Source organism: Paraburkholderia sp. J69-1 (assembly GCF_905220255.1).
GTDB lineage: Bacteria > Pseudomonadota > Gammaproteobacteria > Burkholderiales > Burkholderiaceae > Paraburkholderia.
Genome location: NZ_CAJMZG010000014.1, coordinates 1 through 55,935 on the forward strand (window position 1 = coordinate 1; position 55,935 = coordinate 55,935).

At 61.6% G+C, this 55,935-nt stretch carries 56 protein-coding genes and 3 pseudogenes (1 of these 59 only partly in view); 18 read left to right on the top strand and 41 right to left on the bottom strand.

What is annotated here, in order from left to right; all coding sequences use genetic code 11:
• Positions 1–68: 68 nt before the first annotated feature.
• The 9 genes and pseudogenes from U5A67_RS24175 to U5A67_RS24215 form a co-directional block, all read right to left on the bottom strand.
• The gene (locus U5A67_RS24175; RefSeq protein ID WP_321816450.1) at positions 69–782 is read right to left on the bottom strand and encodes a hypothetical protein; all 714 of its coding nucleotides are present in this window, start codon (positions 780–782) and stop codon (positions 69–71) included.
• A 41-nt stretch (positions 783–823) separates the two neighbouring features.
• On the bottom strand, positions 824–1,558 hold the full coding sequence (arsH, locus tag U5A67_RS24180; protein WP_321816449.1) for an arsenical resistance protein ArsH: 735 nt from the start codon (positions 1,556–1,558) through the stop codon (positions 824–826).
• Positions 1,539–1,971: pseudogene (arsC, locus tag U5A67_RS24185) on the bottom strand (arsenate reductase (glutaredoxin)). The gene arsH and the pseudogene arsC overlap by 20 nt, the downstream one beginning before the upstream one ends.
• A gap of 19 nt (positions 1,972–1,990) precedes the next feature.
• Positions 1,991–3,061, bottom strand: coding sequence for an ACR3 family arsenite efflux transporter (gene arsB / locus U5A67_RS24190; protein ID WP_321816448.1), 1,071 nt, complete (start codon positions 3,059–3,061; stop codon positions 1,991–1,993).
• Positions 3,062–3,082: 21 nt separating this feature from the next.
• Entirely contained in the window at positions 3,083–3,577 is a 495-nt protein-coding gene (locus U5A67_RS24195) for an arsenate reductase ArsC (protein WP_321816447.1), read from the bottom strand.
• A 10-nt stretch (positions 3,578–3,587) separates the two neighbouring features.
• Complete coding sequence (locus U5A67_RS24200; protein ID WP_321816446.1) at positions 3,588–4,082, bottom strand: arsenate reductase ArsC; 495 nt, start codon at positions 4,080–4,082, stop codon at positions 3,588–3,590.
• Positions 4,083–4,091: 9 nt separating this feature from the next.
• Positions 4,092–4,570: pseudogene (locus U5A67_RS24205) on the bottom strand (ArsI/CadI family heavy metal resistance metalloenzyme).
• Between the two features lie 12 nt (positions 4,571–4,582).
• A complete protein-coding gene (locus U5A67_RS24210; protein ID WP_321816444.1) occupies positions 4,583–4,906 on the bottom strand; it encodes a metalloregulator ArsR/SmtB family transcription factor in 324 nt (107 codons plus the stop codon).
• Positions 4,907–5,234: 328 nt separating this feature from the next.
• Positions 5,235–5,525, bottom strand: coding sequence for a muconolactone Delta-isomerase family protein (locus tag U5A67_RS24215; RefSeq protein ID WP_205980528.1), 291 nt, complete (start codon positions 5,523–5,525; stop codon positions 5,235–5,237).
• A 110-nt stretch (positions 5,526–5,635) separates the two neighbouring features.
• On the opposite strand from U5A67_RS24215, the gene U5A67_RS24220 reads away from it, so the two are divergent.
• Positions 5,636–6,601, top strand: a complete 966-nt coding sequence (locus U5A67_RS24220; RefSeq protein ID WP_321816443.1) for a GlxA family transcriptional regulator — start codon at positions 5,636–5,638, stop codon at positions 6,599–6,601.
• Positions 6,602–6,621: 20 nt separating this feature from the next.
• Here the strand turns inward: U5A67_RS24220 and U5A67_RS24225 are convergent, their stop codons facing one another.
• The 5 genes from U5A67_RS24225 to U5A67_RS24245 all read right to left on the bottom strand — a co-directional run bounded on the left by U5A67_RS24225 (position 6,622) and on the right by U5A67_RS24245 (position 12,117).
• Positions 6,622–7,863: an alpha-hydroxy acid oxidase gene (locus U5A67_RS24225; RefSeq protein WP_321816442.1), complete on the bottom strand. Its 1,242-nt coding sequence runs from the start codon at positions 7,861–7,863 to the stop codon at positions 6,622–6,624.
• 12 nt (positions 7,864–7,875) lie between these two features.
• Entirely contained in the window at positions 7,876–8,799 is a 924-nt protein-coding gene (locus U5A67_RS24230; protein ID WP_321816441.1) for an SMP-30/gluconolactonase/LRE family protein, read from the bottom strand.
• Positions 8,800–8,871: 72 nt separating this feature from the next.
• Positions 8,872–10,368, bottom strand: coding sequence for an MFS transporter (locus tag U5A67_RS24235; RefSeq protein WP_321816440.1), 1,497 nt, complete (start codon positions 10,366–10,368; stop codon positions 8,872–8,874).
• Between the two features lie 49 nt (positions 10,369–10,417).
• Positions 10,418–11,119 carry an RraA family protein gene (locus tag U5A67_RS24240; protein ID WP_205980523.1) on the bottom strand — a complete coding sequence of 234 codons (702 nt, stop codon included), beginning with the start codon at positions 11,117–11,119 and terminating at the stop codon, positions 10,418–10,420.
• Positions 11,116–12,117, bottom strand: coding sequence for a hydroxyacid dehydrogenase (locus U5A67_RS24245; protein WP_321816439.1), 1,002 nt, complete (start codon positions 12,115–12,117; stop codon positions 11,116–11,118). Before U5A67_RS24245 ends, U5A67_RS24240 begins: the two co-directional genes overlap by 4 nt.
• A 122-nt stretch (positions 12,118–12,239) precedes the next feature.
• Between U5A67_RS24245 and U5A67_RS24250 the strand changes: the two genes are divergently transcribed.
• Positions 12,240–13,148, top strand: a complete 909-nt coding sequence (locus tag U5A67_RS24250) for a LysR family transcriptional regulator (protein WP_321816438.1) — start codon at positions 12,240–12,242, stop codon at positions 13,146–13,148.
• Positions 13,149–13,226: 78 nt separating this feature from the next.
• On the opposite strand, the gene U5A67_RS24255 is transcribed toward U5A67_RS24250, so the two are convergent.
• The 9 genes from U5A67_RS24255 to U5A67_RS24295 all read right to left on the bottom strand — a co-directional run bounded on the left by U5A67_RS24255 (position 13,227) and on the right by U5A67_RS24295 (position 26,177).
• Positions 13,227–14,951: a DUF2235 domain-containing protein gene (locus U5A67_RS24255; protein WP_321816437.1), complete on the bottom strand. Its 1,725-nt coding sequence runs from the start codon at positions 14,949–14,951 to the stop codon at positions 13,227–13,229.
• A 25-nt stretch (positions 14,952–14,976) separates the two neighbouring features.
• Positions 14,977–15,663, bottom strand: a complete 687-nt coding sequence (locus U5A67_RS24260; protein ID WP_321816436.1) for a DUF3304 domain-containing protein — start codon at positions 15,661–15,663, stop codon at positions 14,977–14,979.
• A gap of 37 nt (positions 15,664–15,700) precedes the next feature.
• On the bottom strand, positions 15,701–16,627 hold the full coding sequence (locus tag U5A67_RS24265) for a DUF4123 domain-containing protein (RefSeq protein ID WP_321816435.1): 927 nt from the start codon (positions 16,625–16,627) through the stop codon (positions 15,701–15,703).
• Between the two features lie 13 nt (positions 16,628–16,640).
• On the bottom strand, positions 16,641–19,148 hold the full coding sequence (locus U5A67_RS24270; protein WP_321816434.1) for a type VI secretion system Vgr family protein: 2,508 nt from the start codon (positions 19,146–19,148) through the stop codon (positions 16,641–16,643).
• A 430-nt stretch (positions 19,149–19,578) separates the two neighbouring features.
• Positions 19,579–20,913, bottom strand: coding sequence for an argininosuccinate synthase (gene argG, locus U5A67_RS24275; protein ID WP_205980516.1), 1,335 nt, complete (start codon positions 20,911–20,913; stop codon positions 19,579–19,581).
• A gap of 513 nt (positions 20,914–21,426) precedes the next feature.
• Positions 21,427–23,034, bottom strand: coding sequence for a purine-cytosine permease family protein (locus U5A67_RS24280; RefSeq protein WP_321816433.1), 1,608 nt, complete (start codon positions 23,032–23,034; stop codon positions 21,427–21,429).
• A gap of 216 nt (positions 23,035–23,250) precedes the next feature.
• The gene (locus tag U5A67_RS24285) at positions 23,251–24,180 is read right to left on the bottom strand and encodes a LysR family transcriptional regulator (protein WP_321816432.1); all 930 of its coding nucleotides are present in this window, start codon (positions 24,178–24,180) and stop codon (positions 23,251–23,253) included.
• A gap of 59 nt (positions 24,181–24,239) precedes the next feature.
• On the bottom strand, positions 24,240–25,718 hold the full coding sequence (locus tag U5A67_RS24290) for an FAD-dependent oxidoreductase (RefSeq protein ID WP_321816431.1): 1,479 nt from the start codon (positions 25,716–25,718) through the stop codon (positions 24,240–24,242).
• A 111-nt stretch (positions 25,719–25,829) separates the two neighbouring features.
• The gene (locus U5A67_RS24295; RefSeq protein ID WP_205980512.1) at positions 25,830–26,177 is read right to left on the bottom strand and encodes a cupin domain-containing protein; all 348 of its coding nucleotides are present in this window, start codon (positions 26,175–26,177) and stop codon (positions 25,830–25,832) included.
• A 257-nt stretch (positions 26,178–26,434) separates the two neighbouring features.
• On the opposite strand from U5A67_RS24295, the gene U5A67_RS24300 reads away from it, so the two are divergent.
• The 3 genes from U5A67_RS24300 to U5A67_RS24310 all read left to right on the top strand — a co-directional run bounded on the left by U5A67_RS24300 (position 26,435) and on the right by U5A67_RS24310 (position 30,454).
• A complete protein-coding gene (locus tag U5A67_RS24300; protein ID WP_321816430.1) occupies positions 26,435–27,274 on the top strand; it encodes a helix-turn-helix transcriptional regulator in 840 nt (279 codons plus the stop codon).
• Between the two features lie 153 nt (positions 27,275–27,427).
• Positions 27,428–28,378, top strand: a complete 951-nt coding sequence (speB, locus tag U5A67_RS24305; protein ID WP_205980510.1) for an agmatinase — start codon at positions 27,428–27,430, stop codon at positions 28,376–28,378.
• 591 nt (positions 28,379–28,969) lie between these two features.
• Positions 28,970–30,454: an aldehyde dehydrogenase family protein gene (locus U5A67_RS24310; RefSeq protein ID WP_321816429.1), complete on the top strand. Its 1,485-nt coding sequence runs from the start codon at positions 28,970–28,972 to the stop codon at positions 30,452–30,454.
• A 25-nt stretch (positions 30,455–30,479) separates the two neighbouring features.
• On the opposite strand, the gene U5A67_RS24315 is transcribed toward U5A67_RS24310, so the two are convergent.
• The 6 genes from U5A67_RS24315 to U5A67_RS24335 all read right to left on the bottom strand — a co-directional run bounded on the left by U5A67_RS24315 (position 30,480) and on the right by U5A67_RS24335 (position 34,577).
• The gene (locus tag U5A67_RS24315) at positions 30,480–31,643 is read right to left on the bottom strand and encodes an MFS transporter (RefSeq protein WP_205980508.1); all 1,164 of its coding nucleotides are present in this window, start codon (positions 31,641–31,643) and stop codon (positions 30,480–30,482) included.
• Between the two features lie 36 nt (positions 31,644–31,679).
• Positions 31,680–32,462, bottom strand: a complete 783-nt coding sequence (locus U5A67_RS24320) for a DeoR/GlpR family DNA-binding transcription regulator (RefSeq protein ID WP_321816428.1) — start codon at positions 32,460–32,462, stop codon at positions 31,680–31,682.
• A 221-nt stretch (positions 32,463–32,683) separates the two neighbouring features.
• Positions 32,684–32,989 carry a hypothetical protein gene (locus U5A67_RS24325; RefSeq protein WP_321816427.1) on the bottom strand — a complete coding sequence of 102 codons (306 nt, stop codon included), beginning with the start codon at positions 32,987–32,989 and terminating at the stop codon, positions 32,684–32,686.
• Positions 32,990–33,242: 253 nt separating this feature from the next.
• A complete protein-coding gene (locus tag U5A67_RS40740) occupies positions 33,243–33,560 on the bottom strand; it encodes a GFA family protein (protein WP_415767918.1) in 318 nt (105 codons plus the stop codon).
• Positions 33,561–33,634: 74 nt separating this feature from the next.
• A complete protein-coding gene (locus U5A67_RS24330; RefSeq protein ID WP_415767919.1) occupies positions 33,635–34,051 on the bottom strand; it encodes an RcnB family protein in 417 nt (138 codons plus the stop codon).
• Positions 34,052–34,304: 253 nt separating this feature from the next.
• Complete coding sequence (locus tag U5A67_RS24335) at positions 34,305–34,577, bottom strand: hypothetical protein (protein ID WP_321816426.1); 273 nt, start codon at positions 34,575–34,577, stop codon at positions 34,305–34,307.
• 204 nt (positions 34,578–34,781) lie between these two features.
• On the opposite strand from U5A67_RS24335, the gene U5A67_RS24340 reads away from it, so the two are divergent.
• Positions 34,782–35,285 carry a hypothetical protein gene (locus U5A67_RS24340; RefSeq protein ID WP_321816425.1) on the top strand — a complete coding sequence of 168 codons (504 nt, stop codon included), beginning with the start codon at positions 34,782–34,784 and terminating at the stop codon, positions 35,283–35,285.
• Between the two features lie 69 nt (positions 35,286–35,354).
• Here the strand turns inward: U5A67_RS24340 and U5A67_RS24345 are convergent, their stop codons facing one another.
• Positions 35,355–35,861: a hypothetical protein gene (locus U5A67_RS24345; protein ID WP_321816424.1), complete on the bottom strand. Its 507-nt coding sequence runs from the start codon at positions 35,859–35,861 to the stop codon at positions 35,355–35,357.
• A gap of 146 nt (positions 35,862–36,007) precedes the next feature.
• A complete protein-coding gene (gene gcvA, locus U5A67_RS24350) occupies positions 36,008–36,898 on the bottom strand; it encodes a transcriptional regulator GcvA (RefSeq protein WP_321816423.1) in 891 nt (296 codons plus the stop codon).
• Between the two features lie 118 nt (positions 36,899–37,016).
• Here gcvA and U5A67_RS24355 point away from each other — a divergent pair, with 118 nt between their 5' ends.
• Positions 37,017–37,859, top strand: coding sequence for a DMT family transporter (locus U5A67_RS24355; protein WP_321816457.1), 843 nt, complete (start codon positions 37,017–37,019; stop codon positions 37,857–37,859).
• Positions 37,860–38,053: 194 nt separating this feature from the next.
• Complete coding sequence (locus U5A67_RS24360; RefSeq protein ID WP_205980499.1) at positions 38,054–38,503, top strand: DUF2628 domain-containing protein; 450 nt, start codon at positions 38,054–38,056, stop codon at positions 38,501–38,503.
• A 21-nt stretch (positions 38,504–38,524) separates the two neighbouring features.
• Here the strand turns inward: U5A67_RS24360 and pdeM are convergent, their stop codons facing one another.
• The 7 genes from pdeM to U5A67_RS24395 form a co-directional block, all read right to left on the bottom strand.
• On the bottom strand, positions 38,525–39,190 hold the full coding sequence (gene pdeM, locus U5A67_RS24365) for a ligase-associated DNA damage response endonuclease PdeM (protein ID WP_321816422.1): 666 nt from the start codon (positions 39,188–39,190) through the stop codon (positions 38,525–38,527).
• 3 nt (positions 39,191–39,193) lie between these two features.
• Positions 39,194–41,776: a ligase-associated DNA damage response DEXH box helicase gene (locus tag U5A67_RS24370; protein WP_321816421.1), complete on the bottom strand. Its 2,583-nt coding sequence runs from the start codon at positions 41,774–41,776 to the stop codon at positions 39,194–39,196.
• Positions 41,773–43,434 carry an ATP-dependent DNA ligase gene (locus U5A67_RS24375; protein WP_321816420.1) on the bottom strand — a complete coding sequence of 554 codons (1,662 nt, stop codon included), beginning with the start codon at positions 43,432–43,434 and terminating at the stop codon, positions 41,773–41,775. Before U5A67_RS24375 ends, U5A67_RS24370 begins: the two co-directional genes overlap by 4 nt.
• Positions 43,431–44,462, bottom strand: a complete 1,032-nt coding sequence (locus U5A67_RS24380) for a ligase-associated DNA damage response exonuclease (protein ID WP_321816419.1) — start codon at positions 44,460–44,462, stop codon at positions 43,431–43,433. Before U5A67_RS24380 ends, U5A67_RS24375 begins: the two co-directional genes overlap by 4 nt.
• Before the next feature lie 188 nt (positions 44,463–44,650).
• On the bottom strand, positions 44,651–44,986 hold the full coding sequence (locus U5A67_RS24385) for a hypothetical protein (protein WP_321816418.1): 336 nt from the start codon (positions 44,984–44,986) through the stop codon (positions 44,651–44,653).
• 30 nt (positions 44,987–45,016) lie between these two features.
• Positions 45,017–45,466 (bottom strand): MarR family winged helix-turn-helix transcriptional regulator, encoded by a 450-nt coding sequence (locus tag U5A67_RS24390; RefSeq protein ID WP_321816417.1) that lies wholly within the window; start codon positions 45,464–45,466, stop codon positions 45,017–45,019.
• A gap of 53 nt (positions 45,467–45,519) precedes the next feature.
• Complete coding sequence (locus tag U5A67_RS24395) at positions 45,520–46,716, bottom strand: phytanoyl-CoA dioxygenase family protein (RefSeq protein WP_321816416.1); 1,197 nt, start codon at positions 46,714–46,716, stop codon at positions 45,520–45,522.
• On the opposite strand from U5A67_RS24395, the gene U5A67_RS24400 reads away from it, so the two are divergent.
• The 4 genes from U5A67_RS24400 to U5A67_RS24415 all read left to right on the top strand — a co-directional run bounded on the left by U5A67_RS24400 (position 46,715) and on the right by U5A67_RS24415 (position 48,297).
• Entirely contained in the window at positions 46,715–46,921 is a 207-nt protein-coding gene (locus tag U5A67_RS24400) for a hypothetical protein (RefSeq protein ID WP_321816415.1), read from the top strand. The genes U5A67_RS24395 and U5A67_RS24400 overlap by 2 nt on opposite strands.
• Positions 46,922–47,011: 90 nt before the next feature.
• Complete coding sequence (locus U5A67_RS24405; RefSeq protein ID WP_321816414.1) at positions 47,012–47,278, top strand: hypothetical protein; 267 nt, start codon at positions 47,012–47,014, stop codon at positions 47,276–47,278.
• Between the two features lie 17 nt (positions 47,279–47,295).
• A complete protein-coding gene (locus U5A67_RS24410; protein ID WP_321959745.1) occupies positions 47,296–48,018 on the top strand; it encodes a putative type VI secretion system effector in 723 nt (240 codons plus the stop codon).
• Positions 48,019–48,045: 27 nt separating this feature from the next.
• Complete coding sequence (locus U5A67_RS24415) at positions 48,046–48,297, top strand: PAAR domain-containing protein (RefSeq protein WP_321816412.1); 252 nt, start codon at positions 48,046–48,048, stop codon at positions 48,295–48,297.
• A 270-nt stretch (positions 48,298–48,567) separates the two neighbouring features.
• Here U5A67_RS24415 and U5A67_RS24420 read toward each other — a convergent pair.
• The 3 genes and pseudogenes from U5A67_RS24420 to U5A67_RS24425 form a co-directional block, all read right to left on the bottom strand.
• Positions 48,568–48,858 (bottom strand): annotated as a pseudogene (locus tag U5A67_RS24420) (acyltransferase family protein); the annotation flags it as partial.
• A complete protein-coding gene (locus U5A67_RS40745) occupies positions 48,840–49,187 on the bottom strand; it encodes a serine hydrolase (protein ID WP_415767922.1) in 348 nt (115 codons plus the stop codon). The gene U5A67_RS40745 and the pseudogene U5A67_RS24420, both read right to left, overlap by 19 nt.
• On the bottom strand, positions 49,118–49,681 hold the full coding sequence (locus tag U5A67_RS24425) for a serine hydrolase (RefSeq protein WP_415767923.1): 564 nt from the start codon (positions 49,679–49,681) through the stop codon (positions 49,118–49,120). The genes U5A67_RS40745 and U5A67_RS24425 overlap by 70 nt, the downstream gene beginning before the upstream one ends.
• A 189-nt stretch (positions 49,682–49,870) precedes the next feature.
• On the opposite strand from U5A67_RS24425, the gene U5A67_RS24430 reads away from it, so the two are divergent.
• The 6 genes from U5A67_RS24430 to U5A67_RS24455 all read left to right on the top strand — a co-directional run.
• Positions 49,871–50,788 carry a LysR substrate-binding domain-containing protein gene (locus tag U5A67_RS24430; protein WP_321816411.1) on the top strand — a complete coding sequence of 306 codons (918 nt, stop codon included), beginning with the start codon at positions 49,871–49,873 and terminating at the stop codon, positions 50,786–50,788.
• A 293-nt stretch (positions 50,789–51,081) separates the two neighbouring features.
• Positions 51,082–52,248: an ABC transporter substrate-binding protein gene (locus U5A67_RS24435; protein ID WP_321816410.1), complete on the top strand. Its 1,167-nt coding sequence runs from the start codon at positions 51,082–51,084 to the stop codon at positions 52,246–52,248.
• A 54-nt stretch (positions 52,249–52,302) separates the two neighbouring features.
• A complete protein-coding gene (locus U5A67_RS24440) occupies positions 52,303–53,328 on the top strand; it encodes an ABC transporter ATP-binding protein (protein WP_321816409.1) in 1,026 nt (341 codons plus the stop codon).
• Between the two features lie 2 nt (positions 53,329–53,330).
• Positions 53,331–54,293, top strand: a complete 963-nt coding sequence (locus U5A67_RS24445) for an ABC transporter permease (protein WP_321816408.1) — start codon at positions 53,331–53,333, stop codon at positions 54,291–54,293.
• Positions 54,283–55,092: an ABC transporter permease gene (locus U5A67_RS24450; RefSeq protein WP_321816407.1), complete on the top strand. Its 810-nt coding sequence runs from the start codon at positions 54,283–54,285 to the stop codon at positions 55,090–55,092. Before U5A67_RS24445 ends, U5A67_RS24450 begins: the two co-directional genes overlap by 11 nt.
• A 44-nt stretch (positions 55,093–55,136) precedes the next feature.
• Positions 55,137–55,935, top strand: partial view of a gamma-aminobutyraldehyde dehydrogenase gene (locus U5A67_RS24455; protein WP_321816406.1) — the 5' portion only. The gene runs 641 nt beyond the window's last position; 799 of the gene's 1,440 nt are visible here — the first part of the coding sequence; the start codon lies at positions 55,137–55,139; its stop codon lies beyond the right edge, outside the window.

Consider the following 55,935-nt stretch of genomic DNA (forward strand, 5'->3'; position numbering starts at 1 on the left):
TAGATCAGGGGACAATCGATGCCAGATACCTGTCTTTCACCAGCATGCTTCGCCTTTTCAGTTGCGAGCTACTGCGACGTAATGATTCGCGCTACCATCTGCGCCACTATTCGTGTTTGAATCCAGCGGTTCTTCACAGGTAACGCATCGTAATGAGCGGTTGCGACGATCCGGCCGTACCGCAACGTGTCCAAATCGATGATCGACCAATATGCGGTGGGTTCGCCACCACCCGGCGCAATCCTATACTGGACAACGACGTTATAAAGAAGATGAACTTCGCAGATTTCCGGAGCCGCACCTGGACTATAGATATCCGAGATTACACCGCGGTCTTGCAATGCAAGTTGTAAGGTTGACAGGAATCGATCGTCGGCGACCGATGTGTTCAGGTCTATGCATACATGATCGGTCGTCAATCGTGAACCGTTTATATATGCAGCGTCAGTTGGTATGCGCATACATCCAGCCATCACTAGCGTCAAAATAACCGCAGCGATTCTGAAAGAGCATCGTAAACAGATAGCAATGCAGCCTTCCAAACGTGCTGATTGATTTGCACTACTGATATTCAAAGAGTGGATTGGAATCTTTGAGACGGACAACGTATGGGTGACCACATAATTCCTTTTTCGTCGGAATTCGCATGCCTGTTGCAGGACAGTGCAAATCGGCGCGCATTGTAGCGATCCACCGCTTAGATATTGCTTAGGTTTTTCTTTCGCTTCGCCAACGAAACTTTTTAAAACTTTCCCGGACTGGCCACGGCGGCGAGTCGTCATCTGCCCATCCTCTGCAGCGCGTCCGCAGCAACGCATAGAGGTCAGATATCGGTCTGATTCATGCGCCTCGTCAATTCTTCGGCGCTCTCCTTCCGTTCACTGTAACGATCGACCAGATAGGGACCAATATCGCGCGTCAGCAAGGTGAACTTCACCAGCTCTTCCATCACATCCACGACGCGATCGAAATACGCCGAGGGTTTCATTCGGCCGGCTTCATCGAACTCCATGAATGCCTTGGCCACCGACGACTGGTTCGGGATGGTCAGCATTCGCATCCAGCGCCCGAGCACGCGCATCTGGTTGACCGCGTTGAACGACTGGGATCCGCCACTGACCTGCATCGCCGCGAGCGTCTTACCCTGCGTCGGGCGCAACGCGCCCACCGATAGCGGAATCCAGTCGATCTGCGATTTCATGATGCCGGTCATCGCGCCGTGGCGCTCGGGCGAGCACCAGACCATGCCTTCGGACCACAGCACCAGTTCTCGCAGCTCAGCCACCTTCGGATGCGTGTCGGGCGCGTCGTCTGGCAACGGCAAACCGCTCGGATTGAAGGTACGGACTTCGGCCCCCATCACCGTGAGCAGGCGCGCTGCCTCTTCGCTCAGCAGGCGGCTGAACGATCGCTCGCGCAGCGAACCGTACAGCAGGAGGATTCGAGGTGCATGCGCCGATGCTTTCGCCGCCTGAAGGCGCAGGATGTCGGGTACTTGAAACAGCGCCGCATCGACCTGTGGAAGGTCCTTCATGAGATCAGTTACCGGAGCGGACATGCTTGCCCTCCGTATCGATAACGACTTCACCGTCCTCTTTCGTGAACGCGCCGCGTTGAGATTCCGGCAGGATATCCAGCACGACTTCGGATGGACGGCACAGGCGTGCGCCCATCGACGTCACCACAAAGGGACGGTTGATAAGAATGGGGTGCGCCATCATCGCGTCGAGCAACTGGTCGTCGGTCAACGCCGGGTTGTCCAGATGCAGTTCGGCATAGGGCGTGCCTTTCTGGCGCAGCACATCGTGCACGCTCATGCCCGATTGCGCGATCAGCTCCACGAGCTTCTCGCGCGACGGCGGGTGCTTGAGGTATTCGATGACGACGGGTTCAATACCCGCGTTGCGGATCATCGCGAGGGTGTTGCGCGAGGTGCCAGTTAGGGTTGTGATAGATGGTGACTTCGTTCATTGCATTGTTTCCGTTACGTTCAGGCGCACTCGTACCAGTTCCTAGACCGGTTGACGATGCGCACCACGAGCAGCATGACCGGGACTTCGATCAGCACGCCGACGACCGTGGCGAGCGCTGCACCCGAGTTGAAGCCGAACAGGCCGATTGCCGTAGCGACGGCCAGCTCGAAGAAGTTCGACGCGCCGATCAGCGCGGACGGACAGGCGATGTTGTGCTTCTCTCCGACCGCGCGATTGAGCCAGTACGCAAGGGCCGAATTGAAAAACACCTGAATCAGGATCGGCACCGCAAGCAGCACAATCACGAGCGGCTGCTTCAGGATGGCCTCGCCCTGGAAAGCGAACAGGAGCACCAGCGTGGCGAGCAGCGCCGTGATCGACCACGGGCCGATCTTTGCCATTGCCGCTTCGAACGCGGCCTCGCCACGTGACAGCAGCACCTTGCGCAGGATCTGCGCGAGGATTACGGGGATGATGATGTAGAGCGCGACCGAAGTGAGCAGCGTCGCCCAAGGCACCGTAATCGCCGAGATGCCGAGCAGCAGTCCGACGAGCGGCGCGAACGCGACCACCATGATGCTGTCATTGAGCGCGACCTGCGAGAGCGTGAAGAGCGGGTCTCCGCCCGTCAAGCGGCTCCAGACGAACACCATCGCCGTGCACGGCGCGGCAGCCAGCAGGATCAGTCCGGCCACATAGCTGTCGAGTTGCGCGGCGGGCAGCATCGGTGCGAACAGGTGCTTGATGAAGAGCCACGCGAGAAACGCCATCGTGAACGGCTTGACGAGCCAGTTGACCACGAGCGTGACGCCAATGCCCTTGATGTGCTGGCGTACCTCGTGCAACGAGCCGAAATCGACCTTTACCAGCATCGGAATGATCATCACCCAGATAAGCAGCCCAACGGGCAGATTGACCTGGGCGTACTCCATGCGGCCGATCGCCTGAAAGACGCCAGGCAGCACCTGGCCAAGCAGAATCCCTGCGACGATGCAGAGTGCAACCCAGACGGTCAGGTAGCGCTCGAAGAAACTGATGGCCGGCTTAGACGCACTTTTGTTGGCAGCGGCGATGTTGGGGATGTTCATGAAGAACTCTATGAAGAGGGTTCAGCTTTTCAGGATGCCGTCGAGGGCATGCTGAAGCTCGGCATTGTCGAGACTGTCCAAAGGCAGCAAAAGCAGTTGCAGCATCCGGTAGCCGATGGCCTGCCGGGTCAGCTCGAAGGCCTGACGCTTGCCTTCATCGCCACCGGACGCGTTAGACGGATCGGCGTAGCCCCAGTGAACCTTGACGGGGCTCCCTGGCCAGAACGGGCATTGTTCGGCGGCCGCGCTGTCGCAGACCGTAACGACGATCCGCATTTGCGGCGCGCCGTCCTGCGAAAACTCATCCCAGCTTTTGCTGCGATAGCCCTCCGTCTCGACGCCTGCGTTCGTCAACGCTTCGAGCGCGAACGGATTGATGCGGCCGCTCGGTGCGCTGCCGGCACTGTATGCGCGTACGTCCTTGCCAAGCCTCTTTGCCCAGTGGTTCAGCATGCCTTCGGAGAGCACGCTACGCGCGGAGTTGTGCGTGCAAAGGATGAGTACGTTCGTGGTCATGGTGGCGGCCTTATTGCTTGCCGATGTCGCTGACAGCCTTTTTCAGGGCCACGGCATCGAGTTTGGCGAGCGGCAGTGAGAGAAACAATTCGATGCGGCGTTTGAGCGTGACGGCGGCATCGCGGATCGCCGGCTGCTTTTGCTCATCGGGGCCCTCGACCGCAGCTGGATCGGCGACACCCCAATGTGCCGTGACCGGCTGGCCGGGCCAGACCGGGCAAACTTCGCCTGCCGCCTTGTCGCAGACGGTGAACACGAAATCCAGATCGGGAGCGCCATCCGCAGAAAACTCATCCCAGTTCTTGCTGCGGGATTCATCTGCTTCGATGCCGATCTTCTGGAGCGCCTGCAGTGCAAACGGATTGACTTCGCCCGTTGGATGACTACCCGCGGAATAGCCCTTGAAGCGGCCAGCCCCGTAGTGGTTCATCAGGCCTTCGGCCAGGATAGAGCGAGCGGAGTTGCCCGTGCAGATGAACAGGACGCTATAGATCTTGTCGGTCATGAAGGTCTCTCAGCAACAGGCTGAACCGGTCGCTTTGACAGGGATGGCCACAGGCTTGCCACGGGGCGCACAGCAGGTAGACGATTTGGACTACGAAGCGCTTGACTCACGATTTCGCCATATACCGATGCACGATCGAGTGTGTGAAAGTGCTCCGATGCGACTCCCTGCGGATCAACGATCCAGTGCTTGTCGCTACGCGCGTAACAGCAGGTCGTTTCGCCCTGGTCGAGCAGCGTCATGTCCGCTTCCTGTGCACGCTGCGCGAGTTCGGCCAGCTCGCTTGCGTCATCCACCTGAAAGCCCAGATGATCGACACCAGGCTGCGAGCCACGCGTCGAAATCGCAAAGTTCACGCGCGGATCTTCCAGCATCCATTTCGCGTAATCCTTCTCAATGCGCGCTGGCTCTGTGCAAAACAGCTTCGCATAGAAAGCGACACTAGCCGCGACGTCGTCAACGTGGACATGGACGTGAAACCGCTGCATGGATCTTCTCCGTCAGCATTGGCACGAATCGGTGCCGGGTGGGAAGCAGGCCTGCCCCTGGCAGCAGTTTTCGGTCAGAAATCCGAGGACTGCATTCATCTGTTCGTACGCCGCCCGATAGATTAGGCTTCGTCCATCGCGCTCCTGCGAGACCAGCCCAGCGTGCATCAGCTCCTTCAGGTGAAAGGAGAGCGTCGCGTTGGGCACGTCGAGCTGAGCCGCGATAGTGCCGGGGGTCAGGCCGTCCGGGCCGGCCACGACAAGCATGCGGAACACACGCAGGCGCAGATCGTGGGCGAGCGCCGCAAGGGCGCGGATGATGTCTTTCTCTTCCATATTTCCAATATATTAGAAATATAAAGTTAAGGCAAGGAGAACGGGGTTGACTCGACAGGGTCTGGATCTGTGCTGTTCCTTGAACGACCGATTCTCGTTAGATAGCGAACGCTCGACGGTCGTCGCGCGATTGTCCCTCTTGGGTCGCACCCAGCCAATCGCGCCCACCCAATACCACAACTTCGGCACGCAAGCAGACCAGTCGCATGAACTGTGACTGCCTGCGCGACAACCTATGGCGCCATCGCACGCAAATCAATAATTTTGAATACACCGTTGCACTTACTCTGGCGCCCTACAGCTTCTCTCACACCCTACGCCGGCTGCTTCACTTCGGAATCAAACGTCCCAACGGCGCCAGCGGCCCCACCGGCGTCATCTCGAACGTCATGAAACCGCCCGCCGCCAGCGGCAATTGCTGAACGGCCTCGCGCGCTTCCTCGACGCTTTGCGCGTTCATCAGGAAGAACACGCCCGGCCGATCCTGGCGAAACCAGAACTGCTCGATCTTGCCGTCCAGATACAGCTGCAACGTAGCCGGTACTTCCTTCGCCATGACTTCCGGCTGCTGTTCCGGCGAGGGCGGGTTGGTGATCGAGCCAATCGCAAAGACTTTCATGAGTTTTCTCCGTCATTGATGGGTGTTGCGGCATGCAACGGGAAGAAATGTAGCGTTCGGGCCGACAAAGAGGTATCGTCGTAAATGACAACTTTGCGGTCATTTACGCCATGAGAATCTGTGTACTCGCGCTGGAAGGATTGTTCGATACGGGCCTTGCCGTCACGCTCGATGCGCTGCGCGCAGCCAATGGGCTTTCGGCGCGCGCGTTTGGCGGCACGCCGCGCTTCGATGTCACCGTGGTCGGCGTGCGCAGAAGGGTGCGTTCGGGCCACGGCTTGACGATTCCCGTGCAGCCCATCACGCCCGCGCTCAAGCCCGACTGGGTCGTCGTGCCGGCGCTCAACGCCACCACGGCGGAGTTGCTGATTCCGGCCCTCGCCCGCGCCGATGTCGCCGACGCCAAGGCGCAGTTGCTGGCCTGGCGCGCCCAGGGCGCACGCATCGCCGCTTCGTGTATCGGCACGTTTTTGCTGGCCGAAGCCGGTCTGCTCGACGGTCGCGAAGCCACCAGCACCTGGTCGCTCGCGCCGCTGTTCCGGCAGCGCTATCCGCAGGTAAAACTCGACGAAACGCGCATGCTGATCGCCACCGATATCGGCGTGACGGCGGGCGCCGCCATGGGTCATCTCGATCTTGCGCTCTGGCTGATCCGCCAGGCGAGCCCCGAACTCGCGACGCTCGTTTCGCGTTATCTGCTCGCGGATATTCGCAGTTCGCAGGCGGCGTACATCATCCCGAATCATCTGGCGCAGGCCGACCCGCTGATCCAGCGTTTCGAGCAATGGTCGCGCAAGCAGTTGCGCAATGGCTTCTCGCTGCAGGATGCGGCGGATGCGCTCGCAACCAGCCCGCGTTCGTTACAGCGCCGCTGCCAAGAAGTGCTCGGTAAATCGCCGCTCGCGTACTTTCAGGATCTGCGCGTGGAGCACGCGCAGACGCTGCTGCACGGCAGCGGTCTGGATATCGAAGCGATAGCGGCCGAAGTCGGCTATGCCGATGGCGCGACGCTGCGCACGCTGCTACGCCAGCGTCTGGGGCGCGGCGTGCGCGAATTGCGGGCCGATCTTTTGTGACGCTGCCGTGCCGTCGCGGCCTAGCGTAAAGTGCGCGGCCGCAGATTCTCCACACCCAGCGCATCGAGCCGCGTCGCGCCCAGCAAGGCCATATTCCGGCGCATTTCCGCCGCGACGATCGCCAACGCATGCAGCACGCCCGCCTGCCCCGCCACCGCGCCCGCGTAGTTGAACGGCCTGCCGATAAACACGGCGCGCGCCCCCAGCGCGATCGCCATCAGCACATCGCCGCCGCGGCGAAAGCCACTGTCGATCATCACCGTGCACGCGGCGTCGACGGCATTCACCACCGCAGGCAAGGCACGCAACGGCGCAATCGAGCCGTCGAGTTGCCGCCCGCCATGATTCGAGACGATCAGGCCATCCGCGCCCAGTTCGCGTGCGCGCCGCGCATCGTCGGGATCGAGAATGCCCTTCACGACGAGATTGCCGCGCCAGCGCCGCCGGATCAGCCGCAGATGTTCCCAGCTCAGATGATCGCGCGCACCGAAGTCGCGCAGCACGCTCGACGAAAGGATCGGCGCGCCGCGCGTAGTGCGCGAATTTTCGAAATGCGGCATGCCGTGGCGCCAGAGCGTGCGCAGCGCGGTGCCGAACAACCAGCGCGGATGCGTCAGCCCATCCCACGCCAGGCGCGGGCCAGGGCGCAGCGGCGTCGAAAATCCCGCGCGCAGATTGTTCTCGCGATTGCCGGAAACCGGCACGTCGGCGGTCAACACGAGCGTGCCGAAGCCCGCCTGCGCCACGCGATCCAACAGCGCTTCAATCGTGTCGGCTTCGCCCGGCACGTACATCTGGAACCACGCCTGCGGATTGGCGGCCGCAATCTCCTCCATGCGGATCAGCGAAGAACCGCTCATGATCATCGGCACATTGGCGAGCGCGCTAGCCTGCGCCTGAATCAGATCGCCGCGATACGCCGAGAGCGCGCTGATACCCATCGGCGCGATGCCGAACGGCGCGGCGTAGAGATGGCCGAATAAGGTCGTATCGAGCGTGCGCCGCGAGGTATCGACCAGCACGCGCGGCACCCAGGCGTAGTCCTCGAAAGCGGCGCGATTGTCGCGCAGCGAGCGATCGGTTTCGCAACCGCCACTCACGTAAGCGAAGATCGGGCGCGGCAGGTGGCGGCGCGCCGCCGCTTCGAAATCGGCGAGCGACAGCACGCGCGCAAGACGCCGCGGAATGGACGGCGACGTGCCCGTGCGCGGCGCGGAATGATTCGCGAGCGGATAGTCGCTCAGGCTAAAGGCTGCCGTCATGGCGCGCTCGCTTTAAAGCAGACGAGGCAAGGCGATGCCGGGCTGCCCGACATCGGCGACCAGCACCTTGCCGCTGTTCGATTCGGTGATGAAGATCTGGCGGCGTTGCGGCCCGCCAAAGGCAAGATTCGTCACCGTCTCGCCCGCGCACGATTTCACGCGCGCAATGCACGCGCCGTTGGGCGCGAAGACGAACACATGGCCCAGCGAAGCATGCGCGACATAGAGATTGCCGGCTTCGTCCATCGCGAGGCCGTCGGGGCCGCTGGTGCCGAATAGCGTGCAGAAACGCCCTACTTTTGCGGTGCCGCCGCTATCGAGCAAGGGCACGCGCCAGACTGCGTTATCGCGTGTCATCGCCACGAACAGCACGCGGCCGGACGGATCGAGCACGAGACCGTTCGGGCTCACGCCATTCGAAATCAGACAGTCGAGGCGGCCGTCGGGACGCAGACGATAAACGCGGCCCGATGGGTCCTGCAAACCGGTTTGGCCCTGATCGGTGAAATAGATATCGCCGTTTGCCGCAATCGCCAGGTCGTTGCAGCCCTTGAACGATTCGCCGTTGCGCGAGGTTAGCAGGGGTTCTACGCGGCCGCTTTGCGCATCGAGCTGCAGGATGCCGTTGCGATAATCCGCGATCAGAATGCGGCCGTCCGGGTGAAACTTCAGGCCATTGGGCTCGCCGTCGTATTGCGCAACGAGCGTCCATTCGCCTTCGCGGTCGATGCGAAAAATGCGCCCGAAGGGAATATCGACGACATACAAACGGCCTTGCGCATCGAACGCCGGGCCTTCGAGAAAGCTGTCGACGCTCTGGCCTGACTTGTTGGCATTGGCCCAGGCGGAGCCGACGCCGGTCTGACGAAAGCGCTCCGGCATCGAGGAGAAAACCCGCGTTTCAATCACGCGCGGCGGTTGATCGAGATAGAACATGTAGTGCCCTCAAGCGAGGCGAAGCGAACCTGAATTCGAGGCCTGAAAACAAGGCCTGAATTCAGGCCGCTATCAACCCGAAATCTGTTCGAGACTGAGACCCCGTGAACGCGGGCCGAAGAGTCCAATCGTCAGGACTACGACGAACATGGAACCGGCGATCAGCGCGAACACGCCCGGCACGCCCAGATGGCGCAGGAAAAATCCAATCATGAAACCCGAAAGCATCGCGCTGATCCGGCTCGCCGAATACACAAGGCCGATCGCGCGTGCCCGCATGCGGGTCGGAAACAGTTCGGCCTGATACGTGCGGTACGAGAACGTCATGCAGTTGCCCGCCAGCGTCATCAGCAGACCCATGGCGACGAGCAGCATCGGCGCGCGCTGCTGCGCGAAGATCACGCCGAGCACCGCCATCGCCGCCGCGGCGCCGACAATCAGCCATTTACGCTCGACGCGATCGGCGATCAGCATCGAGAGCAAAGGCCCAAGCGGGCTCGCAATTGCGATCAGGAACGAGTACCAGAGGCTGTGCGTGAGCGTGACGCCTTTTTCGGCCAGCAGCGTGGGCACCCAGCTTGCGAACCCGTAATAGCCAATCGACTGGAAGAAGTTGAACACCAGCAGCATGATCGTGCGGCGGCGGTAACGTGCGCTCCAGGGGCTATCGTCGCTGGTGACGGCGGGCGTTGACGATGACGTTGGGGGCGCAACATTCTCGATTTTTGCAGCAGGCAGCGGTTTGCCCGTTGCGCGCTCGATACGACGCTCCAGGCGCGCGACAATCGCCTCGGCTTCCGCGGTGCGGCCGTGCTGGATCAGCCAGCGCGGGCTTTCCGGCAAACCCAGGCGGATCAACCAGACGAACACCGCGCCCGAGCAGCCGATCCACACGACCCAGCGCCAGCCGTCCTGACCGAACGGCGCGATCGGCACGAGTTGCCACGAGAGAAACGCGATGGTCGGAATCGAGGTGTACTGGATCGCCTGCACGAAAGCGAAGGCACGGCCGCGCAGACGCGCGGGCACGAACTCCGAGACGTAGGCGTCGATGGTCACCAGTTCCGCGCCCACGCCAATGCCCGCGACCACGCGCCAGAACACTACCCAGCCCGGCTCGCTTTGCAGCGACATCATCACGGCGGCGAACGTGTAGCACAGCAGCGCGCCGACAAACACGCGCCGGCGGCCCATGCGGTCCGCGATAAACGCCACGCCAATCGTGCCGATAAAAAGCCCGAGAAACAGCGCCGCGACGAACGCCCCCAGACCGCCGAGATCGAATATCGAGGCCGTCGTCTTGCTGAAAATACCGGCCTTGACGAGCCCCGGGCCGATATAGGCCGTGAGGAACATGTCGTAGATCTCGAACCAGCCGCCCAGCGCGAGCGCGCCGATCAAAAGCCACACGGGCGCGCTGGGCGGCAGGCGGTCGAGCCGCGCCGAAATCTGGCGCGCGTGGACCTCGGGCGCCAGTTGAGCCGCCTGCGCGGCGGCGCGGCGAACGTCGCCCGGATCGGACGATGCGCCCGATTCATGCGCGAGCGCGGCTGGGGTGCTCGATTGCATAGCCTTGTCTCCTGTTTTGTTTTTAAGGATGCCTTAACTGCGATCGCGCCTAAACCGGGCAGCCTTTCTTGCGCAGCAGCGCGTTGAAGCGCTCCGGGTCGGCCGTCCCCGATGCATTGGTCGCGCGGATCGTGTCTTCCTTGTCCGCATGCGCGCGCACCAGCGGCAGCAGCGTATCGAGCCGATCGACTGGCACGGCGATCACGCCATCGGCGTCGCCCAGAATCAGATCGCCGGGATTCACGATCATGCCCGCACAGGCGATCGGCACATTCACTTCGCCGGGGCCTTCCTTGCTCGGGCCGCGAAACGTATGGCCGCGCGCGTAGACGGGAATGCCGCCTTCGGCCCACTCGGCCAGATCGCGGATCGCGCCGTCGATCACAAAGCCGCCAATCTTTTTCGTGAGCGCCGAGGTGCGCATCAGCCCGCCAATCAGCGCCTGGGTCAGGTCGCCGCCGCCATCGACGACGATCACATCGCCGGGCTGCGCCAGTTCGATCGCCTTGTGAATCATCATGTTGTCGCCGGGACGCACACGCACCGTGATGGCCGGGCCGCACATCGTCAGCGAGATCGAGTGGTGATAGGCGTTGAGCCCGTAGGCGCCGGTGCTGCGGCCCATGCAATCGCCCGCGTGCGCGACCGGCACGCTGCGGAACGCCTCGATCTGCGCCGCGCTCGGCAGTTGCGTGCGTTGGCCGACGAAGAAACCTGCGGGCCAGCCGGCCCGATCCTGAAGTGCGTTCATGCGATGACCTTTGAATCAGCGTGAGAAAGAGTGAGGGCGGCGGGGTTCACGCAGGCGGCGGCGTCGAGCGGCTCGCCGCGTAGGTAGCGCAGACAGGTTTCGGCTGCCGACACCGCTACGGCGTCGAGCGCATCCGGCGTCGAGCCGCCCACGTGCGGCGTGAGCACCACATTGGGCAGCGCGGCGAGTGGATCGCCAGCGGGCAGCGGCTCGTTGCGGAAGGTGTCGAGACCGGCAGCCGCGAGCTTGCCGCTGCGCAGCGCATCCACGAGCGCGCTTTCGTCGATGAGTTCGCCACGCGCCGTGTTGATGACGATCGCGCCATCGGGCAAACGCGCGATGGCCTGCGCATCGAGCAGATTGCGCGTGTGTGTGTTCACGGGGCAATGCAGGCTCAGCACATCGGCATGGGCGAGCAGATCGTTCAGCGAGCGTTCGAGCGTGACGAAGGGCTGCGCATCGGCCGGCTTCGCGACAGGGTCGAACGCGCGCACATTCATGCCGAGCGCGTGCGCAATCGCCGCCACGCGCTTGCCGATCTGCCCATAGCCGACCAGACCGAGCGTGCGGCCATGCAACTGACGGCCATCGCCCGTGCGGGTCCAGCGGCCCGCGCGCAGCTCGCTGTCGTAGAAGTTGAGCTTGCGCGCGGCGGCCAGCATCAAGCCGATCGCCAGTTCGGCGACCGAATGCGTATTGGTGCCGGGCGTCGTGAACACGGGAATGCCGCGCTGCGTGGCGGCATCGACATCGATATTGGTCACGCCTACGCCGTGTTTGCAGATCACACGCAGCGTTGGGCAGGCCGCGATGGCCGCGCCGGACAGATCGACGGTGCGCGAAATGACCGCGTCGATCGGCTGCGTCGCGAGAATGTGCGCGACCTGTGCGGCGTTCTGGGCGTCGTCGATATAGACGGTCTCGCACTGCGCGGCCGCCAGCACGCGCTGGCCAGCAGGTGCGAGGCGCGGCGCGGTGACGAGGATGCGAAAGGCCATGCTGGGTGTCTCCTTGTTGATCTCGATGGCGTGGTGCTGCCTGTCGTCATTGTTGACACCGCGACTCATAATGTCTATTTTCGTTTTTTCATCTTTCCATTCCTGTTAGCTATGGATTCGACATGGTCATGAACCTGCAGGTGCGCGATTTGATGTATTTCGCGAAGGTCGCGGAGTTGGGGCATCTGGGGCGGGCCGCGGAGGCCTTGCATGTGACGCAGCCGGCTTTGTCGAAATGTATCGACCGGCTTGAGGAGACTTACGGAGCGGCGCTGTTCGAGCGCAGCGGGCGCGGGATTCGTCTGACCGATGCGGGGCGGCTGTTGCAGGAACGCGTGCGGCTGGTCGAACGCACGCTCGATGAAACGCAGCGCGAGATTGCTTCGCTGGGCGCGGGGTTGTCGGGGCTGGTGAAAGTGGGTGCGGCCGCAACGATCGCCGAATTCATCATGCCGACGGCCTGCCGCGTGTTGCACGAGGAGGCGCCGGCTGTTGTGGTGGAGTTGCAGATCGGCATGAACGATGTGCTGCAGGAGGCGTTGCGCAAGCGGCTGCTGGATGTGGTCATTGGGCCGCTTGGGGCGCATGACGAGGCGTTAGTGCAGATTCCAATTCTCGCCGACGACGTGGTGGTGGCGGCGAGTGCTTCGCATCCGCTGGCCGGCAAGAAAGCGTCGCTGGAAGCGATGGCCGCTTGCGGGTGGGTGCTGCCTGCGCAGTCGGTGGCAACCAGGCAGTGGCTCGAGGGCGTGTTTGCGGCTCATGGGCTGCCCGCGCCCAAGGCTGCGGTGATGACCAGTTCGATTGCGGCTGTGCCGAGGTTGATTGCCGAGACTGGGTTGTTGAGCTTTATTTCGCGGCGGAATCTGGAGGCTGGGCGGTTTACGCCTGCTTTGGTGGAACTGCCCAATCCCGCTACGACGATGACGCGGGAATTTGGTGTCGTGCACCGGAATGATGGGTATCTTTCGGCAGCGGCGCAGCGGTTGGTGGAGATTGTGCGCGCACAAAATGCCACGCGTCCCGCTTAAGACGAGACACCGCAACGCCCCGGCTGAAAGAGAAAGAACCAGCGCCCAAAGGCGCCAGTCCCATTTGCACTGCTGTCCTTATGCCGCCGATGTCGCGTCGGCCAGCGAAGCCTGCCCCGTCGTCGCCGGTTGGTTGCTGGCCAGCTGAGCATCCGCCGTTGCGCCCGTTTGCGACGACTTTGCCGGATCGAGCATCGCAGCTTGCGTCGCGGCCTGCTCGGCCTTGTCGCCTGCATAGGTCCAGTACAGAAACTTTTTGTCCCGCTTGCCCATGAAGTAGCGGCGGCTCGTTGTCCAGCGGCTCGCCTCGGCGAAGCTCACGTAGCTGTCCGCCATCTGGTTCTTGAAGCCTGCGATTGAGTCGTGCACGTAGAGGTCGAAGAAGCGGTCGAACTTCTGGCGCAGTGCCGGATCGAGGCCGCCGAGCCAGTTGCCGTTGACACGAGTCGCCGCATCAATCGCTTTCATCTGGTCGGAGATAGTCGACGTCAGGAAACCACCGGCCATGCGACGGATTTGATCCGTGTCATCGTTCCATTCCGCGTCCGTGATCGCCATGTAGTGATCGACGCCGCCGGGCGGCTTCAGACGACCGTCGTGCAAACGCCGGCTGCGGCTTGCACGCCATTGGTAATAGCGGTTCATGTGCCAGATGACGTGCGTTTCCAGGCGGGAACCGCCCGGTGCAGGACCGCTCGCCTGTTCGTTGCCCTGGGCCATATAGACATTCCAGAGGTCTTCCAGCTCGGGAGAAATCGCAAACAACGCGCCGGCTGTCTCCATCACCTGCGCCGGGGGCTTAAGCGGCACACCGGCCTTCCATGCCTCGATATACAGGTTATTCAAGGGCACATTGGCCAGTTCGTTGGTGCGCCCTTCCTGGCTATTGCTCGTGTAGCCACCGCCGACATCGGAGTGCATGCCGGGGTAGTACGTTTCCACACAATTCGACGGGACTGTTTGATCCTCGCGCACCGAATCGCTGGGAAATTTCTCGCGGCACTCGTGCGAAGCAACGAAGTGAACGCACTGACGGACGTAAGCGGGAATGCGCAGGTCGTTGGCCCATGCCGCGTGTCCGCCTTCATCGACGAAGCCATAGAGAGCCCCGCCCAACACCGGCCCAAGGCTCCATTCCAGGTTCGACTCGAGCTTGCTGCCGCCAAACCCGGTCGAAGCAACCGTGTCGAGAATCCCCAAGAAGTAAACCACGACCTCGGGGCGCGTTCCGTTCATGTTCTTCTGTCGCCACCACAGCTTATTTCCTTCTGCTTCGGCCAGATGTTCGGTCAGCATGCGCACGAAGGCCCGCGCTTCGGTTGCGCCGCGCGAGAAGCCGAACACCGAAATATTGATCTGGCTGACAGCCGGCATGTGAGTGCCGACGTGTTTGTTCAGTTCATTGAGCATCCAGCGAAGCCGCAATTCGCCTTTGCGCGCCGAAGCCATCCCGAGCGCCTTGTCCAGGCCGCCGCCCGAATCGCCGACCTTGGCGCACGGCGTGCCAACACCCTCGATATAGCGGCGCACGGTTCGCGGCATGGCCCCGTCTTCGACGTGCGCAAACTGCCAGAGCTTCGCGATATTGCTGTACTGGACCGCGTCGGCCTTCGTCGAGCCGTTGCCGTCAGCCTGGAAGTTATTGCCCGTACCGTCAAAAAATGCCGAGAACCACACCGGCTTGGGGCACACTTTGCAATTGTCTTTGTCCGACGAGTCCAGCGCCTCGCGCTGTTTATTGCGAGTCTGGCTGTCCCTCGGCGTCAGGTCGGTGATGCGTCGGATGATGGGCGCATTGCTCATTGTTTTACTCCGTGCGGATGCCCATTCAGTTCCAGTGAACGGGCTTCTTGCGCCCATAGAGCGGATTGGGTATTTCCTTCAGGCACGCGCGCCCGCTCAGCTTGGGCTGCTCGTTGCGCCGGGCGATATCGACCTTTACCGGCTGACGGTCGATCACGAAATTCATGTCGCCTTCAACACGCCCGTCGGGAAAGAAGTGCAACAGAATGCCGCTGGTCTTATCCTTGAGGGGCGGTTGCGTAATGGTGATCTCCCCCTCGCACCAAGCCGTACCGGGTTCGGATTCCCGTTGGGTGTACGCGTCGTAGTTCTTGCTCGATGCGTACAGCTTCGCATCGACCACGCGCTGCCACCACACCTTCATCTTCAGCGGCGTTTTCCAGCGGAAGTCCCAGGCAAGACTGGGCTGACCGCCTGGCCCGCCTTCCCATTGCGTAAAAGACTGCGGCGTGGCGCTCGCGCCGTTGGCACTCGCCGCATCGTCGAGGCTCTTTGCATTGAGCGGCAGCAGATAGACGCCGTAAATGTCGTAGTCGGTGTAGTTGTACGAACCCGCCGTAATGATGTCGATATTCAGATCGTCCCACTTGCTGTCGGCACTCGTGCCGAAGCTCTTCGGCTCGCCGCTGGTCGAACCGCGACTGCATGCCGAAGCAGCGAGCGCCATGGCCGTCAGTACCGTGAGGCAGGTGTATCGGGTAGTCAGTTTCATGGAATGTCGGCGGCGTCCCGTGGACGCCTGATTCGTTTTAATTTGCTGCTTCGGTCTGAATGCCGGGCTGCGTTTCGGCTTGCATGCGCGCCCATTCGCCGGGCGGCACGAGTGCGAGCGCCTGCGCGAAATCCAGCCCTTCATCGAGCGCGGCGATCATGGGCTGCACGGCAGGAAGTTCGTCGAAACGCGGTCCGTAAGTTAACGCCAGTTCGTACCAGGTGAGCAAAGACGCCAGGCTGTCCTCGCCATGCGCGCGGAACCGATCGAGCTGCTCGCACACGAAGTTGTACTGGTTTGCCAGCGGAACACGTTGCATCAACGAGGCGAACTCGCTACGCAGGCGTTCGAGCAACGTGTACGGATAGCAGGCGGCGAGCAGATCGTCCTCCTGCTGTTGCGACAATTGCAGCGGAAAGCTGGCGGCGGCGGCGAGTTCACCAGGCTTGCACGCCGCCTCGATGCGCGCCACGCTCAGGTTCCGACGCGCGTCACGATAAATCCAGCCGTGCACACCGCGCGTGAGCCACGCAACATGATCCGCTGGCAAGATGTCAAGCCAGAACGGCAACACACGCGGATCGAAGAAACGCATCAGCATCGTGCTGTCCATCTGCTCGAGCTGCACATCAAGCATCGGCGTGAGATGCGCGGCCAGCGCCCCGAGCGTGAGCGGCGAAACGATCACGCTCGAAGCGTCCCAGACGATGCCGCCATCGTCTGCCTCATCCCCCTCTTCCTCCAGCGGCAACTCGAACAGCAACGGCCCAACTGCCTGCGCGTCGAGATCGGCATTCGCCAGCAGTGACAGGGCTGCAAACGTCGGCCAGCGTTCCCGCTGCGCGACGTTCTGCGTTTGCAGCAACGCGCCATCGACGAGTACATAGGCGTGCAAGCCTTCCCCACCCGCGAGGACCGTATCGATGATCCGGCGCGCCGGACCGGTTTGAATCTCGAACGTCATGCGTGAACTCCCCTCAAGCCTTGGCTGCGAAAGGCGACGCCATCGAGGCCGCATTGACCATGCAAGGCGCGCAGGGCGTGCCCGGCAGCGCCTGTGCCGGAACGGGGAGGCTGTCAGGGCCGACGAAGCCGTGCGACGCGGCGTGCGTCGTGAATGCGCCGTTGGTGCCGTGGGTGATGCCGGCGCTATTCCAGCGCGTATAGCTGGTGCCGCCGTTGATCAGGACTTCTTCTTTGGCGGTCAAGGTGATTCGGTTGGCGTCGACCTTCACGTCGAGCTTTGCCAGCACGTTGATGGTGTTCTTGAGCGCCTGAATGTCGATGTCCGCAGCGGCGGCGACCAGCTTGATGCCCTTCTCGAACGCGGCCACGCGCACCGCGTCGTGCGCGCTGACCAGCATGCTCTGGCCGGCTGCGATACTCGTGTGCTCGCCGCTCGTCAGCGCGATATGCCGGTCGCTGGCGAAGTGCGTCGAACCCGAGGTCGTCGTCTCGATACCCGCAGGGCTGGCCAGTGTCAGATGCGGTTGCGCGAACTCGGGAAATTCACCCTGTTGCGGATTGCCGCCGCTGCCGCGCAGCGCTTCGTTCTGCGTCTTCAGGGCATCGCGCACCGCATCCTGATCGCCGCTCTGCTGCGCCTTCACTTCATGTGCCGATCCCGACAAGGTTCCGTGCAGATCCTGCGCCTTCGCCAGGCGCGCGGTCGTCTCGCCCATATCGGTTGCGTGCGCTCGGGCTTCTGGGCGCGCTTCGCTGGTGATCAGCAAACCTTTGGCCGCACGCACGGCGCCGTGCGCATCGGTGCGCAGTTCGAAGCCGCGGGCGCGCTGGTCGGTGCGCCCTTGCGTATCGTCGATGCGCACGTTGTGGCCAAGCGTCAGTTCACTGGCATCGGTGTCGCTGCGCAACTTCAGTTGCAACTGCTGCGCCGTATCGTCGAGCAGGATGTGATTGGAGCGCCCGCCGGCCTGGTTGCCGGCATCGGCGGACAGTTCGCGGCTCCGCAGGCCTGTGAGCACGTGCTGATCCGGCAGCGCCCAAGGCGGCATGCGGTTGCCGTTGTACGTGGTGGCCGTCACGATCGGACGATCGGGATTACCGTCGAGGAACATCAGAACCGCTTCGCTGCCCACGCGAGGATGGGCCACCATGCCCTTCTCGCCGCCCGCCCAGCCGGAAGCCACGCGAATGCGCGCGCTCTGCTGCGTGGCGCGATCCCAATGAAAGATCACACGCACGCGGCCGTATTCGTCGACATCGACGCTGCCTGCGTCGCTGTTACCGGCAATCGTCGCCGTTTGAGGCGCCTGGATGCGCAGCGGCTCGCTGTTCAGGTCGCGTCCTGGACGCCACGGCGTGTCGCGGCGCAGGGCCGTGAAGCGGTTGCGGTACTCAGGTTTGCCCCCATCGGCCTGCAGATAGTTATTCGAAGCTTCGTGATGCGCTTCGAGAATCAGATATTCGTGGTCCTGCGCGCGCGCCAACGCGGCACTGAAATGATCGGCCAGCTCGAACCAGCGCCCCGGCATAATGCCGTGATGGTTGCCGACGGCTTCGAAGCGCTGTGACGCCGCCTCGATCTCTTCCATACGTAGCCGCGTGACGGCGTCGCCCGCCTGGGCTTCCTTGCTGAAGCCGTAATGCCCAACGTACTCGTGATGATCGACCGCAGGCGCCACCCCGGAGGCTTGAAGCGTCGGAAGTTGCGCATGGGCCGCGCGTGGCGATTTGAAATCGAACGCCGTGGCGCTATAGCTACCGGCCGACAAAACCCGCTTGCCCGACCAGCTGGAAATGGCGTCTTCCTCTTGAGGGCCGCCATGCGACTGGAAGCGGATCTGCGCAGACGCGCCATCGACCGGATTGCACTGCACCGTGCTGTCGTCGCCGATGACGAGCCGCATGCCCTGCTCGCCGTGCTCCCACCAATATAGATAGCCTGCAGCTTCGAGATGACGAACGAGGTAATTCCAGTCGCTTTCGCCAAGGCCACCGCCCTGCACGTTCATCGTTCGCGACGGATCGTCGCCGCGCACGCGCCACTCCCACGCGGGAGCGAGAGCCGGATAGTCGGCGAGGATCGTGGCGATCTGCTGCTGCAACGGCTGCGCGAGAAACAGGCGATTGTTGATACGGGTCTTGAGGAATTCGCTCCAGGGACGCAGCACCGCGCGATATTGCGCAATCGAAACGTCACTGCCAACGAGCGCAAATTCAGTGCAATAACCGCTGAAATAGCGCGCACCGCCATCGGGACGCACGAGCGAAACGGCCAGCAACTTGCCGAGCATGTCGTCGAGCATCACGCCGGCTTCGTTGCCGAGCAACGTCAGCTCGAAACGAAAGTCGATACCGAGCCCTTCATGAGCGACGAGCCTCTCGACAACGAACGCGACCGTGCGACGCCGGCCATACGAATCAACGGCTGAAGGGGCGTCGTCGTGTGGAAAGCTCAAGGCGAGCAGGCGCTTGTCCTGCATGAAAAACGCACCGTGCGCAAACGCGGACAGATCATTCATGGTTGCATCAAGAGTGGTCAGGCTATGCCACAGCGAACTGCCAAGGCGCCGTTTATTAATGCGCCGAGAATATCTTACGAATCTGATTACAGCAATGCAGAAAGTCTTTTTAGTGTAAGAATTAAATCAGGCATTGGAAGCACAGACTGGAAACTCTTGATCGGAAAAGTAAATAATGCCGCAATACGGAAAAGAATAAATCCGTCCGGAAACTATGACCGGCGTTCTGATGCACCATGAATTAGCGCTTCAACAATGAAAGCGCATGTTGATCTTCTGGATTGAGTGCGCCTTTTGTTTTGATATGGCAGCTTGCGCCTGGATAAGCACCATTCCGTGTCATCGAGCCGCAGCACCAAAGCGCCAAAAACAAAAAAAGCCCGCTCCGGCATCAAACCGGAGCGGGCTTTTTTAAAACTACGAGACTGCCTTATTCCTTATCGGTCTTCAGCAGGGGCAGCGCCGAATCATCGCCGCCTTTCAGCAGACCAACCTGCGAGTACACGCGCAGCTTGTCGCGCGTGTCGGTGATGTCGAGGTTACGCATCGTCAGCTGGCCGATACGATCGCGCGGCGAGAACGTCGATGCCACCTTCTCCATCGACAGACGTTCCGGCTGGTACGTCAGGTTCGGCGACTTCGTGCTCAGCAGCGAGTAGTCGTTGCCGCGGCGCAGTTCGATCGTCACTTCGCCCGTGATCGCGCGTGCGACCCAGCGTTGCGCCGTTTCGCGCAGCATGATCGCTTGCGGGTCGAACCAGCGGCCCTGGTACAGCAGACGGCCCAGACGGCGGCCGTTTTCGCGGTACTGCTCGATGGTGTCTTCGTTATGGATGCCCGTGACGAGACGCTCGTAAGCGATGTGCAGCAGCGCCAGACCCGGGGCTTCATAGATGCCGCGGCTCTTCGCTTCGATGATGCGGTTTTCGATCTGGTCGCTCATGCCCAGACCATGACGACCGCCAATGCGGTTGGCTTCGAGCAGCAGTTCCACGGCGTTCGGGAAGGTCTGACCGTTCAGCGCGACCGGCTGGCCTTCTTCGAAGCGGATCGTCACTTCTTCGCGGTCGACCTTGACGTCGTCGCGCCAGAACGCCACGCCCATGATCGGGTTGACGATCTTGATGCCCGATTCCAGGCTTTCCAGATCCTTGGCTTCGTGCGTCGCGCCCAGCAGGTTCGAGTCCGTCGAGTAGGCTTTTTCAGCCGACATCTTGTACGCGAAGCCTTGCTGGTTCATGAACTCCGACATTTCGGCACGGCCGCCGAGTTCGTCGATGAAGGTCTGGTCGAGCCACGGCTTGTAGATCTTCAGATCCGGGTTGACGAGCAGACCGTAGCGGTAGAAGCGCTCGATGTCGTTACCCTTGTAGGTCGAACCGTCGCCCCAGATGTTCACGCCGTCGTCCTTCATCGCGGCGACGAGCATCGTGCCGGTCACGGCGCGGCCCAGCGGCGTCGTGTTGAAGTAGGTGACGCCGGCCGTCGAGACGTGGAATGCACCGCTTTGGAGCGCGGCGATACCTTCGGCGACGAGCTGCGCGCGGCAGTCGATCAGACGTGCGCCTTCTGCGCCGTATTCGGTCGCGCGGCGCGGGATCGCGTCGTAATCTTCTTCGTCGGGCTGGCCGAGGTTGGCGGTGTAGGCGTAGGGCACGGCGCCCTTCTTGCGCATCCAGACCAGTGCGGCGCTGGTGTCAAGGCCGCCGGAAAACGCGATGCCGACTTTCTGGCCGGTCGGAAGAGATTCGAGAATCGTGCTCATGGTTGTTCATCCAGTCGATGCATTGACCCGCCGCCACGATACCGCGACGAGTGTGAAAAGTGGTCGAGCCGCGCAGGTCGGACCGCGCAGGTCAAGCCGCGCCGGTGCTGCCTGTGCCGGACATCGCGCAGTGGCTGCGGAAACCGGTCGCGCAAGCCTTCTAGTTTAGCCGATCGCGCCCTGCCCTCCAGCGCCAGGCCCGGCGCCCGGGCGGTCCTGCCGCCGCGTCGATGCGTCCCCATCAGGCCTTCCGCGCCAGCGAAGGCAGCGGAAAAAGGCCGGGATCGGCACGGCGATCCTGCACGGAACGGGAGATTTTAAAGCCTTTCGGGATTTTCCCGAACCATTTCAGCGGATTTCGGGGAAAACAGGCGCTCTGGAGGGTCTTTTCCAGCCCGAAACGGGCCGATTCGAGAAGGGGCGCGATCGCCGCACAATGCAAAACGGCCGACGCTCAAGTGCGTCGGCCGTTCATTTCCCCTGTTTTACCTGCGCAAGCGCGGCTTACTCGGCTTACTCGGCGTACTCGCGCACCCCCTGCACCGAACGCATGCCAGCCGTCTCGTGTTCGTCGCGCTGATGGCCGGTTTTCGTCACGGCTTGCGTCACCACGCGCGCCGTCACCGGCGTCACCTTCGCCGCCGCAGCAGCCTTGCCGCCGCGCACGAAGCGTCGGCCTTGCGGACCGTAGACGCCATCGGGTTCCGGGAACATCCACAACAGCGCCAGATACAGCAGACCGCCCACAACAAACGACACCGGCACACTCAGATCGCAGCCGCCCGCAAGATTGCCCAGCGGCCCGACGAACTGGTCCGGCAGGTTCACGAACGACAGACCCAGGAACGCCGCCGGCAGCCACGCGCCCATCGCGCGCATGTTCCAGCCATGCGTGAACCAGTAATGACCGCCGCGGCCGCCACGATTGAACACCTGCAGATCGTCGCCGAGATAGAAGCCGCGGCGCTGCATATAGCCGATCACCATGATCGCCATCCACGGGCAGCTGAACGTGCAGATCAGCGTCGAGAACGTCGACACGCTTTCCACCAGATTGAACGCGAAGCGGCCGATAAAGATGAACGCAATCGCCAGCGTACCGATCAGCAGCGTGGCGCCGACGCGGTTGAGGTACTTGGGGAACATGCTCGACATATCGAGGCCCGTGCCGTAGAGCGCGGTCGTGCCCGTCGACATCCCGCCGATGATCGCGATCAGGCACATCGGCAGCAGGAACCAGCGCGGCGACACAGCCAGCAAACCGCCCACGTAGTCGTTCGAGGTGATGAAGCTCGGTGCGTGCGTGGCGATGATGGTCGCCGTCGCGAGGCCGAAGAAGAACGGCACGAAGGTGGCGATCTGCGCGGCGTACACGGCGCCCATCACGCGATATCGCGGCGTGGTCTGCGGAATGTAGCGTGCCCAGTCGCCGAGCGTCGAGGCGAACGACACCGGGTTGCTCAACGCCACCAGCACCGCGCCGATAAACGCGGCCCAGAAGCCCGCGCTGCCCTGATGGAGCGTGCCGGCGTAATGCACGTCGAACGTGCCCTTGAACGCAAACGCGCCGACCACGAACATCAGGCTCGCGGCCCACACGGCGATCTTGTTCACCCACAGCATGAAGCGGAAGCCGTAGATGCACACGACCAGCACGAGCACGGCAAACACCATGTAGGCGATGCCGAGCGTCCAGCCGTTCTGCGGCAGGCCCACCATGTTGTGCGCGCCACCCACGAGCGCATCACCCGAACTCCACACGGCGAGCGAGAAGAACGCGACAGACGTAAGAATCGCGAGGAACGAACCGACGATCCGGCCATGAATGCCGAAGTGCGCGCCCGACGAAACCGGGTCGCTGGTCCCGTTGCGCGGGCCGAACGAGCTCATCGGCGCGAGGATAAACGTGCCGGCCAGCACGCCGATCACGATCGACCACAGACTCGCCTTGAACGACAGGCCGACGAGCACCGGGAACGCGCCCAGCACCGAAGTCGAAAAAGTATTGCAGCCGCCGAACAGCAGCCGGAAAAGATCGATAGGTCGTGCATAGCGCGACTTGTCGGGAATACGCTCGAAACCGAAGGTCTCGATCTGCGTGATGCTGGTGTTGTCTGCCATGGTGTCTCACTCCTTGGGGCTTGGCTCTGGCGTTCTGGTGTCTTGCGCCTTGCCGGTATCCCGTCGCGCGGTCAGGGCCGCGCACTGTCCTCATCTCTGGCGGTCACTCTAATTCACTCGAATGCGCGCCATATTGCGTATTTCAAACGTTCACTTCATGCGCGGCCAATGTTTTCCCGCCCGCTTTTTTTATGGTTGCGCGCACATCGATATCGATCAGGCACACGCGCGTTCTTCCTCCACGCTTTGTGCGCCATACACGTTGAGCAGGTCTTCGCAGAAGGCGCGCACGATGGGTTTATCGGCGGCGCCGCGTTTGACGGCCAGATGCAGCGGCACGTCGAAACCGAAAGCCGTGCGCCCCAGCACGCGAATCAATCCGCGTTGTTCGAAGGGTTGCGCGTGATGCTCGGGTAGATAGCCGATATGGCTGCCGGAAAGAATCAGCACCGTGGCGGCGTCGATACTGTCCGCAATCGCCGTGACCTGCCGTTCGCCGATACTCGCGAGTTCTTCGGGCACGGGATAACTGCGCCAGATCCAGTCGTGCACGCGCAGATCGTCGAGCGTCACATCCGGGCCTTCGTGAAAGAGCGGATGACCACGCCCGCAGCAGATCACCTGGCGTTCGCTAAAAAGCTCGGTATAGCTCAGCCCCGCCACGCGATGCCAGAAGTAGCCAATCGCCAGATCGAGCTGCTGGTTCACGAGGCTTTCTTCAAGCTCCTGCGGCGGCGCCACGCGCATCGCGAAGCGCACCGCCTGATCGCGTTTGCGAAACGCGCCAATCGCCTCGGCCAGCCGCACGTTCTCCACATGCGAAGCCTGCCCGATCAGGCCGATCGACAGCGTGCCCACCAGTTTGCGGTCGATATCGCGCACCTGCGCGACGAACTGCGAAGTGGCGGACACCAGCGCACGCGCCGAACTCACGAAGCGCTCGCCCTTCGACGTCAGGCGAAAACCGCCGCGCCCGCGCTCGCACAGCGTAAAGCCCACGCGCGCTTCCAGTGCGGAAAGCTGCGAGCTGATGGTGGACTGGCGCACGCCGAGCGTCGCTTCGGCGGCGGTAATGCCGCGCGCGTCCACCACGGCGAGGAAGACCCGCACGAGGCGCAGGTCGAGATCGGAAGTATTGGAAAACATGCCGCTTTCTACTCACTGCGGCGGCGCCCGTCGAATGCGAACGCCGCCTTGCGCTCACATCACATCGGAAAGCCCAGGGCCTTGATGCCCTTGATCCAGGCCCGCTTCCAGCCGCCTTCGGCATCCGCGCCATCGAAGGCGTGGAAAGTGACCTTGGCCGCCAGCCAGCGCACCGGCTCCGGCGGAATATAGGTCGGGCTCAGTTTGGCGATGTCGAGATCGCGTTCCGGGCTCTGGCGATCGAACAGCAGGTTCAGGCCCATGAAGGCGCCGAAGCGGCTCGCCGCCACGCCAAAACCCGTATAACCGGCAACGAACACGGCCTTCTCGCCGAGATAACGCTTCGCAAACACCGAGCCGCGCGAGCAGTAATCGATCGGGCCGCCCCACGCGTGCGAGAAGCGCACGTCGGCGAGTTGCGGGAAGGTGTTGTAGAACGCCTGCGCGAGCCGGTAATAGGTTTCGCGCTTTTCATCCTTAGGCGGATTGGGATCGCCATCGAAGTGATAGCTCACCAGACCGCCAAAGATAATGTTGTTGTTCTTCGTGAGGCGGAAATAATTGAGCTGCGTGCGCGTGTCGTAAATACCCTGACGATTCTTCCAGCCAATGCGCGCGAGTTGTTCTTCGGTGAGCGGCTCGGTGGCCAGCACGTGATCGCGAACCTGCAGCACGCGGCGGTTGATATCGGCGATACCCACTTTGGCCGTGCCGCTGCCAAACAGCACGCGCGGCGCGCGCACGCTGCCTTCGGGCGTCTTGACGAAGACCGTCTGGCCTTCGTCGGTGACTTCGAGCAGCGGGCTGTATTCATACAGACGCACGCCCAGCGAAAGCGCCGCGCGCTTGAGCCCCCAGGCGAGCTTGGCCGGATGCACGATGCCGCTGCGATTGCGCGACCAGAGCGCGCCCGCGAACAGCGGCGAATCCAGTTGCTCGCGCGTGGCCTTGCCGTCGAGCAGTTCGACGTTATGGCCGTATTCGGTGTGCAGATCGTAATCGGCCTGCAGATGCTCGACGTGATCGGGATCGACGGCCACGGTCATCTCGCCGTTCCATTCGATATCGGCGTCGATGTTGTAGCGCTTGAGCGTCTCTTCGAAACCATCCAGATTGCGATGGCCGAATTCTTCGAGTTGCTTGATGTCGTTCGGGAACACGCGCACCGCATTGGGCAGGCCGTGCATCACCGAAGTCGAAATAATGCCGCCCGCGCGACCCGATGCGCCGTGTGCCACACGTTCCGCTTCGATCACCACGACATCCAGATCGGGCATCTGCTCCTTGGCCTGCACGGCAGCCCACAGACCCGTAAAACCGCCGCCGACGATCAGCAGATCGGCTTGCGTGTCGAAAATGAGTTTCGGCTCGGCGGGCGGTTGCGCCGGATTGTCGAGCCAGTAAGGCGAAAGCTTCGTGCGCGACAGCGCCTCTTCGACGCCGAGTTCGACGGGCTTGCGCGACTTTTCGCGTGCGGCGGCGGGCGTGGAGGGCGGCGTGGCGATGCCGGCTTCGTAGAGTTGTGCGCTGTCACTCATGATGGCTTCACTGCATAAAGCGAGGGGGACGGCGCCGCGCCGTTCGCTATCGAAGCGGGGCGCGGCTTGCGATGAAAGTCGCGAGCGTGGCCGCGACGTTTATCGCAACGTTTATTGTTGCGGTTCGAGCAGGACGTAGAACTTCTTGGCGTCTTCGATGGTTTCCCACTTGCCTGCGAAGCCCTTCGGCAGCAGATAGCCCTGACCGGCCGAGAATTCCTTGCGTGCGCCATTGGCATCGGTCAGTGCGACCTTGCCTTCGACGAGCCAGCAGGCTTCGTCCGCGCCCGTCTCCGGGAATTCGACCGAACCGACCTTGCCTTCCCACCAGCCGATCACGTAGCCGCCATTCTTGCCTTCGGCCGCGCGCCAGTCGCCTTCGTCCATGCCGTAGTCGAGCTTGGTGAAATCGCCCAGACCTGCGCCCAGTTCCTTGATGTCCTGAATCAGCTTGCTCATGTGTGTTCCTGTATCGGGCGTCGTTTTGACGCATTGATTGAATCGGTGCGGCCATGTTGCCGGGTCGCGCCGCGCCGGTATGCCCCCCCTCGGGGGGGGCAAGATGCGTTTTGCGTGATGCCGCCGATTCGATCTGGCGCTTTTTGGCGGGCTATTCAGCGAACTTGCCGGGCAGCGCGAAAATCCCTGAAAACCCCGTCTAACGGGCGGTGCAGCCCTTCGGCTATAATGATTTCGCCTTCAATCTGGGGCACGCCATGCTGATTCCCGTACCCCTGCAAGAACAAACCCAATTCCCGCTGTCGTTCAAAACGCTCGGCAACGTCATCGAAGCCGTCGGCACGCCGGATTTCGTCCCTCGCCTCACGCTTCTGCTCAATGAAGTCGTGCCGCTGAACGTCGTCCATATCGAGCGATCGCGCGCGGACAGCAACATGCCCAACGGCTATCGCTGCGAATGGGTGGGCAGCGGCGGCGTGGGCATGGATTCGGGCACGATTTCGGAAGTCATGACGCTCTACTACGATCGCTTTTACGAAAGCGATCCGTTGTTTGCGGGCATACGCGGCAAGATCGGCACGATGCTGGTGGTGCGCGACATCGGCGCGATCCCGCCGGGCGAATTCCGCCAACGACTATTCGACGAAGCGCTGATTGCGCACGAATGCGTGCTCGCGCGCGGCACGCGGCACGCACAGCACTCCATTGCGCTCGAACGCGCGCTGCACGCGCCGCCGTTTTCGCTCGCCGAAATGAATCGCTTTCGCCATGTGAGCGACTTTCTGTTTCCGCTGCTCGAATTGCACGCCTCCACCAGCGCGGCGCGGCGTGTGGCGCATCCCACCTCGTATCTGCATCCGCTTGCGCAATTCGACGCGCGTATTGCCGCCGATGGCGTGAAACTCTCCAAACGCGAATACGAAATCTGCGCGCACCTGATCACGGGCAAGACCGTGCCGGAAGCCGCGGAGATTCTGGGCGTGCGCACCGCCACGGCGGAGTCCTACGTCAAGCGCGCATTCGCCAAACTGGGCGTGCGCACCAAGCGCGAGCTGATTGGCTGGGGACACGCTTCCCCCTGTCTGGCGGCGCTGTAAACGCCCTTTTGCATCGATTGCGATCGATGTGAACATCTCAACTTCGTGATTTGCGCGGCGCGCGCCTCGCCTACCATCGCCCGATCGCTTCAACTGCATTCCACTGCATTCCTCGCCTTACGCGAGAGCAATCAACGATCGGAGACACCCCACATGCAACGCGAACTTAACCAGCCGCTGGGCGGCAACGAAATGCCGCGTTTCGGCGGCATTGCCACGATGATGCGGCTGCCTCAAGCCGAAACGACGGACGGCCTCGACGCCTGTTTTGTCGGCGTGCCGCTGGACCTGGGCACCTCGAACCGCTCGGGCGCGCGCTTTGGACCGCGCCAGATCCGCTCGGAATCGGTGTTGCTGCGTCCGTACAACATGGCGACGCGCGCAGCGCCTTTTGATTCACTGCAAGTGGCGGATATCGGCGATGTGGCGACGAATCCTTATGACCTGAAGGATTCGATCCGGCTGATCGAAGAGGCTTATGACGCTATTGTGGCCAATGGCTGCCGGCCGATTACGCTGGGCGGCGATCATACGATTGCGTGGCCTATTTTGCGGGCTCTGCACAAGAAGTACGGCAAGGTGGCGGTGGTTCATATCGATGCGCATGCCGATGTGAACGACACCATGTTCGGCGAGAAGATCGCGCATGGGACGCCGTTCCGGCGTGCGGTTGAAGATGGGCTGCTTCAGTGCGATAAGGTTACGCAGATTGGTCTGCGTGGGACCGGGTATCACGCGGATGACTTTGATTGGTGTCGGCAGCAGGGTTTTACTGTCGTTCAGGCCGAGGAGTGCTGGAATAAGTCGCTGGCGCCTTTGATGGCGCAAGTGCGCGAGCGTGTGGGCGATACGCCGGTTTATCTGAGTTTCGATATTGATGGGCTCGATCCGGCTTTTGCGCCGGGGACGGGGACGCCGGAAGTCGGCGGGCTTACCGTGCAGCAAGGGCTCGAAATCATTCGAGGGATGAAGGGGCTTAATGTGGTTGGGGCGGATCTTGTGGAGGTTTCTCCGCCTTACGATCAGGCGGGGACTACCGCGCTTGTGGGCGCTAACCTGGCGTTTGAAATGCTTTGCGTTATGCCTGGGGTTAATTATCGGTAAGCGATTTTTTTTGATTTTTCTGGGTGGGTTTTTTTGTTGTTGGCATTTCCTTGAGTTCGTGTCGGTCTATTAGCGTTGCCCCTGTGCGGGGCGGCACCTACTTTCTTTGCGGCGGCAAAGAAAGTAGGCAAAGAAAGCCGCTCACACCGCCAATATGACGCAGTCCACAACCAGCCTTACACGGGGAATGGTATAGGGGCATCCGGCATCCCGCGCCTTCAAAGGTAGTGACAAAGCCGTCATTCATCCCGTTGCTCGCTGCGCGCGCAACGGTCGGGTTTGCCGGTGAAACCAGCAAACCTTCGGTTTGCGTTATGCCCCTCGGGGCGCGTAGCGCCCCCGGGTGGGCGGGCGCCTTGTCACTTAGTGGTAGGGTGCGAGGGACCGGATGCTCCTATACCTTTCCCCCTAAAAGGCTTTTTACCAACCGCGTCACACTGGCGGTGTGAGCGGCTTTCTTTTGCCTACTTTTCTTTGCCGCTGCAAAGAAAAGTAGGTGCCGCCCCGCACAGGGGCGACGCTAATAGACCGACACGAAAACAAGGAAATGCCAACACAAAAAAGAAACCAAACCAAACAGGAGACGAAACAATGACGACGACAACGACACATCAAGCAACAGCAGCAACCACCTTCACACTGCCAGCGGCAACAATATCAGGCACGCCCCATCAGATCGCAAACGCAGAAAAGACCCCCATCCACAACGCCGCCACAGGCGCCCTGATTGGCTGGCAAGAGCACGCCACAGCGACCGAGATCGACGCAGCGGTAAAAGCAGCGCACGCATCCCTCCCAGCGTGGCGAGCCACATCCCCCACAACGCGCGGAAAGATACTAAAAAAAATCGCAGAACTAATAGAATCCGACCGCGACCGCCTGGCAGCAATGCAAATGCAGGTCAGCGGCAAACCACCCTTCGAAGCGAACCTCGACGTCAGCGACGCCGCCGCCACGTTCTCCTACTACGCCGACCTGTGCACCACCGCCAGCACCTTCGCCGCAGAGCCAATCGAACTCCCCGACAACACCGTCACCGGCGAACGCCACTATGAACCCGTAGGCGTCGCGGCCCTGATCGTGCCGTGGAATTTCCCGATGGTGACCACGGCCTGGAAAACGGCCCCCGCATTGGCCGCAGGCTGCACCGTCGTGCTCAAGCCATCGGAATTCACATCGCCCGTCGAGCACATGCTGGCCGCGATAATCGCCGAAGCCGGCGTGCCCGATGGCGTCGTCAATATCGTCAACGGCGGCGGCGCCGTGGGCGCGCAACTCACCGCCCATCCGCTCATCGACAAGATTTCGTTCACCGGCAGCACCGCATCCGGCAAGAAAGTGATGCAGGCCGCCGCCGAAGAAATGAAACGCGTAACGCTGGAACTAGGCGGCAAATCCGCGCTGATCGTGCGCGCCGATGCCGATATCGAACGCGCCGTCTCACTCGCCACCGGCGGCGCTTTTGCCAATGCCGGGCAGATGTGCTCGGCCACGGCACGCATCCTCGTGCACGACGATGTCTATCGCAAGTTCATGGCGGCGTTCGAAAGCGCCGTGCGCGCCATCGTGGTCGCGCCGCCCCGGGGCGATGACGTGGCGATGGGGCCGCTGGTCTCGGCCGCGCAGCGCGAACGCGTGCAGTCGCTACTGGCGCAAGGCGTGGATGCGGGCGCATCGGTAGCGTTCTCGGGCCAGCTCGACGCGGCCTGCGGCGACGGCTTCTTCATGGCGCCCGTGGTCGTAGCCGAGCCCGCCGCCGACAACGTTCTCTGGACCGACGAAGTGTTCGGCCCGGTCGCCTGCGTGAAGTCGTTCCGCACCGACGATGAAGCCATCGCGCTCGCCAACGATACGCGCTATGGCCTGGTCGCAACCGTCGTGACCGCCGATCAGGACGCGGCGCGCCGCTACAAGGCGCAACTTCGCGCTGGCCTCGTGTGGATCAACACGCCGCAACTGATCTTCCCGCAGGTCTGCTGGGGCGGCCTGGGTCTGAGCGGTATCGGCCGCGAGCTGGGCCTTGCCGGTCTGCGCAGCTATCAGGAACTGCGCCATTCGATCGCCGATGCAAGCTGACACCGGCGGCACGCGCTGATTGACTTCAGTCCCGCGCCAGACCCGTCTGGCGTACCGGCGCGGGCGTCACCAGCGTTGCGCAGCAGGGCACCACGCACAGAAGCGCGAGCAGCATCCAGAAGGACGTCTCCAGGCCCACGGCCTTGGCGACGAAGCCCACCAGCGCCGGGCCCATCAGCACGCCCGCATAGCCCGTCGTCGTGATCGCGGCAATCGCGAGCGCGGCGGGCATGGTGTGCTGCGCGCCTGCACGGCGAAACAGCACCGGCACGATGTTCGATGCGCCCAGGCCGATCAGCAGAAAGCCCGCCAGCGCCAGCGTCGCGACCGGCGCGACCAGCAACACCGCAAACCCGCCGACGGCCACGAGACCGCCCCACACCAACGTGGCGCGATCCCCTATGCGGGCTGTCACGGCGTCGCCGGTCAGGCGCCCCACCGTCATCGCGATGGCGAACAGCATGTAGCCGAGACCGCCCTGCGTCGCGGCGACCAACCCTTTGCCCGTGATCAGCAACGCGCTCCAGTCGAGCAGCGCGCCTTCCGCAAGGAACGCAATGCAGGTGAGCGCCGCGATCAGCAGTACGATGCCGCGCGGCATGACGAATAGCGGCCCGCTCGCGGCCTGTACTGCTCGCAGCAGACGCGGTGTCGCGACAAACATCGCGATCAGCATCAGCACCGAACAGAGCGCCGTGCTTTCCAGCGCGCCAAGATGCAGCGACAGCAGAAACGTCATCAACGTCGAGCCCGCAAAACCGCCCACGCTGAATAGCGCATGAAAACCCGACATCAGCGGCTTTTTCGCGGCACGCTCCACTTCGACTGCATGCACGTTCATCGCCACATCGAGCGAACCGAGCGCCGCACCAAAGGCCAGCAACGCAGCGCCGAGCGTGGCAGGCGAAGCCGCGACGGTGAGCAAGGGCAGAATCAGCGCGAGCGCAATGCCGCTCGTGACGATAATCGGCTTGCTGCCGTAACGCGCACTTAGCGCGCCTGTTGCGAGCATCGCCACGACCGAACCCAGGCCGATGCAGAGCAACAGTACGCCGAGCGTGCCGTCGTCGACGGCAAGGCGTTGCTTTGCGAACGGTACCAGCGGCGCCCAGCAGGCGATACCGAAACCACCCACAAAGAAGGCCAGACGCGTAGCGAGGCGCGTGGCGGGACGATCGGCGAACTCCATCGGCGTGGCTCCAGAATCAGATTGTGAAAACGAGCGTCATTCGCTCGCAGGACGTTGTGCTTGCAGCACGGTCGTGCCCGCTTTCCTGAGCGCGGCGATCTGCGCACGCGCGACATCGTGTTCGACCACCAGACACGCGACAGCATTCAACGCCGCGACACGATGCGAGGCATGCGCTTCGATTTTGTCAGTCATGCTAAGGATGATCGTGTGACGACTGCGTGAAAGCACGATGCGTTTGAACGTGGCATCCGCGAATTCATACGCACTCACGCCCTCTTGCGCCGATACGGCGCACGCGCCCAGAAAACAGCGGTCAATATGCAGGTTCTGCACGCTTGCGACGGCTGTGGCATCGACGCTGCCACCCACCACGGGGTTGACTTCGCCGCCCATCACAATGAGGCGGATATCGGCGCGCCGCAACAGCGCAGCGGCAATGTCGATGGAATTGGTCGCGACGGTCAGTTCGAAGTCTTCCGGCAGCATGTCGACCAGCGCGAGATTCGTGCTGCCGCTGTCGAGAAACAGCAGCTCGCCGCGCTGCACCTGCGTCACGGCCGCCGCTGCGAGCGCCTGCTTGCGCTCGCGCGCTTCGTCCATCCGCGCGGCCATGGGCGCGGACGCGGGCGAGACCGGCAGCGCGCCGCCATAGACGCGCCGGCACAGACCTTCGGCCGCCAGCGCGCGTAGATCGCGGCGGATGGCGTCTTCGGATACGTCGAATTCGGCAGCGAGCGTGGCCGCAACAACCGCCTGCCCGGCGGCCAGGCGCGAGGCAATCAGTTCGCGACGGGCGATGGGAATGTCATCAGTCATGCACCATCATAACGTGCACAAACGAGAATGTAAACGTGCACAAACGTGCACGATATGGGGTCACAGACGGAGTTGCGCCCTCATGGCGGCTTCAGGATTTTTCGTCGGCTCAATCCGTATTCGCGATTTGTGAGTTGTGATGTCTCGCGATTTGATAACAGGATCGGCCCTGCGCGCTCAGTTGGGAAAGCGCGGGCCGCTTGAGTACGCAACCCGCGCAATTACCCCGAAGCGCCGATTTTCAGCGTATTCACCGCCGCCGAATAGACCGCTTCATTCGCCACGAAAACAATCAGCGCATCGCCGCTATTGAGTTTTTCACTGCGCGCACGCAGTTGTTCGGCGACACGCTCGATCGAATCGAGCACAACGATTTCGATTTCACCGGCTGTGTGGATGTGGTCGAGGTCACTCAGTCTCGTCACGCCATCGCCATAGCGAATATCGACGAGAACTTCCCCGCACGGAAGGTTGCATAGGCGAGTTCGCTCTCCGCCGCCAGGGCGGGAAACAAACTTGTCGGTCATTGTAGGTCTCTCAGGTTCTAGCGCATCGCCGTTCATGATCGACGGCGTGAGAGCACGGTAAACGACCGTAACATTTGCTTCAACTATGCTAAATCGCTACAGCCAACACTTCGCTCAAGAAAATGCTAGACGAATCATTCGAGGAAGAAAGCGGTAGCGCGAATCAGGGTGATTGCGGATAGTGAGGAATCGATTGACTCAGGCAAACCCATGGTTGGGCGCTGGATGTCCAGATATCGAGCATCGGCTGAAACTACGATGGATCGTCCAGCGTGGCGAAACGGATGGACATCACTTCTGGAGCCGCCTCGCCGCTAGTGAATAGTGGCGATCCGCAATCGGCACAAAAGCTTCGGGTTGCGAGTTTGCCGCTGCTGGCGTGAACGGAATAGGTTTTCGGCGAGCCGGAAATGGTGACGTCCGCTGCGCGCACAATGAAACCGGAAGCGAATGGCGCACCGCTAGAGCGCTGGCAATCCAGACAGTGGCAATTGAGTGTCGCCACTGGCGCGCGCGAGCAGACATAGCGGACCGATCCGCATGCGCACCCGCCAGTCAATGGGGTAATCACGTCGCTATCTCCTCCTGTGCGTATCTCGCTCAGTCGTCGCGCGCCGATATCTCACGGCGCGCAACATCAGCGTCTTAGCGCGACGACGCCAGGACGTTCGCGATGACGCCCGTGGCGATCGCGGCGAGCACATAATCGCCATTCACGCCAACCCAGTGATAGCCCCGCGGCGGCGACGAAAGACCATGACCGCGCCAGTCGTCGACGACATAGTTGCGATCGCGGTATTCAGAAGGCAGACGCTCGCCTTTGTGCCAGTCGTTATGAGGAACAGGGCCACCCGGACGCGAGATCGACGCATCGTGCATCGGCGCGCCATGGCCTTTATTGCCGTGCGGAGCGCCATGATTTGCACCATGATTTGCGCCCGGATGATCAGGACCGCCGGGGCCGCCAGGGCCGTCCTGATGCGGCTGGGCGAAAGCAGCGGCAGAAGCGCCGAGCAACGAAACAATCAGAGCATTCGCGATAACTTTGCGATTCATAGTCATTCCACCTTGGAGATAACCGGGTTATTTCAGCGGCCGCTCAAAGGCTGAACGGCCGTCGACGATAATCTGGGTTGCAGCATGCTGCTGACGCGGCGCGATCAGCGCTCGATAGGCACTCGATGCACGCGATACGACGCAGGCCGCGACAAAGGTTAGCAGAGGTGGAAGGCAGGTGCAGCGAATCTGGCGTGCGATCTCTATGCAACATGTCGATGGCGCAGCCGGATCTGCAAGTTTGGTTTAAATTGCTCGCCTACATCATCCGGTAAAAAAAGGCGAACAGGCCAATTGCCAGCACACCCCACAAAACAGCCAATCCATTGACTGCTGCCCGGCTAGCGCCAAAAACATGAACCCATAGCGTGGTCAAGCGATTCGACGCAAAGTACATGGCCAGAAACGCTATTAACGTTACTCCTGCGCCGTAAGCCTCTATTTTCCCCGCTCGATGATACTGAAGCGCAAGCGTAACAAATAGCGCAGGAAACAAGCAGATCAAGATCCGTTTGAAGCGGGTAGCGAGCATGGTCGTTGATTTTAATGAGAGTCGTCGGATTATATAGCGCATTTTTCGATTGATTCGTGACGCTACACTAACATCTCAAGGCGCATGGGCTCACGCATTTTCTGCTCTGGTGACATTGATCGACCACTTGCATTCAAGTTTTTCCGCGCGTGGTCGACATTACATTTCGATGCCACGCCAGATAGAACGCTAAACAGGATAAGAATGACGGAAGATAAACTGATCAAACTGTTTCAAGTACTCGCGAGCGGCCTCGCGTGCTCCTTTCTGATGAATGGATGCTCCACTGCCCATATCGTCTCCGCAGATTATTCCGCAGAGTTCCGTGGAAGGTATGCCATATCCGACACATCGGGTGATGACGCAATGATGGGCAAGACCATCGATCTGGCTTTTGACGACGGCGGAAATGCAACCGTGACGATTGAGGAAAGCCATCGCGTGTTGCATCTGGATACTTGCAAGTCGCTTGCCGGATCGTACGCAAATTTGCTTGCGAATGCCGACTCCAATTCAATCCTTCATGGAGTCGAGTGCCTGGACGAAGACGATGAATCCTGGAGTTTCGTCCACGCTGCTCCCGGCGCAAAGACGAGCGCAGGATACACACTGTTCCGATACGTCACTTCGCGCTCGGGGTACGTTGTTCGCCGGAGTAAGCGCGGTCGCTACTCCAGCGATCTAGCCTTGGAGCCGATTACTCAATAGCGCAGGGGATCGCGCGATGAAACTTGAATATGCCCGTACAAGGCCTGGCTTTATCCTTGCGCTTCCCGGCTACTCGGTGCAAAAGGGTCCGCTCTCGCTCAAGGGGCGATGCCATTTACGGTCTTCTTTCGCCACAGCCTTTGGCGGGACATATTCATCGCCAGGCTTGCCCGCATCGTTGAGCTCCAGATGGCACGTAGTGCCATGTCCCTTCACCTGTGCCAGGTACCGGTGGTTTGGCACTGGGGTGAAGGTGGCAGTAACGACGCAACCATCTCCAAGATAGCCTTCCGTGCGCGAAAGCGAAAACGAAATCGGCTGGCCCGCCGCGATCTTTCTTACCACTTCGCCATCATCGGGAATGGGCGGCAGGCGCGTGCGGTCTGTGCATTCGGCCGCCCCGGTGTAAATATTGGGTATCACCAGCATGTGGCCGCCCTTGCTGAAAACAAGCGTGGCGGCGTCGTCGTTCGCCGGCTCTTTATATTCCGAAGGCCCCAACACGCCGCATCCAGACAATGCCGAAATCACAAGCAACGTGGACAAACAACCGATTTTTCGCATATTCGTTCCCATCGTATTTATTTTTTAATCGTCAGGAGCGTAAACGGCACCTTGGCGTGGAAACTTTAGAATGAGTCTGAAAGCCTGTCTAAAGCCGATTTAAAACGGTCGTACAACAAGCGCATTCTGGCTGCCATTCCCCCCACACAATATCGAACTCACTCCCCGCGCCCCTCGCGCTCCAGCCACGCGCAAAACACTCCCACCCGTTCATCGTCCGCCTTCTCATCCGGCACGTACGCGCAATAACTTCGCGACGGCAAACGCGGCCCGGAAAATGGAGCGACCAGACGACCCGCAGCAAGATCATCCGAAACCAGCGCGGTAGGCCCCATTGCGATACCAATCCCATCGATCGCTGCCTGCAAGGTCAAATAGAAATGATCGAAGGTCAGCGCCGCCGCGGGCTTGAGCGCAGGAACCCGCGCTCGCGCCAGCCAATCCGGCCATAGCCGCGGAAGACTCGAAGCATGCAGCAGCGTGTGTTGGCGCAAGTCGTCGGGCGATTGCAGCGGCACGCGCTCCAGCAGCGCCGGGCTACAGACCGGCAAGCGCTCGTCGGATAGAAATGGCCGCGCCGAATAGCCATAAAACGTATCGGGGCCGCCGCGAATGATCACGTCATAACGGGCTTCGAGACTTTCGAGCGGCCCGTTCGACGTGTCCACCTTGACCTCGACCTCTGGATATTCAGCGCGAAATCTCGCGAGCCGCGGCACCAGCCAGCGCAGCGTGAACGTCGCCAGCGCGCTCACAGAAAGCGTTCGCGAAACCGCGCGAGGCACGCCATATCGTGCGCTCGCCAGCGAAAGCTGCTCGAACAGCGGGCCGATTTCCTCCAGATAGACCTGCGCGGCCGGCGTAAGCGCCACATGCCGGTTGTGCCGCTCGAACAACGCCGCGCCCAGCCACTCCTCCAGGACCCGCACCTGCTGGCTTACCGCGCCAGGCGTGACGTGCAGTTCCGCCGCGGCTTCCTTGAAGCTGCCCAGCCGCCCCGCAGCCTCGAAGGCCCGCAAGGCGTTGAGCGGAGGCAATATCGGTTTCATTCGGGATAGATTATCTAATTCGACATCGCAATTTATCTGGTTTGTCGGCCCCGGACAAGATAGATATTCTTCCAACTATCCGAATAACCGACGCATTTTCTTTCCTCTCCAAACCGATATGCTCAGCTACACCGGCGGCGTTGTTCTCCTTGCCGCCCTGCTCCACGCAAGCTGGAACGCGATGCTGCATGGCAATCGCGATCGTTTTCTTTCTATGACGTGGATGAGTATCGCCATTGCGTCGGTCTCTTCATTCGTCATCCTTATCAATCCGCTACCAGCGGTTGCCTCGTGGCCTTACATCATCGCTTCGGGCCTCGTGCATATTTTCTATAACGTGAGCCTTGTCCGGTCGTATCGACGCAATGATCTCGCGCTCGCCTATCCGATCGCGCGTGGTTCGTCGCCGCTGCTCGTCGCGCTCGGCGCGGCTCTTTTCGCGCACGAAGCAATCGGGCCTTTGCACGCGCTCGGGATCGTCATGATTTCCGGCGGCATCATTGCCATCGCGCTGCTGGGGCGGCATGTCACGCGCGGCGGTTTGCTGGCCGCGCTCACGACCGGCGCGACCATCGCGCTGTACACCGTCATCGACGGCATCGGTGTGCGTGTGTCCGATGGTCAATCGCTCGCCTACACAGCATGGATGTTTCTGTTTTATTGGCTGATGCCGGTGCTGTTTGTCGCCATGCGTGGATTCGGATCGCTCTGGCAACCTGTGCGCGCCGAACCGCTGTCGATTGTCTCGTCGATAGCGGGCGGGCTGGTGTCGATCGCTGCCTACGGTATTGTGATCTGGGCGCTCCAGTCCGGCGCGATGGGCGCGGTGTCGGCATTGCGCGAAACCAGTGTGGTGTTCGCGGTGCTGATCGGGCGCATGGTGTTGCGCGAGAAAGTCAGTGCAGCACGCGGGCTCGCCTGCCTGATCGTTGCGGCTGGAGCCGTCTGTCTGGGGCTTTGACAAATAGATCGCCGCTTTCCTTTCTGCGTATCGCGATTGAACCGGCCATATCAATTCGTCATAAAAATGCGCTTAACTCCGGGTATGATTGCGGGCACTGGATAAAGTCTGTCGCAATTCAGAAAATCATTCCGATAATACCCGCCTCGCATAAATATTTGGCGTGCGGGTAAAAAATCCCGAGGAGATTCGCGTTGAATACCATTACCGAAAGCGAAGATCGCTATACCGCCGTGATGAACGATCCCGAAACGAAGCCTAAATGGCGCGAGCGTTTCGCGTTTTTCGAAACGCATGGCCCGCTGACTTCACCTGCGGCGCGCGAGGTATTCAAGACATTGCCGCGCGGCAAAAAGCGCCTCATCAATATGAGTTACCTCGGGTTCTTTTTCGGTCCGTTCTACTTTATCTGCCTTGGCATGTGGCGCCGGGCGCTGACGTTGTGGGGCATCATGCTCGCGACCATCGTCATCGAAATACTATTCGAAGCGACGACGGGCATTGATGTTCCGAATGCCGTGGATATCGGCATTAATTGCGGCCTGGGTGCGCTCTATGCCTTGTGCGTGAACTACTCGTATTATCTCAAGCAAATTAAAGGCGACAACGGCTGGAATCCGTTTCAGGGCCTGCGCTGGCGTTAAGCTAAAGCGGAGGGGATCGGGCTATGGCTTTCGTATCCGTATGACCCGCTCCCCCGCCACCGCATACACATCGTCACGCGCAGCTGTCGGGTCGATTTCGAACCCACCGGTAAATGCGCCGAACGCCGGCAATACGCCTATACGCTCGCCAAACCGGAAGCACGGCAAGCGCACGCGATCGAAACCCGTTGCGAGTCGAATCACAGGATGTTCGTGCCCGGCAAGCACATAAGCATCGTCGACATTCTGCGGATGATGACAAAGCGCCCACGGTCCCAACCGATAAGGCTCCAACACCGTCTCTATGCCAAACTCATCCGCTAGCGCGCCCGCGTGTTTATCGTGATTGCCTTCTACCAGCACGAGGCGCAGGCCAGCGTGCATCAAACGCCATCGGCGCAATTCATTGAGCGTTTCGTCTGCATGCGATTCGCGCGCGTGCAGCAAATCGCCGAGAAAAACGATCGATTCGGGCTGGTGCAAGGCAATCAGACCGGCGAGTCGCGCGAGCGTTTCCTTGCTCGATCCCGCTGGCACCGGAATACCACGCGCGCGAAACACCGCGTCCTTGCCCAGATGCACATCGGCGACAAACAGGGTTTTGAGCACAGGATCGAACGCCCCGCGTAAGGCAGAAAGTATGAGCGCGTGGCCGTGAAGATTGATCGTCAAGGTTTGAGCAGACATGGCTTATTCCGGGCGCTGCGCGGCCTTTTCGAGTTCTGCAAGCATGCGCTCGACGCGATCGGCCAATTTCTCTGTCGTGATCTTTTCGCGCAACCGTCCAACAATCAGGGGAAACGCAAACGGCGTGGGTTTGATCGGCTGCGTCAACACCAGCCGACTTTCGTTCATCCGCACCAATGCCGCGCGTATGCGCTGAAATTCGAGTTCCTGCAACATGACTTCGCGATCGGCCTGTTCAAGCAACAGATTCGTGCTGTCGTGCTTGCGGAACACTTCGTAAAAGAGGCCGCTGGACGCCTGCAATTGCCGCGCGCTTTTCTGTTGCCCCGGATGCCCCTGAAAAACCAGCCCCGAAACGCGTGCGATTTCGCGAAAGCGGCGCGCGGAAAGCTCGGAGGCATTGAGACTCGCGAGAATATCGTGTTCGAGATTGTCAGGCGAAAGCAGACCCTTGTCGATCAAGGCCTGCCATTCAAATGATTGCGCAGACAACAACTCGAAACCATAGTCGTTCATCGATATCGAAAACGTACCAGGCTGCTCGCGCGCGACACGCCATGCGATCAAGGAACCCAGCCCGATATGCGCCATGCGCCCGGCAAACGGGTAACAAAAGAAGTGATGTCCTTCGCGCGAACGCACGCGCTCGGCAACCAGCACGCCAGGACCTGGCAGCGCCGACCAGCGCGTCTGTATCTCCAGCAGCGGCTTGATCGCACGCATCTCCGGTTCGTCGTAAATGCCGTCGCTGGCGCGTGCGAGCATCACCAGCGAAGCCTCGGCCAGTTCGGACGACAAGGGCATCTTGCTGCCCGCCCATTGCGGCATGGCTCCACGCGATGAAGTGGCGCGCTTCACATAAGCGGTCATCTCGCGTACACGCACCAGTTCGAGCGAGCGGCCGCCAAACGTAAAGACATCGCCGGGCTTCAGACGCGAGATAAACGATTCCTCCATCGCGCCAATCCGTCCGCCGCTCATGTACGCAACATTGATAGTTGCGTTGGCAACGATTGTGCCGACGTTGTTACGATGCCTGCGAACCAGATCGTCACGCGGAACGCGATAGACACCCTGCGCGTCCACGACCACGCGATGAAAGTCGGGATACGCTGTCAGCGACGCACCGCCGCGCTCGACAAAGGCCAGCGCCCAGTCGAATTCGGCCTGCGTGAGATCGCGGTACGCATAGGCCGTCCGTACTTCGTCGAATAATGCAGGCGGCGTGAAGCCGCCGCCAATCGCCACCGTCACCAGATGCTGGACCAGCACATCGAGCGGTTTGAGCGGCATTTCGCGGCCCTCGATTCGCCCGGATTCGATCGCCCATCGCGCGGCAGCGGCTTCGACCAGTTCGAGCGCGTGAGTCGGCACGATGGTGACGCGCGACGTGCGCCCCGGTGCGTGCCCGGATCGGCCAGCGCGTTGCATGAGTCGCGCAACACCTTTGGGCGAGCCGATCTGGAACACCCGCTCCACAGGCAGAAAATCCACACCCAGATCGAGACTCGATGTGCACACAACCACTTTGAGTTGCCCATTCTTCAGCCCCAGCTCGACCCATTCGCGCACCTCCTGATCGAGCGAACCATGATGCAGCGCGATCAACCCCGCCCATTCGGGACGCCGTTCAAGCAGCGCGCGATACCAGATCTCCGACTGCGAGCGCGTATTGGTAAACATCAAAGCACTTTGCACAGCGTCGATTTCGTCGGCGACGGCACCCACCTGGCGCGTGCCCAGATGGCCGCCCCACGGAAAGCGCTCGATGGTCTCGGGGATTAGCGTATCGACGATCAGCGTTTTAGGCTGCGCGCCGCGCACGACCACGCGCGGCGTACGCACCGCATGCAGCAACGCATCGTGGGCCAGCGCAAGATTACCGAGCGTGGCCGACAGGCCCCACACCTGCAACTCCGGCCGCCAGTGTGCGAGGCGCGCAATCGCAAGTTGCGTCTGCGTGCCGCGCTTGTTGCCCAGCAGTTCATGCCATTCGTCGACGATCACGAGCCGCACGTGGGCGAGCGTTTCCTGCGCGTCCGCGCGTGTGAGCATCAGCGTCAGGCTTTCGGGCGTGGTGACGAGCGCCGACGGCATGCGGCGGTTCTGGCGCGCCCGCTCGGTGGATGAGGTATCGCCCGTGCGCAGCCCGATCGTCCACGGCACGCCCAACTCTTTCACCGCCAGTTGCAAGGCACGCGCGCTATCGGCGGCGAGCGCGCGCATCGGCGTGATCCAGAGCACGGTGAGCGGCGCGGGCAATAGTGTGCGCCCCGGCACCGCAGCTTTGCCCGCATAGGCCGCCAGCGCGCCAAGCCAGACCGCCCACGTTTTACCGGCGCCGGTACTCGCATGCAGCAGCCCGCTCGCACCGCGAGCGATTTCGCGCCATACCGTCTGCTGAAACTCAAACGGCTGCCAGCCGCGCGCTTCAATCCATTGCGCAATACGTTGCTCAATGGGCTTTTCTGCTTCGCTCGCGTCGTATTCGAAGGGCGCCGGATTGAACTGCGCGGCGGCGGCAGCGTCGTGTTTCGCCTGCGCCTCGCGTGTGCGCGGAACCCGGCGCGGACGCGACGCATTCATGCCTGCGCCTCATGCAAAAAACCTTTGAGCATGGCGAGTGTATCGGCGTCTTCGATGGTTTTATCGGTACGCCAGCGCAACATGCGTGGAAAGCGCACCGCGATGCCCGATTTATGGCGCGGGCTCGCCTGAATCCCCTCGAAGCCGATTTCAAAAACCAGCGTGGGCGTCACGCTACGCACCGGGCCAAATTTTTCGATCGTCGTTTTACGCACCACAGCGTCGACCTTGCGCATTTCTTCGTCGGTAAGGCCAGAATAAGCCTTCGCAAAAGGCACCAGCGTGCGCACGCCCGCGGCTTCGTCCCAGACCGCGAAAGTGAAATCCGTGTAGAGACTCGCGCGCCGGCCGTGTCCGCGCTGCGCGTAGAGCAACACCGCGTCGATCGAATACGGATCGATTTTCCACTTCCACCACGTACCCGCTTCCTTGGTGCGCCCAACGCCGTACATCGACGTGCGTTCTTTCAGCATCAACCCTTCGACGCCGCGTGCCCGGCTTTGCTCGCGCAGTGCGGCGAGTTCGCTCCAGTTCGCCGCGCCGACCTGCGGCGAAACACGCAGCAAATCAAGCGATGCCGATAAGGAAAGCGCCAGCGCTTCGAGCCGCGCGCGCCGTTGCGCCAGCGCCTCGGTGCGCAAATCGCGGCCTTCGATTTCGAGCAGGTCGTAGGCCAGCATCGTGGCAGGCGATTCGGCGAGCACTTTTTTCGTCAGCGATTTGCGCGTGATACGCGGCTGCAAACGTGCAAACGGTAAAGGCGCGTCGGCGCCCGGTTCCCACGCGAGAATTTCCCCGTCGATCACCGTGCCGTCGGGCAACGCCTCGCCTAGCGCCACGAGTTCGGGAAAGCGCTCGGTCAGCAAATCCTCGCCGCGCGACCAGATCCACACACGCCCCGCACGCTTGACCAATTGCGCGCGTATGCCATCCCACTTCCATTCGGCGATCCAGTTCGAGCTTGCGCCCAGCGTCGCGGGATCGGCCTGCAAGGGATGCGCGAGAAAGAACGGATAAGGCAGACCGATATCGCTTCCGTGCGGGGTGAAAGCATCGTCGCCGTCGGACAGCGGCGCGATCAGCCGCAGATAGCGCGCGGCATCGGGTGCCTGGCGCGAATCGGTCCAGCCAACCATGCGCTGCGCGATGCGTTTGTGATCGACATCCGCCACGCGGGCGAGCGCGCGCACCACCAGTTGCCGCGATACGCCCACACGAAAGCCGCCGCCGATCAGCTTGGTCAACAGGAAGCGCTCGCTCCAGTTCAATTCGTCCCAATAGCCCAGCAGACGCTCGCGCAACGCATCCGCGTCGAGGCCGCGCAAGGTCAGCACGCGGTCCTCGATCCATTGAGCAAGACCCAGTTCGGTTTCGCGCGTGGCGGGCGGCAGCACGTGCGCAATGGTCTCGGCAAGATCGCCGACAGCTTGATACGACTCCTCGAACAACCATTGCGGCAAGCCCGCGCGTTGGCGCGCGCAGTCGACCAGCAGCCGCGTGGGCGCCGACTGCCGCGGCTTGCCGCCTGCCAGAAAATACGCGGCCCATGCGGCGTCTTCGGGCTGGGCGCTCGCGAAATACGCAATCAGGGCCTCCAGCTTGTCGTTCGTGGAGGTGGTCGCGTCCAGCGCGGTATAGAGCGCGGCGAAGCGTTTCATTGCGGCGCTTCCGCAGCATCGGCGTCACTCGCTTCGTCGCCGTATTCCGTGGTGAATGCGCCCGCTTCCAGGCCCTGCTCCATGAGCCAGCGCACCATCGGCTCGATCTGTCCGTGCGTGACGATCACACGCTGCGCGCCGCTCGCGCCGATGGCGTATTGCAGCCCCGGCCAGTCCGCGTGATCGGACAGCACGAAACCGCGGTCCACGCCGCGCCTGCGCCGCGTGCCGCGCAAGCGCATCCAGCCCGATGCGAACGCATCACTATAGTCGCCGAAGCGCCGCATCCACGCGCTGCCCTGCGCCGAAGGTGGCGCAATCACCAGCGCCTCACGAAACGCGGCCTTGTCGCGCGCGGGCATCTCGCTGACCAGCCGCGTATCCGGCAGATCAATCCCCGCATCGCGATAGACACGATTCAAAGTCTCCACCGCGCCGTGACAGAAGATCGGGCCGATACCGCGATTCACGCTCGCCAGCACGCGCTGCGCCTTGCCGAACGCATAGCAGAACAGCACCGTAGCACGGCCTTGCGCGGCATTGTGCTGCCACCAGGCATCGATACCGTCGAACACGCTTTGCGCTGGCTCCCAGCGATAAATCGGCAAACCGAAAGTGGATTCGGTGATAAAGGTATCGCAGCGCACGGGCTCAAACGGCGCGCAAGTGGGATCGAGCTCGACCTTGTAGTCGCCGGACGCCACCCAGACGCGCCCCGCGTGCTCGACTCGCACCTGCGCGGAACCGAGCACATGTCCGGCCGGATGCAGCGACACGCGCACACCGTCGATATCGATGGTTTCGCCGTAAGCGAGACCCTGCACGTCGATCCCCGGCAGACGCGAAAGCAGCACACCGAGCCCGGGCTGCGCGCAGAGATAACGCCTATGGCCGAAGCGCGCGTGATCCGCGTGCGCGTGTGTAATGACGGCCCGCTCGACCGGCCGCCACGGATCGATATAAAAGCCGCCAGGCGGGCAATAGAGGCCCTCGGGCCGGGCGATGATCAGATCGGAAGAATCGTCCACCTCGGTCTACTCGTCGTTGATCGTGCAACCCTGCGGATCGAGTCTAGCCGATGCCGTGCGAAGAGACTCGTCGAAGGCCGATAAACGAACGCTGTAGCGAAAGCCGTGCCCGGCTGCAAACAAGGTGGAAAGTACGAGTGGACGAAGCGCTTTCGTCCGATGTTTGCAATCGATGTAAGCCGAAGCGCTTATCGACTCGCAGGCGCATTGCCCCCGTGCAATGTGCCGAAATGCTGTGCCATGAAGAGGCCCATGGCCAGCATGCCCGCGCCGAATGGCACGACATCGGCGGTGATGTCCAATGCGAATTCACCCACGCGGCAAACCAGCAAATAAGCGATCACAAGATTGAAGAAACCCCACACCACATTGACCGTAGACGACAACCCTTTGCCCGGCGGATTTGCAAACGGGCTCTGAAACGGCTGCCCTGACACGCCGCGCACGAAATGCCGCGCACGAAATGCCGCAGCGCATTCGTGAGAAACGCACCGCAAAAAAAATATCCAGCCAGGTGCAGCCATTCCATATTCGACACTCCCATGCGATGTTGATCAGAAGTCCGCGAGCCGTTGCAGCAAACCCACCGTGGCGGCGAGTTGCGCCTGTTCCTTTGCGGATAATTGCGCCTGCAACGCGCGCACCAGCCAGTCCTCCTTGGCCGCGCGATTCGCTTCGAGCGCCTTGCGGCACCAGGGCGTCAAGTCGATGAGGGTTTGTCGGCCATCGGCGGGATCGGCCTTGCCTTTGACGGCGCCCTGCGCTTCCAGCGCCGCCACGGTGATCCGCATGGATTGCGGCTTCACGCCTTCCGCGCGCGCCAATGCCGAAACCGTAGCGGGACCGCTACGTTCCAGTTGCAGAAGCACGGACTTCTGCGCCGCAGTCAGATCATCGGATTGGGAATGCTCGCGGACGCGGCGCAACAGCTTGCCGACGGAAACGCGCAGCTCGCCGGCCAGCGCGGCGAGATCGACAGGTTCGGAAGACGATGGACGGTTCATCGCCGAACCATATCATATGTACAGTTAAACTGTACATATAGACTGTATTAAACTTAAGCGTCCCTTCGCGCTGACTGCAACCGGATCGCCGCGACAAACGCCGCTTCGCTCCACGATTCGAGCAAGGCCCGGCGAAGCAGCGCCTGCTGGCTTTGCGGCGCAAGACCGCCCAGCGGCGGATCGCGATCGAGATTGGTCGGGAACGGATAACCTTCGGCACAGGACGCGATCACGGCGTCCATTTCCGGCTCCGTCAATTCGCCGCTGGCGAGTCGTGCGATCAACACCGGATAGAGCGTTTCGCACATCGCCGTGCGATCGAGCGATTCCATCGCCCTTCCATACGCCGATGAAACCTGCAGCAGATTCGCCATGCGCTGCACGTCGGCGGTACGGTTTGCTCCGGCCGCATGAAACAGCGCGGGATTGAAAAAAATCGCATCGCCCTTTTCCAGCGGCAATTGCACCTGATGCGCCTCGAAATAATCGCGGAAGTCCTGTCGCCGCCACGCCAGATAACCTTGCGCATAACGCTGCGAAAACGGTAGCAATTGAGTCGGGCCGCTTTCGATGGGCATATCGCTGTGCGCGACCGCGCCCTGCAAGGTGAGAAACGGCGACATCTTATGCACGTGGGACGGATAGTGCTGCGCCTTCTCGACGGTCTGAAACCCAAGGTGATAATCGCGATGCGCCTGCTGCGCCGCGCCGCCTGGCCGCACCACATTGACCTGGGCGGTCATTTGGTAACACGGGCCGAGCCACGCCTCGGACGCGGCCACCAGCATCGCATTGGCGTAGTAGCGCGCGAACACTTCGGGCGCGCGCAAACAGAGTTTTTGCTGCGCATTCCAGATGCGATCGTTCGCGCCGGCCTTCGCAAAGTGATCGGCTGCTGCGCCACCCGCAGCGCGTTCGTCGTGAATGATCGCTTCGAATACGGCAGTGGCTGCATCGATTGGCGTGGTGTCTGCGTAAGCGCGCTTGAGTACGAACACGCCTGCGCCGTGTTCCAGCACATCGGCCCATTCTTCCTGCAAGGTCGTGCGGTGCGCCGCATCGTCGAGCATGTGCTTTAGCGCGGCGCAATCGTAGAGTGGCACATCCTCGCGCAATTCAGCCGCATGCGCGGGCCGCACGGCATCGCGCTCGCCCTGCACGACGTCGATGAAATCGCTCAGCGAACACGTGTCTTCGCGATAGTGCAGGCTGCGCGGGTTCAGTTCCGAATGCGGGCGATGCAGATTCATGGCGTCTCCTGGTCTTTGCATCGACGATACCCCGTTTGAGCGCGCTGTGTTCATCAAAAACACGTCAGAAACACCTCAGATCGAGCCTGCTGCGGTCGATTTTGCATCGGCTGCTGTTTTAAATGTCGAGGTTCATTTAACTTTGAACTTCGTTCGCTTAAGGGTGAATCTTGCACTGCAGCAAATTGAGGCCACCCGTTGCTGAGTCACGTTCACCAGAGATGCCATCAGCACGGCCGCGCCCCTGCTCAAGAGACTCGCCGTCCAGTACGGCACGTATGCAGTCATCGAAGCCGTGGAGGTCGTTTCCGGACGAATGATCGCGTGGGCAGCCTTGCGCTCGGTCGGCATGCTGATTGGCTGGGAAGCAACGGTGGGCTTGATCGTGCTCCAGACCTTGGCCACCTGGCTGACGCCGGATGCGCTTGAATCCTGGTGTTCCCGTTGCGCATTTGGCACCGGCCAGGAGAAGATTCTACGCTTGGCAAATCATAGTGTTCAGCGTTACACCGACCCCGCTCAGCAAGAGAAGGATTATGCCGACGCCATGACCAAAATCTAATGAGAAAAGATAATCCGATGCAAACTGCAGTCCTGCTAAAAGGCGTCATTTCGAATCTGCAGCGATCGAAGCGCAGCGACGATTTCGTGCTGACCGAAGTCGAGCATCAACAGATTGACGCAACCGCCATTGCGGCCTCTGCGCTGGGCGCGGGCGCCGCTGGCATCGGCCTGATCGGCATGGCCGGCAATTCCGACGAGGAAGCCGACTGGGTCGAGTTCGAACTCGATGGCAAGCGCATCAAGGGCTGGCTCTGGATGATGCCGATGCGCAACGGCGACCAGGTGGAAGTTGTCGCCGACCAGATCGGGACCGATCGTTATGTCGCCTACGCCGTCAAACGGGAAAGCGACGATCTGCTCGCTGTCTATCCTCACTCGACAGCGGGCCGGAAAGTCCATTACAAAAAATCCCTCAAGATCTGGCTCTGGAGCGCGATGTCAATCTTTGTCGTGGGAATGCTTGTCGTACTGATCCAGCAAGGCATTCAGTTTTTCATGAGTGCCGATATTCTCAAGTTTGCCATCGTGCCCGGACTCGCTTTCTGGCTGCTGATTTCCGGGCTGATCGCATTGCGTATTTCACGAAGATTCATGGGCTTCGTGAAAATCGCCGAGACCGTATTCAGGACTTTTGGTTGGCCCGACGTCGAGAATATCGATTTGCGCAAGACGTCCAGGGAGGCGCGCGGCGAGAACAAGCTGCCTAACTTTGGCGTTCTGTATTTTCGCTACAAGTGAAAGCTATATCTATTTGAAGAGTGACAATTGATCAATTTAATCCGCGTCGGCGACGACACTGACCACGGCAGAAAGGTCGTCACCGGTTCTTCGAGTATGCGTTTCGACGGTCGATACCTGGCGCGAAAAGGTGACGAGGTGTCGTGCCCACAACACCCCGACGTCAAGCCAAACGTGATTGAGGAGGGCGATGCAACGACCACTGACAACGGCGTGCCGATCGCCCGGCACGGCCACCGTGCAACGTGTGGCTGCGCGCAAATTTCGAGTCTGTTATAAGACGGCGCTTGTAATTGCGGCCCACAACGAAAGGCAAGTTTAGCCATCCGTCTGATGGTTGATTCGTACAAGCCTGATACTGTCACCTCTTTTGCAGGTGAAAGGTCCAGTCAGTAAGAGAAAAGGCCAGCGTGGAAAGCGTACTTCGCGGGCACTAACCCAACAATTGGACGCGGCGTTGCAAGCTTCTTGTCTGGAACGCCGACGGACCTGTTCGGGTCGCGCGCTGCCGATCGCAGCCTCACGAGGTTGAAGCTGCGCATGCAAAATTAGTTCGATATTGCGCAAGTCATTCCAGCGTTTAAGGGCGTTCGTCGTAATCAGATAGCCCGAAATCACGAAGAACATCGTCACGCCATAGTTGCCGTTGCGCGCAACGGCCCGCACTGCATCCCAGCCGATCGCGCGCGCCAGCGCCGTGTCATTCAGCCGATATGCGATATTGAAGTGGTGAAATAGAACGAGCAGAATCGCAATGCCGCGCATGATGTCGATCTGACCATTGCGGCCCCCTTGCCCCGCCGGCCCTGTTTCCCCGCGTATCACGCCGCCGTCGCCCATTGCACGAATACCTTGCCTGCTTCGCGCAGTACCGCTTCGCGTGCATCCATGCTCGCACCGGGCGCGTCGTAATACGCAGCAATCAGCAAAGGCGCGCGGCCGGGTGGACGCACCAGCGCGTAGTCGTTGGTTTCCGCTTCCACGCTTGTGCCGGGACGATCCGCCGCTTGCCAGTCGCCCGGCAAAACCGCGCGTAATCGATTGAGTCCCGGCTTGCAGGCCACCATCCATTGCTCCAGTTGCACACGCGAGCCCGCGCTCAGCACCTCGCCCAGCAACACAGCCCGCGCCGAAGTGACAATCGCACGCGGCGTCGTGGTGTCGAGCACGCCGTCGTTGTGATTGGAGTGAGGTCGTAACGATCCGAGCGCGTCACGTTGTCGCCGATATTGCGCAGGAATTGCGTGAGCGCAGGCGGACCGCCGACGCTACGCATCAGCAAAATCGCCGCCGTGTTGTCGCTTTCTTCGATGATCGCCTGGCAGAGCGCGCGCACCGGCAAAGCATTACGCGCCAAATTCGCTTTGGTAACCGGCGAAGTAAAAATCAGATCCTGCGCCGTGTAGTGCACGAGCCGATCCAGTTGCTCCTTGCCCGCATCGACGCGCGCCAGCACTTGCGCCGCAAGCATGCCCTTGAAAGTGCTGCACATCAGAAAGCGTTCGTCCGCGCGATGTTCGAGTACGCGGCCCGAGCCCGTATCGATTGCATGGACGCCAAGACGCCCGCCGTGGCGACGCTCGATATCGGCGAGGGCTGGGGCATTCGCGGCACGCGCCGCCGGCAGTAAAACCGCACCGGCAAGCGCGGATAAACCCAACATCAAGGTACGACGCACAGGCGAGTCACAACGCAATCCCGGTCATGAATAGTTGGCGGATAGAGAAATCGGCAAGCATGGTCACACGAAATCGCTACTTGTGAAAAGCGAAAGCCATTACGCATTGATTCAGGCCTACTCACCCGATATATACTTCCTCATCCTAAAAAACCGGCCAACCGTTCGCCCCGCATGAGCCTTTCCGTCAAGAGCGTGCGCTATTTCATCGCTGTCGCCGAAGCCGAATCAGTCACGGGCGCGACGCAAACGCTCAATATTTCGCAGTCGGTTATCACCGAAGCCATCAAGGGACTCGAAAGCGAACTGGGCGCGCAACTGTTCGTGCGCCACGCGCGCGGCATGGTGCTCACGCATGCGGGGCATCAGTTCCTGCGTCACGCGCATCAGATCCTGGCGGCCGTGCGCAACGCGCAGCAAGCGCTATCCGCGCGGCCCGATGCACGAACCGGCCGATTGAATGTGGGCGTCACGAGCCTGATGACGGGCTATTTCCTGCCCCATCTGCTCGATCACTACAAGCGCGTTTATCCGAAAGTCGAAGTGCAGGTGATCGAGGATCAGCGCGATTACATCGAGCATCTGCTGGTAAATGGCGAACTCGATGTCGCCGTGCTGATCGTCTCGAACGTGGAAAACAGTCAGGCGATCGAAACCGAATCGCTCATTCAAGCCGCCTGGCGTTTGTGGCTTCCCGCCAATCATGCGTTGCGCGGGCTCGGCAGCATCTCGCTTCAGGAGATCGCCAACGAAGGCATGATCATGCTGAAGGTGGACGAACTCGAAGACAACACCACGGCTTTCTGGCGCGCCGCCGGCTTGCGGCCGAATACGGTCATGCGCACGGCTTCCGTGGAAGCGGTGCGCAGTCTGGTCGCCACGGGCGCGTGTCTGTCGATCCTGCCGGACGTGCTGTATCGCCCATGGTCGCTCGACGGCGACCGGCTCGAAGTGCGCAAGATTCTGGGCGACATGCCCACGGTCGATATCGGCATCGCGTGGCGGCGCAGCCTTGCGCTGCCGGAGATGGTGCAGCACTTTCTGGTGGTCGCCCGCGAGTATTCGCGCACGCACAACAAGAATTCGATCTGAATTTCCGATACATGCGAAATTGCATTCGCAAATAGCGAAGACAGTTTATTCCGCTTACATCGCCGTTCGGGTTTCTACGGAGCGGCGCGACTTCCTCTCTTCTCCCGCGCTTTTCTGGCCGTTCGCACACGCATAGCATTCGGTTTTGCCGATAGCTCGTATCTGGGTTTCGGTCTGGCTGACAAAAAACACTGCCTCCTAGAATAGCTCCGACCTTCAGCGCATCGCCTCAAACGCCGCCCGCCACGCCTGCGGCGCGCCGCCAAAGAACACCACCGACGAGGACCCGGAGCATGTCGCACAACTCAAAACTGGCCGTCGCTATCGCCCTTGCCACCTTCGTCAACGCAGGGCTCGCCAGCGCCACCGCGCCGTCCGAGCCGCTCAAGCAACTCGGCAAGCCCGAAGGCCAGGTCAATATCATCGCGTGGCCCGGCTATATTGAACGCGGCGACACCGACAAGAAATACGACTGGGTCACCGGCTTCGAAAAGGAAAGTGGTTGCAAGGTCAACGTGAAGACCGCCGCGACCTCCGACGAAATGGTCACGCTGATGAACCAGGGCGGCTACGACCTTGTGACGGCATCGGGCGATGCGAGCCTGCGCCTCGTCTACGGCAAGAAGGTGCAGCCGATCAACACGGCGCTGATTCCCGCATGGAGCACCATCGAGCCGCGCCTGCAGAATGCGCCGTGGCACACGGTCAACGGCGTGCATTACGGCGTGCCCTATCAGTGGGGCGCGAACTTCCTCGCCTATAACACGAAGATTTTCCCGAAGGCGCCCACTTCGTGGTCGGTGGTATTCGAGCAGCAGACGCTGCCCGACGGCAAGAGCAACAAGGGCCGCGTGCAGGCCTATAACGGCGCGATCTACGTGGCCGATGCCGCCGTCTATCTGATGCACAAGAATCCGGCGCTCGGCATCAAGGACCCGTATGAACTGAACGAAGCGCAATACGCCGAAGTGCTCAAGGTACTACGCGCGCAAAAGCCGCTCGTGCATCGCTACTGGCATGACGTGACCGTGCAGATGAACGACTTCAAGAACGAAGGTATCGCTGTATCGAGCGCGTGGGGCTATACGGTCAATTCGCTGCAGGGCGAGAAATTCCCGATCGCCGCGACGATTCCGCAGGAAGGCGCAACCGGCTGGGCCGACACGACCATGCTTCACGCCGACGCGCCGCATCCGGTGTGCGCCTACAAGTGGATGAACTGGTCGCTCAATCGCAAACTGCAGGCCGATCTGGCCGAGTGGTTCGGCTCGAATCCGGTAATCGCGGGCGGCTGCAACCAGAAGGCCGTGGGCGGCTCGAACTTCTGCGCGGCCAACGGCTATGACCGCTTCGACCAGATTCACTTCTGGAAAACGCCGGTCGCAAGCTGCGCACAAGGGCAATGCGTGCCGTACAGCCGCTGGACCCAGGACTTCATCTCGATCATGGGCGGACGATAGGAATCCGTACTATCTGTCTCGCCGCCCATACTCACGCATCTCGCAGGAACCGCTATGAACAGCGCAGTCGAATTTTCGAAAGTCTCGCGCCACTATGACGGCGTGCGCGCCGTGGACGACGTCTCACTCGTGGTCGAGGACGGCGAATTCTTCTCGATGCTCGGGCCGTCCGGCTCGGGCAAGACCACCTGTCTGCGTCTCATTGCGGGCTTCGAGCAGCCCAGCGCGGGCCGCGTGGTGCTGCACGGCCGCGACGCCACCGGCCTGCCGCCGTATCAGCGCGACGTCAACACGGTGTTCCAGGACTACGCGCTGTTCCCGCATATGAATATCCGCGACAACGTGGCGTATGGGCTGCTGGTGAGCGGCGTGGACAAGCGCACGCGCCATCGCGAGGCGGAGGAAGCGCTCGATCTGGTCGCGCTGGGCGGTTATGGCGCGCGGCGCCCTGGCCAGCTTTCGGGCGGCCAGCGGCAGCGCGTGGCGCTGGCGCGCGCGCTGGTGCGGCGCCCGCGCATCCTGTTACTCGACGAGCCTTTGGGCGCGCTCGACCTCAAGCTGCGCGAGCAGATGCAAACGGAGCTCAAGACGCTGCAACGCAAGCTCGGCGTCACCTTCGTCTATGTCACGCACGATCAGGGCGAAGCGCTGTCGATGTCGGATCGTGTGGCCGTGTTCAACCAGGGACGCATCGAGCAGGTCGATACGCCGCGCAATCTCTACACGCGCCCGGCCACGTCCTTTGTTGCCGATTTCGTTGGCACATCTAATGTAATTGCGGATGCCGCTTCATTACAACGCGTCGGCAGCACTCAACCGTTTTCGATCCGGCCCGAGCATATCCGCTTTATCGATACGGCAAACACGGGCGCCGACGATGTGCGCCTGCCCGGCACACTCTTCGATATCCAGTATTACGGCGCGACGAGCCGCTACGAAGTGCGCTCCGAAGCGGGACAAATGCTGGCGGTCACCGTCGCCAATCAGGACGATGCGAGCAGCGCACTGCCACAGGTCGGCGCGCAGGTGACGCTCGCGTGGCCGCGCCGTTCGATGGTCGCGCTGGAGCAACGGAGATGAGCATGGCGACGACGTCGAATTCCGCCGTACCACGCACGCCGATCGCGCGCGACGGTCTCGTGCGCCGCATCTGCGGCTTCCTGCACCGCCACGCGAATCTCTATCTGCTGATGCTGCTGTTGCCGCCGCTGCTATGGTTCGGCGTGGTGTATCTGGGGTCGCTGTTCGCGCTGCTGCTGCAAAGCGTGTGGCGCTTCGACGACTTCACGATGGCCGTGAGCCCCGATTTCACGCTCGCGAACTATCTGGCGCTGATCCGCGACGCCGCGAATCTCGACGTCATTCTGCGCACCACGGCGATGGCCTGCTGCGTCACGCTGGCGAGCGCGCTGCTCGCCTTCCCCGTCGCGTATTACATGGCGCGCTACGCCAAGGGCTGGAAAAAAGGCCTGTTTTATGTGGCCGTGATGCTGCCGATGTGGGCGAGCTATATCGTCAAGGTCTATGCGTGGACCGTGATTCTCGCGCAAGGCGGCATACTCTACTGGCTGATCGACATGCTGCATCTGCGCGGCGCGCTCGATGCGCTGCTGCGTGTGCCGGTGATTGGCGGCGATTCGCTGTCGACTTCGAATATCGGCCGCTTTCTGGTGTTCACCTATATCTGGCTGCCGTTCATGATCCTGCCGATCCAGGCCGCCATCGAACGCATTCCCGGCAACCTGCTGCAAGCCTCCGCCGATCTGGGCGCGCATCCGGGCCAGACCTTTCGCACCGTGGTGCTGCCGCTGGCGTTTCCGGGCATTGTCGCGGGTTCGATCTTCACGTTTTCGCTCACGCTCGGCGACTACATCATCCCGCAACTGGTCGGCCCGAGCGGGCTCTTTATCGGCACCATGGTCTATACGATGCAAGGCTCGATCGGCAACGTGCCGATGGCCGCCGCCTTCACCGTCGTGCCGATGCTGCTGATCGGCGTGTATCTCGTCATCGCCCGCCGACTCGGAGCCTTCGATGCACTCTGACGCCCAACCCTCGCGCCTGTTGCGCTGCGCCGCCTGGGGCGGCCTCGCCTTCCTGCATCTGCCGATTCTGGTGGTCGCGCTCTACGCGTTCAACACCGAAACCAGCGCGTTCAGCTTCCCGCTCAAGGGCTTCACGCTGCACTGGTTCGCCGATGCCTTCGCCCGCGACGATATGCTCGACGCCGCGTGGCTCTCCGTGAAAGTGGCGGCGCTCGCCACGCTGCTGGCCGTGATCCTCGGCACGGCGGCCGCGGGCGCGCTTTATCGGCGCAACTTCTTCGGCAAGGAAGCCATCACTTTCGCGCTGATCCTGCCGATTGCGCTGCCGGGCATCATCACCGGCATCGCGCTGCTTTCGGCGTTCAAGACCGCGAATCTCGATCTGGGCTTCTGGACCATTGCCGTCGGTCATGGCACCTTCTGCGTGGTGATGGTCTACAACAACGTGGTCGCGCGGATGCGCCGCATGCCCGCCAGCCTGATCGAAGCTTCCATGGACCTGGGCGCGGACGGCTGGCAGACCTTCCGCCATATCGTGCTGCCGCAGATCGCCACGGCTTTGCTGGCGGGCGCGATCCTCGCCTTCGCGCTGAGCTTCGACGAAATCATCGTCACGACGTTCACGGCAGGACAGGAACGCACGCTGCCGATCTGGCTGCTCAACCAGCTCTCGCGGCCGCGCGACGTGCCCATTACCAACGTGGTCGCGCTGCTGGTGATGGCCGTCACGATGATTCCGATTTTTGGCGCGTGGTACCTCACGCGCGACACCGAAAGCACGGCAGGCAGCAGCCGCTAAACCCTCAGGCACCCATAGCCCATCCAGTCACCACGAGAAATCACATGGAAAAATCGTTGCAAACCAGCCTTTTGATCGGCGGCGAATTCGTGCCGGGCCAGGGCAGCAAGGAAAACATCTTCAACCCGTCGACGGGCGAAGTGATCGCGCTCGTAGCCGAAGCCTCGCTCGAACAGGTGCAGGCCGCCACGGCCGCCGCGAGCCATGCGTGGCCCAAATGGTCGCGTAGTACACCGAAGGATCGTGCGACGCTGCTGCTCAAGCTCGCCGATGCCATCGAAGCGCGCGCCACCGAATTCGCGCGGCTCGAATCGCTGAATTGCGGCAAGCCCTACCTGGGCGCGCTCAACGACGAAATCCCCGCCGTCGCCGATGTATTCCGCTTCTTTGCAGGCGCGTGCCGCACGCAGCACGGCCCGATCGCCGGCGAATATCTCGAAGGCCACACCAGCATGATCCGCCGCGATCCTGTTGGCGTGGTGGCATCCATCGCGCCCTGGAACTATCCGCTGATGATGGCTGCGTGGAAGCTCGCGCCCGCCGTGGCCGCGGGCAACACGGTCGTGCTCAAGCCTTCGGAGCAGACGCCGCTCACCACGCTCAAGCTCGCCGAATTGATCGCGTCGATCTTTCCCGCAGGCGTCATCAACGTCGTGACGGGTCGCGGCGACACCGTGGGCGCGCCGCTCATCACGCAGCCGCAGGTGCGCATGATCTCGATCACCGGCGATGTCTCCACGGGCCAGCGCATTCTGGAAGCGGCGTCGCGAACGGTGAAACGCACGCATCTGGAACTGGGCGGCAAGGCGCCCGTGATCGTATTCGACGATGCCGATCTCGACG

Bases quoted from the DNA above. Each gene is read 5' to 3' on its own strand.
- U5A67_RS24175 (WP_321816450.1), bottom strand. From the start codon at position 782: ATGACGACTCGCCGCCGTGGCCAGTCCGGGAAAGTTTTAAAAAGTTTC.
- arsH (WP_321816449.1), bottom strand. From the start codon at position 1,558: ATGTCCGCTCCGGTAACTGATCTCATGAAGGACCTTCCACAGGTCGAT.
- arsB (WP_321816448.1), bottom strand. From the start codon at position 3,061: ATGAACATCCCCAACATCGCCGCTGCCAACAAAAGTGCGTCTAAGCCG.
- U5A67_RS24195 (WP_321816447.1), bottom strand. From the start codon at position 3,577: ATGACCACGAACGTACTCATCCTTTGCACGCACAACTCCGCGCGTAGC.
- U5A67_RS24200 (WP_321816446.1), bottom strand. From the start codon at position 4,082: ATGACCGACAAGATCTATAGCGTCCTGTTCATCTGCACGGGCAACTCC.
- U5A67_RS24210 (WP_321816444.1), bottom strand. From the start codon at position 4,906: ATGGAAGAGAAAGACATCATCCGCGCCCTTGCGGCGCTCGCCCACGAT.
- U5A67_RS24215 (WP_205980528.1), bottom strand. From the start codon at position 5,525: ATGAAAGTCTTTGCGATTGGCTCGATCACCAACCCGCCCTCGCCGGAA.
- U5A67_RS24220 (WP_321816443.1), top strand. From the start codon at position 5,636: ATGAGAATCTGTGTACTCGCGCTGGAAGGATTGTTCGATACGGGCCTT.
- U5A67_RS24225 (WP_321816442.1), bottom strand. From the start codon at position 7,863: ATGACGGCAGCCTTTAGCCTGAGCGACTATCCGCTCGCGAATCATTCC.
- U5A67_RS24230 (WP_321816441.1), bottom strand. From the start codon at position 8,799: ATGTTCTATCTCGATCAACCGCCGCGCGTGATTGAAACGCGGGTTTTC.
- U5A67_RS24235 (WP_321816440.1), bottom strand. From the start codon at position 10,368: ATGCAATCGAGCACCCCAGCCGCGCTCGCGCATGAATCGGGCGCATCG.
- U5A67_RS24240 (WP_205980523.1), bottom strand. From the start codon at position 11,119: ATGAACGCACTTCAGGATCGGGCCGGCTGGCCCGCAGGTTTCTTCGTC.
- U5A67_RS24245 (WP_321816439.1), bottom strand. From the start codon at position 12,117: ATGGCCTTTCGCATCCTCGTCACCGCGCCGCGCCTCGCACCTGCTGGC.
- U5A67_RS24250 (WP_321816438.1), top strand. From the start codon at position 12,240: ATGGTCATGAACCTGCAGGTGCGCGATTTGATGTATTTCGCGAAGGTC.
- U5A67_RS24255 (WP_321816437.1), bottom strand. From the start codon at position 14,951: ATGAGCAATGCGCCCATCATCCGACGCATCACCGACCTGACGCCGAGG.
- U5A67_RS24260 (WP_321816436.1), bottom strand. From the start codon at position 15,663: ATGAAACTGACTACCCGATACACCTGCCTCACGGTACTGACGGCCATG.
- U5A67_RS24265 (WP_321816435.1), bottom strand. From the start codon at position 16,627: ATGACGTTCGAGATTCAAACCGGTCCGGCGCGCCGGATCATCGATACG.
- U5A67_RS24270 (WP_321816434.1), bottom strand. From the start codon at position 19,148: ATGAATGATCTGTCCGCGTTTGCGCACGGTGCGTTTTTCATGCAGGAC.
- argG (WP_205980516.1), bottom strand. From the start codon at position 20,913: ATGAGCACGATTCTCGAATCTCTTCCGACCGGCCAGAAAGTCGGCATC.
- U5A67_RS24280 (WP_321816433.1), bottom strand. From the start codon at position 23,034: ATGGCAGACAACACCAGCATCACGCAGATCGAGACCTTCGGTTTCGAG.
- U5A67_RS24285 (WP_321816432.1), bottom strand. From the start codon at position 24,180: ATGTTTTCCAATACTTCCGATCTCGACCTGCGCCTCGTGCGGGTCTTC.
- U5A67_RS24290 (WP_321816431.1), bottom strand. From the start codon at position 25,718: ATGAGTGACAGCGCACAACTCTACGAAGCCGGCATCGCCACGCCGCCC.
- U5A67_RS24295 (WP_205980512.1), bottom strand. From the start codon at position 26,177: ATGAGCAAGCTGATTCAGGACATCAAGGAACTGGGCGCAGGTCTGGGC.
- U5A67_RS24300 (WP_321816430.1), top strand. From the start codon at position 26,435: ATGCTGATTCCCGTACCCCTGCAAGAACAAACCCAATTCCCGCTGTCG.
- speB (WP_205980510.1), top strand. From the start codon at position 27,428: ATGCAACGCGAACTTAACCAGCCGCTGGGCGGCAACGAAATGCCGCGT.
- U5A67_RS24310 (WP_321816429.1), top strand. From the start codon at position 28,970: ATGACGACGACAACGACACATCAAGCAACAGCAGCAACCACCTTCACA.
- U5A67_RS24315 (WP_205980508.1), bottom strand. From the start codon at position 31,643: ATGGAGTTCGCCGATCGTCCCGCCACGCGCCTCGCTACGCGTCTGGCC.
- U5A67_RS24320 (WP_321816428.1), bottom strand. From the start codon at position 32,462: ATGACTGATGACATTCCCATCGCCCGTCGCGAACTGATTGCCTCGCGC.
- U5A67_RS24325 (WP_321816427.1), bottom strand. From the start codon at position 32,989: ATGACCGACAAGTTTGTTTCCCGCCCTGGCGGCGGAGAGCGAACTCGC.
- U5A67_RS24330 (WP_415767919.1), bottom strand. From the start codon at position 34,051: ATGACTATGAATCGCAAAGTTATCGCGAATGCTCTGATTGTTTCGTTG.
- U5A67_RS24335 (WP_321816426.1), bottom strand. From the start codon at position 34,577: ATGCTCGCTACCCGCTTCAAACGGATCTTGATCTGCTTGTTTCCTGCG.
- U5A67_RS24340 (WP_321816425.1), top strand. From the start codon at position 34,782: ATGACGGAAGATAAACTGATCAAACTGTTTCAAGTACTCGCGAGCGGC.
- U5A67_RS24345 (WP_321816424.1), bottom strand. From the start codon at position 35,861: ATGGGAACGAATATGCGAAAAATCGGTTGTTTGTCCACGTTGCTTGTG.
- gcvA (WP_321816423.1), bottom strand. From the start codon at position 36,898: ATGAAACCGATATTGCCTCCGCTCAACGCCTTGCGGGCCTTCGAGGCT.
- U5A67_RS24355 (WP_321816457.1), top strand. From the start codon at position 37,017: ATGCTCAGCTACACCGGCGGCGTTGTTCTCCTTGCCGCCCTGCTCCAC.
- pdeM (WP_321816422.1), bottom strand. From the start codon at position 39,190: ATGTCTGCTCAAACCTTGACGATCAATCTTCACGGCCACGCGCTCATA.
- U5A67_RS24370 (WP_321816421.1), bottom strand. From the start codon at position 41,776: ATGAATGCGTCGCGTCCGCGCCGGGTTCCGCGCACACGCGAGGCGCAG.
- U5A67_RS24375 (WP_321816420.1), bottom strand. From the start codon at position 43,434: ATGAAACGCTTCGCCGCGCTCTATACCGCGCTGGACGCGACCACCTCC.
- U5A67_RS24385 (WP_321816418.1), bottom strand. From the start codon at position 44,986: ATGGCTGCACCTGGCTGGATATTTTTTTTGCGGTGCGTTTCTCACGAA.
- U5A67_RS24390 (WP_321816417.1), bottom strand. From the start codon at position 45,466: ATGAACCGTCCATCGTCTTCCGAACCTGTCGATCTCGCCGCGCTGGCC.
- U5A67_RS24400 (WP_321816415.1), top strand. From the start codon at position 46,715: ATGGCGTCTCCTGGTCTTTGCATCGACGATACCCCGTTTGAGCGCGCT.
- U5A67_RS24395 (WP_321816416.1), bottom strand. From the start codon at position 46,716: ATGAATCTGCATCGCCCGCATTCGGAACTGAACCCGCGCAGCCTGCAC.
- U5A67_RS24410 (WP_321959745.1), top strand. From the start codon at position 47,296: ATGCAAACTGCAGTCCTGCTAAAAGGCGTCATTTCGAATCTGCAGCGA.
- U5A67_RS24425 (WP_415767923.1), bottom strand. From the start codon at position 49,681: ATGTTGGGTTTATCCGCGCTTGCCGGTGCGGTTTTACTGCCGGCGGCG.
- U5A67_RS24430 (WP_321816411.1), top strand. From the start codon at position 49,871: ATGAGCCTTTCCGTCAAGAGCGTGCGCTATTTCATCGCTGTCGCCGAA.
- U5A67_RS24435 (WP_321816410.1), top strand. From the start codon at position 51,082: ATGTCGCACAACTCAAAACTGGCCGTCGCTATCGCCCTTGCCACCTTC.
- U5A67_RS24440 (WP_321816409.1), top strand. From the start codon at position 52,303: ATGAACAGCGCAGTCGAATTTTCGAAAGTCTCGCGCCACTATGACGGC.
- U5A67_RS24445 (WP_321816408.1), top strand. From the start codon at position 53,331: ATGGCGACGACGTCGAATTCCGCCGTACCACGCACGCCGATCGCGCGC.
- U5A67_RS24450 (WP_321816407.1), top strand. From the start codon at position 54,283: ATGCACTCTGACGCCCAACCCTCGCGCCTGTTGCGCTGCGCCGCCTGG.